The following is a 56,434-nucleotide window of genomic DNA, read 5'->3' as shown; positions in this document are numbered from 1 at the left end:
TGTTCCAGTACGTCTTCCTGCTCTTCCAGCAGGTGCGCCAGCAGTTCGGTGGACGAGGCCAGCTGCAGCACCGTCAGGCGGCCGAGCAGCCGTTCAATCAATCGCACCGGTTTGTGACGCACCGTGACCACCAGCCCACGGCAGCAATAGAGCCACAGCGTCGCCGTCTCCGGGTTGCTGTCCTCGGGGTGGAAAATCACGTCGTTGAGTACGGCGAACAGATCGTCGCCCTGGCGCTCGATGCGCGTGGTGTGGGAGCCGTGGCGAATCTCGTGAAAGAAAAAATCGGAAATGGCGAAATGGTTTTTCAGCCACTTCTCCGCTGCCGCGTGGTTGAGATTGAGATGCAGCCAGATAAAACCGTCGCCGGGCGGCAACGCCTGGTAGGCCTGGCAAACCTGCTGCGAGTTCAGGCGCGCCGGCGGCTCACCGGAACGAAACGCATAGCCGTAGATCAGCCCGGTCACTTCATCATCAAAATCCAGCTTGTGCATCTTTTCCGCTAACCGTTGCACCATAACGCCTTATCCTGCCTCTCGCCGTTAACCCAGATCGTCCCCGCTGTTATAGCAATCTTTATCTATCGGCGTTAATGATTTTCAGCGTTCCTGATGATTAATATTTTCGTCATAAAAACGTCATGTTAACTCAAAATAGTTTTTATCCTTTGCCCGGTCAGTGACTGCACAATGGCAACATCAATATAGAGACTGATACCCTCAATCACGCAAGACATATTTATTTAAGGAACACTATTAATAAGGAGACAACGACGATGAACACGTTTATTACGGGTGGATGGAGCCAGTCTCTGACTGGCCAGCCCCTCAAAGAATTCGATGTCATGATGTATGGTATGGTCACCAACCTTGATGGATTGACCACGGGCACATCAGCGCATCCAGGATGGAGCCCGGAAAAGCAAAACAAACCCGATACTCTCCCCGGTTTTAAAGGGAAGACGCTCTGGGTCTATGGCGGCGGCGGATGCTCTCCTCAGCAAAAGCCGGCAAACGAGGATGAAGTGTTGAGGATCGTTGAAGCCACGGTAAACCGGGGCTGGGACGGCGTCGATTTTGATGACGAATGCAACATGAACACCGAACGCGTCATCGAAACCATGAAACGACTAAAAGAGGCCCGTAAAGAGACCAGCTTGGGTTTTATTGCCGGCTATTCGTACAATCATCCCAATACGGAAAATGGTAAAAAGCTCAACGAGAAAGTCAGAAAAATCATTCTGTCAGGCCAGTGCGATCGCTTTATTCATTATTGCTATGCCGCAGCGATGTGGAGCAATGACGATATTCTCGCTAATGTCATCCCGGCATTAAAACAATCGTTGGCCAACGGCGCCGAGAATAAAAAATGCATTTTGGCCCTAACGACGCGGGGATTGACCGACTGGAATTTAAATTACTTTATCGATCAGGTTCTGGATTTTAATCTTGGCGGATTGTTTATTTGGAATTACGCCAACCTGACGGATCAACATGATAAAATCATCAAAGACAGGCTAGGCAATTAACACACCCCGCTTGCCATCGCCTATCAAGAGACCGACGAAACGGCCACTTGATAGGCATGCAGAGGTTACTCAATAAAACCCAGTTTAAACTGCGCCTTGCCCGCCAGCGAGGTCAGTTCAGGATCCTCCGGATAGGTCGCCAGAAGCGGGAAAAAGACTGCGCCGCCGATAATGCTGCGGCTTTTTGAATCTGCCGGGCGCAGGCCCCAGATATTCTGGTACGTCATCGGGACATTCTGGCCGTTAATGGTCGCGTTGCCGATATACAGCATGATATGGCCCGGAATGTAGACCAGCGTGGTGAACGGTTTGCCATGTTCCTTGAGATAGCGCAGCCGTTCATCCGTGCTCGCTTGACTGAGATCGATCACCCGGCTTGCCGCCTGTATCTGCGCGGCGGAATTCCTGGGAAGAAACACCCCGAAAGGCATCAACAGGCTGCGCAGTTCGGCCGAGCAGTCATTATTGAAGTTATAATTCCCCCAGCCGTAGGGCCTGCCGCTCATCGAACGCATCAACGTGGCAAGATGGTCTGGCGTCATTTTCCACGGCATGGCGGTAAACACCTCCTCCGCTACACCGATCCGGCGAATCTGCGCGCGGCCATCCTCCCGGCGTACCGGCACGGCAACCTTAAAAACACCCTGCCGGTGACGGTAAAATGGCAGAATCGTGCCGTGGCGCGCCGTAAAATAAAACAGTTCCCCTTCTTGTACAGATACTGGCTGCTGAATGAATGCTCCCAAATTTTTCCCTGCCAGCGCCAGCCATTCGCTGACAAACCGCCGATCCGCCGCCGCGATATCTTCGCTATGCACCCAGCCGATCACCGTAGGCGATATGACGTAGTTCCAGCGTTTATCGCGGCTTTCCGCCACAACGTATACCGGTGTTCCGGGGCGGATAGAAGAGTCCTGCAAATTATCAAAGGGATAACCTTGCCCTGCCAGACGCGGATCGTCATAAGCCGGATCGTCTGTCGGCAAGATCCTGACCAGCGTTTCCCTAATCGCAATACCCCTGGCCGAAGAATGATAAGCCTTGTCAATGCCGACAGACGCATTATTCCTGACCTGCTGTTTCCAGCGGTCAGCGTAAGTCCTGAAGTTTTCACCCCAGGAGACACTTTCATTGCCAAGATATTTATCCATGGCGGCATCACGATGGCTTTCCGCTTCACGGCTCAAGACGGAAGCGATGTAATGCGGATTCCAGGGGGATTCTTCATTCGGCCCCATGCCAAAATAGTGGGATTTGAGGGCAGAAAAATGACGTTGCTGGGCGGCAGGATCCAGCACGGCAACCTGCCGCTGTGGGCCGGGAGGCAGCCATTTATCGACAGACTGCGAATAATTGTCCAACGGAAAAAGCGACTTGGTTGGATCGATAGGGGCAGACGCCGTGGCGTCGTGAGGTGGCTGTCTGACCGGCCCGCTGTGGCAGGCCGACAGCAACAGCAAGAGAGTCAGGCACAGCGGTTTTATTCCATTAAGCATGCGTTATCCACTCCGTGACAGGTTAAAGTCCGTTCTTTATCCTGAAGAGAAATCATACTAATTGATACTTAATAACATCGGCGATTGATTTCCCGTTGAAGAAGACAAAGCCGGTGGCATAGCAAGCGCCAATGGGATTTCCCGCCGCCGCGCAGAACGCGACCTTCCTCGCTGCCGCGCGCCACCAAATCTGCTACCCTGCGGCTTGGTTTTTTTGACAGGAGTCATCCATGCGCCAACGCATCATTGTCTGCCCGCTGATTGAAAACGATAACGCCTTCCTGCTGTGCAAGATGGCCGCCCACAAGGGCGTATTCCCCGGCCAGTGGGCACTGTCCGGCGGCGGCGTCGAGCCGGGTGAGCAGATTGAACAGGCGCTGCGGCGCGAAGTGCGCGAAGAGCTGGGCACCGCGCTGATCCTCGACAGCATCACGCCCTGGACCTTCCGCGACGACGTGCGTATCAAAACCTACGCCGACGGCAGCCAGGAGCAAATCTACATGATTTACCTGATTTTCGACTGCCATGCCGCCAACCGCGACGTGACGATCAACGACGAGTTTGACGACTACGCCTGGGTGCCGCGCGAGCGCCTGGCGGACTACGATCTGAACGAGGCCACCCGCTTCACGCTGCGGCAAAAGGGATTGTTGTAACAGTTTGAGCGATTATCGCCCTATTTCCTTCACATTTGCCGGGCAGACTCTTTTGATATTTTTTAATCACTTAGGGTCATTATTGCCGTCGCTATGCTTTTATCTCACGCTTTTCTCCGTCTGCCCGCCCGGCGCTTCGGCGCCGCTCTTCTGTTCAGCCTGCTATTCGTGTTGGCGCCCGTCCATGCTGCCCCGCCGCCGTTGGTGTTGAATGCCAAATCGGTGCTGGTCGTCAATCAGCGTACCGGAAAAACGCTTTATCAAAAGCAGCCGAACCGTGTGCTGCCGATCGCCTCGATCACCAAGCTGATGACCGCCATGGTCGCCCTGGACAGCAAACGCCCGATGGGCGGCAAGCTCAAAGTCACCGCCGCCGATCGCGATCTGCTGAAGAAAACCCATTCACGCCTGACCATCGGCTCGGTACTCAGCCGCCGCGACATGCTGCACATCGCCCTGATGTCTTCGGAGAACCGCGCCGCTGCGGCGCTGAGCCGCAGCTATCCCGGCGGGCGCAAGGCCTTCGTGGCGAAAATGAACCAGAAAGCGCGCGCCATCGGCATGAAACGCAGCCGCTTCTACGATCCGACCGGGCTGACGCCACGCAATGTGGCGACCGCCAACGACCTGCTGAAGATGGTCAATCACGCCTATCGCTATCAGTCGATCCGCCACTTCAGCACCGACAAGCAGCAGATCGTGCGCCCTGGCCGCGGCCAGCTGGTCTACCGCAGCTCCAACGGCCTGATCAATAATCCGGCCTGGAAAATTCAGCTGCAGAAAACCGGCTTTACCGACGAGGCCGGCCACTGCCTGGTGATGCGCACCACCATCAAAGGGCAGCCGGTGGTGATGATCCTGCTCGGCGCGCAGCCGCGCTACGGCCACTACCGTGACGCCATTCGTCTGAAGGCCTGGCTCGAGGGATAACATCGCGGCGCTTTACCGTTATGCGCATATCCAAATTCGTTTTGGATCAATGGAATATCCTATCGCCAATCAGTATTAAGGTACGCGTCGCCCGCATGGTATTTGTCAGGCATATCTGATGAGGAAAGGAGCGGGAAAAATGGCTTATGCCTTGAGCATATTGGAAAAGAGTCCGATCGCCGACGGAGAAAGCGCCGCCCAGGCGCTGGCGCGCACGCTGCATCTGGCGCAACAGGCGGAACGCTGGGGCTATCGGCGTTTCTGGCTGGCTGAGCACCACAACACGCCGCAGCTCGCCTGCCCGTCGCCGGAAATATTGATCGGCTACCTGCTCGGCCAGACGTCGCGCATTCGCATCGGCTCCGGCGGCGTGATGCTGCAACACTACAGCGCCTACAAGGTGGCCGAAAACTTTAACCTGCTGGCGGCGCTGGCGCCGGGGCGCGTCGATCTCGGGGTGGGCAAAGCGCCCGGCGGGCTGCCGCTCGCCACCCAGGCGCTGCAGGCCGCCCATGACCGACAAAACAAACCGGCATTCCCGCAGCAGCTGTCGCAGCTGACCGCCTACCTGAACGACGACGCCGAACCGGGCCTGAGCGCCACACCGCTGCCGCCGCACGCCGCCCAGCGCTTTCTGCTCGGCGCCAGTAAAGAGAGCGCGACGCTGGCGGCTGAATCCGGCTGGGCCTTCGTGTTTGCCGCGCATCTGAACGGCAATCCGCAAGATATCCGCGAGGCGCTGGCGCACTACACCGCACTGAGCGGCGGCCGCAAGGCGCTGCTGGCGGTGGCCGCGATCGTGGCCCCAAGCGCGGGACAGGCTGAGGCGCTGGCGGCCGATATTCGACAATACCGCGTGCACGTCGCCGGTGAGCAGAGCGTGACCGTCGGCAGTCTGGCGCAGGCAGAGAGCTTCGTGCAGCAGGCCGGCGCCACCGACTACCGCATCGAACCGCGGGAAAGCCATATCCTGCTCGGCACCGCGCGGCAGGTGCATCAACAGCTGGCGCAGCTGCAGCAGCGGCACGGCGTGGACGAGTTCATCATCGACACGCCGATCGGCGAACCGAGCGCCCGGCTCACCTCACTGCAGCTGCTGGCGGAGGAGAGCCTGACGCCGGCCTAGTTAATCGCCGCGCTGGCCCGCATGGCGTCGGCCAGATCCTGCGCCAGCGGCGCCAACTGCGCCGGCATGACGTTAGCCAGGCTGACGCGGAGCGCCGGGCCACACTTCAGGCGGAAAGGTTCCCCCCCTTGCACCAACCATCCCCGCTGCGCCATCAGCTGCGCGGCGGCGGTTTCTGACCGCACCGGCAACCACAGGTGCAGCCCTTCACCCACCGCCAGCGCCGTGTGGTTCAATGCGTTGAGACGCCGCACCAGCTCATCACGCCTGGCCTGATACACCTGCTGCGCCCGCTGCAATTGCCCTTCCTGCAACGCCTGTTCCCACAGTCTGGCGGCAATCTGCTGCAAAATATGGCTGACCCAGCGCTCGCTGATGTACTGATCGGCGCGCATCGCCTGCAGCAATGTCGGGCAGCCGCTGGCCAGCGCGATGCGCAGATCCGGGCTGAGAAACTTGCTGAGCGACAGCACGTACAAACCGCGATCGCCGTCGAACGGCAGATGCAGGCGCTGCTGCGACAGCGGCCCCCAGAAGTCGTCGACGATCGCCAGACACTGCGGGTTGTCGCGCAGAAAACCTCGCCACTGCTGCGCACGCTGCGCGGATAGCGAGGCACCGGTCGGATTATGGGCACGCGGCGTCAGGATCACCGCCCCGGCCACCCCGCTTTCCGGCAACCGACAGCCCTGTTCATCCACCGCCAGCGGCAGCGGCCGCAGACGCAGGTGGCGCAGCAGCGTCAATAGCGGCGGCCAGCAGGGATCTTCCACCCACACCGCCGCCCCCGGCTGGGCATGACTGCGCAGCGCCTTTTCCATCGCGTCCAGCGCGCCGGAGAACACCGCAGGTTCCCCCAAGGTAACGCCCTGGCGGCCGAGCCACTCACGCCCCAGGCTGGTCAAGACCGGCAGATCGCCGCTGATGTCATAGCCGTTTTGTTGCGGAAACACCGCCGCCGCGCCCAGTGCCAACGCCGGCAACAGGGCGGCATCCAGGTTGCCGCTGGCCAGATCGCACATCCCCGCCGGCACCTGACGCGGCATATAGGCCGCACTCACCGCCGCCAGCGGCGGCTCCAGCACCACCGTTCCCGCCCGCCCACGCGTCGCCACCAGACCGGCATCGCGCAATCGGGCGTATGCGCTGGCGACGGTATTCGGATTGACCTCCAGCTCCGCCGCCAGCTGGCGTACCGGCGGCAACAGCTCGCCCGGCCGCAGCGCGCCGTCTTTGATGCGCGCGACGATCTGCTCGGCTATCTGGACAGCGCCGCCACCTTTTGCATACAATGAATTCATACATAAATCCTTTTGTACTAGTTCAAATAAGATTAGCAGCTTCTGCGACCAAAAGTAAGGGGTTCCATGGATAAACATTACGTGCTCGACATTCAGTATGCAGGAAAAGCCTTTGCCCGCCTGCAGCTGTTCACCCCCTGGGCAGCCGATCAGCTGGAGCAGGCGTGCGCGCTGTTCCCGTCCGCACAGGGTTATCAGGTCCAGCTCAGCCAGGTCAGCGAACGCCGCATCATCTACCAGAGCGGCGCGCAGGGCATCACCGTGCTGGGCGAATCGCTGGCGCTGGCCCCTTTCACTCACGCGAGCGAGGTTAAACAATGAAAAAAGCCGTCGCCATTCGGCACGTCAATTTTGAAAATCTGGGTATCCTCGGTTCCCTGCTCTCGCTGCGCGGCTATCAGATCGACTATTACGATGCCGGTCGCGATGATATTCGTGCTATCAATAATGAAGAGACCGATCTGTTGGTGGTACTCGGTGGGCCGATCAGCGCCGCCCAGCACTTTTCCGGTGAGCAGCGCTATGATTTTCTCGACCATGAATTGGCGCTGGTCAAACAGCGCCTGGCGCAGCGGCGGCCGACCCTCGGGGTGTGTCTCGGCGCGCAGGTGATCGCTCAGGCGCTGGGCGCTGAGGTTATCTCGCTCGGCGTGAAAGAGATAGGCTTCGCCCCACTGACCATGCCGGCGATGGAAGAGGATTCGGTGCTGGCGCCGCTGGCCGACACGCCGGTTCTGCATTGGCACGGGGATATGTTCATGATCCCGGACGGCGCCCGTTGTCTCGCCGGCACGGCGCTTTGCCCGCATCAGGCCTTCGACTATCAGGGTTTCGCACTCGGCCTGCAGTTCCATCTGGAGGCGGATCATCGCGATATCGAACGCTGGCTGATTGGCCATGCCTGCGAGCTGGAACTGGCCGGCATCGCGCCTCAGACCCTGCGTGAACAGGCGGCGCGCCACGGTGCACCGCTGGAACAGCGTGCGCGCCAGGTGTTCGCACGCTGGCTGGATAACAACGAACCAAGGATGTAACTCATGCAACAAGCTTCCCCCTTGCGGTCACCGTCCATCGATGTGATCAGCATTCAATCTCAGGTGGTCTACGGCAGCGTCGGCAACGGCATCGCCTACCGCGCCCTGCTGAAAAAGGGGCTGGAAGCGCTGCAGGTGCCCAGCGTGCTGTTCGGCTGCCCGCCCTATTACGGCAAACCGCACGGCGGCGTCATCTCCGGCGAGTGGTTCGGCGGCTTTCTCGACGATCTGATCGCCCGCGGCGTGATGAAACGCACCCGGGCGGTGATCGTCGGTTACCTGGGCGACGTGATGCAGTGCCATATTCTGGCCAACTGGCTGCAGCGGGTGCGCGCCCTCAATCCGCAGATAAAGATCTATATCGATCCGGTGATGGGCGACTACGGTGAAGGGATCTATGTGGATGAGCGCATCGTCAACTGCTATCGCTCGCCGTTCCTGCGGCTGGCCAACGGCCTGACGCCGAACGGTTTCGAACTGGAGCAGCTGTGCGGGCGCGCTCTGAGCAGCCGAGAGCAGACGCAACACGCTGCGCAGGCGCTGTTGAACGACACCACTGAATGGGTGCTGGTCACCAGCGCGCCGGGCGTGGCGCAACACCAAGACGAAGTCGGCTTAATGCTGGTCACCCGGCAGGAAGCGCAGTGCTTTACCCATCCGAAGGTCAAATCGGCGGTCAAAGGCACCGGCGATCTGTTCACCGCACTGCTGGTGAGCCATCTGCTGCACGGCGCCGCACTCGACGCGGCAGTGATTGCCGCCGGCGGCGAAGTGTGCAACGTCCTGGCCGAAGCGGCGCATTTCGGTTGGGAAGAGATCGGTAGCCTGCGGGCGTTAAAGCCGTAAGGCCGGTAGAGAGTCAGGGGCAGCGTGCCGCCCCTGATAACTATCAGCGTTTTTTCTTTTTGTTGAAATCCAGCTCGAAGGCGAACACCGCGCTCTGGATTTTGCGCTCCATCGCCAGCCCCAGCTTGAGGAAGCGGCATGACAGGCGCGAGAAGTGTACCATCTGGTCGTTGTCGTCAGTTTCCTGATCGTCGTTGACCACCACCAGCTCCATGTTGACCTTAAAGTTGCCGTAGCTGCCCAGATCCAGCTCCGCTTTCTTGAACTGCAAGCCCGGCTGGAAGAAATCCGGCAGCGGGCCGTCGAAGCGCAAACCGACGCCGCCGGCGGACAGATCGTGGATCCGCAGCTCATAAGGCGTACCGTCCGGGTATTCGCCGGTGCAGAAAAATTGGCGCCAGTGCGGCGTAGTGATGCGGAATTGGCGACGGCGCTGTATATAGACCAGCTCCTGCGGCAGACGGGTCGAGCAGGCCTGGACGCCCTGATGTTCGGTCAGCTCCGCCTGGCCGACGGAAAACTCGATTTTAGCGTCGTGGCTTTCAATCACGATGGTGCAGGCGCCGTCGATGGCGCTCGAGGCTTCCTCACCGCTAAACACGATATTGTCCGGCCCGACGCTCAATAACAGACTTTGAAACCGGTGCTGCTGATTTTCTACGCGCAGCGGCGTGCGTTGTTTGCAAATTTCACGCAGAATCGCCAGAACTTCAAAACGCTCCCGTTTGATAAACAGTCCGTTATCGCTGTGCTCCACACGTCTCTCCTGACTTTTTTTCTAATGACGTCTTACGTATTCCTTACGGTTATCATCTCTGGGAATATTCCTAAAGTCAAATTTGCCAGCGTTGCCAGGCCTGCGGCAACAGGCGTGCGAAACGTTTCGCCCACGCCTGCTGCCCGCGTTCATCGGCGATCAGATCCTGGCGAATTTCGATGCCGACGTAAGGCAAACCGCGGCGTTCCGCATGAACCGGCAACGTGTAATCGGTGGCGTCCGTCATCGCATAAGGTTCGTTAATACCCACCTGCAAATCCCCTTCTTCGCGCAGCAGTTCGGCCAGCAGATGGGCAAATTCCGGGTAGCGATTAAACAGCAGCCCCACCTGCCAGGGGCGCGATGCCCCTTTAAACACCGGCGTAAAGCTGTGCATGGCGATCACCGCCGTCGGCAATTCACGCAGTTGGCGTTGCCCCAGATGATCGTCGATGGCGTGGTGATACGGCAAAAACACCTCGCGTTCGCGCGCCAGCGCGTGCTCGGCGTCGATACCGATATTGCCGGGGATTGGCGTCAGTTCGGACAAAGGCGGGATCGAGCTGGCGATGCCAGGCGCCCGGTTGCAGTCGATCACCAGCCGTGAGTAACGCTGATGAATCAGCGTGGCGTCCAACTGGCGGCTCAGATGGCGCGACACGCTCAGCGCGCCGATATCCCAACCGATGTGGCGTTCGATCTCCCCCGGCGGCAAACCGAGATCGCCGAGGGATCGCGGTATCGCCTTGCCGGCGTGATCGCACAGCAGCAAAAATGGCGCCTTGCCATGCGGGATTTCAACGGCGGCGGCAGGCGGTTCATCGGCGGACAATAGCGGCGGGATAAACGAGTGAGGCATGACAGGCTCCGGCGGTGGAAAGCAAAACGGTTATCGTAACGCTATCCCGTCGCCGGCCCCAAGGTCGTACTTAGATCAAAAAGGCATGAGTCAGACGCCGATCATGCCGTCTCGGCTGGCTGTGGCTGGTGCACCGCGATATAACGCTGATAGCGCGACGGCTTGAGCCGCGTGGTATCCACCAGCACCAGCCCATCGATGCAGTTGTTGAACGCCGGATCGGTGCCGAAGTCGATAAACTGCACCCCACCCGGTTCGCACAGCTCGGTGTACTGTTTGTACAGCGTCGGGATCGAACAGCCGATGTTGCTGAGCAGGCTCTTTAACCGCACCAGGTCTTCCTGGTAGTTGTCCCCGGCAAACTGCGCCAGCACCTGCGGCAGCGACGCCGGATAAGGCCGACGCGACTGTGCGAAGGCGTGATCCGGCGAGAAATAAAGCCGGTAGAAGGCAATCAGCAAATCGCGCGCCGCCAGCGGCATGCCGCCGGAGATCGACACCGGGCCGAACAGATAGCGGTACTGCGGGTATTTCGACAGATAGGCGCCGATGCCCAGCCACAAATAGTCCAGCCCGCGCTTGCCCCAATAGGCCGGCTGAATGAAGCTGCGCCCCAGTTCAATGCCCTGCGCCAGGATCGGTTCCATATCGCGGTCGTAGTGGAACAGGCTGTTGCTGTAGATGCTTTCCAGCCCTTTGCGTTCGATTTGTTCGGCGGTGGGGATAAAACGGTAGGCGCCGACGATCTCCAGCTCCTCCTCATCCCACAGCACCAGGTGGTAGTAATCGTCGTCGTAGCTGTCCAGATCGCGGCGGCGGCCGGAACCTTCCCCCACCGCGCGGAAAGCGATCTCGCGCAGGCGCCCCAGCTCACGCAGGATCGGCGTGCGTGCTTCATCGTGGCGACGATAGAGGTAGATGGTTTTGCCGTCCGGCGTGACCCCCAGCCGTTCGCAGTTCGCCAACGCCTTTTTCAGTTCCAGACGCTCTTCCGGCAGCGCGATCGGCGATTCGCTGGCGAACAGCCCCGGCTTACCCTGGCCCAGGCGATAGACGTGGCGGCGAAAACGCTCCGCCAGATCCTTGGCGCTGGTGTGGCCGTCGTGCCAGTTGGCGAACGGCACGCGGCCGCCGACGCGGATCTTGATGCGCCCGCCCCGCTGCTGGAACATTTCGCGCACCAGCAGCAGCGTCGACAGCGGACGGTAGACCAGCGACGTAAAGTAGAACAAGTTGCTGTTGCGCGCGCTGATATGAATAGGCACGATCGGCGCGCGCGCCTTGGCGGCCAGACGCAGAAAACCGGTATGCCAGTGGCCGTCGCGGATGCCTTTCGGGCTCATGCGCGACACTTCGCCGGCCGGGAACAGGATCAGCGCGCCCTGATTGTCCAACTGCTGCTGCATGCCTTCAATCTGTTTGCGGCTGGTTTTATAAGCGACGTTATCCACCGGCACGAACAGATTGCGCAGCGGTTCAATGTAGGTCAGCAGCTGGCTGGCCACCACTTTCACATCCGGGCGCACCGCCGCGACGGCGCGCAGCAGCACCAGGCCGTCGAGCGAACCGATCGGGTGATTGGCCACGAGCACCACCGGCCCCTGGCTCGGAATGTTTTCCAGATCGCCGTCCACCAGCTCACAGCTGAGGTTGAAGTAGTCCACCACCTGCTCGATCAGATCAAGCCCTTTCAGGTGGGGATAGTCGGCGGCGAACTGTTTGAATTCTTTTTCGAAGAGAAGGGTTCTTAGCAGGCTGCGCTGCCAGGCAGGGGTATTGCGGTGTGGAAATGCATCTTGCAACAGAGAATCCAGGCTGAACATCGCGTTATCTCCTGACGTAGTCGCTGCAAACTTAAGCCAGAGCCGTGACTCTGACGTGTCAGTTACATGACAATAAAATGAATCCATCGACTATCAGGTATAGCAAAGTAATGGCGATTTGGGAGCGAAAGACGCATTTTCGCCCCCATTGACCCTCACATCGGCGCCAACAACGCTTCGATGCGGCGGTTCACCGCTTCTCGCAGGCGCAGCAGCGGCCCGGCCTGATGCGGATAACGCTTGAAGGTGATGCGCATGCCCAGCTCGCGTTCGATCAGCGCCTCCACCGTCGCCCGGTCGGTCAGACTCTCCAGCAGCTGCAGCGCGCGCATGTCCTGCAGCCCCTGGTGCAGCACCCGCAGGCGCAGCGACTCCACGGGCTGCAGATCCTCGCCCGGATAGACCACGAACGGATCGCCGGAGGGAAACGCATGGCCGCTGTCGGTCACCGCGTACGGGTTGATGCGCTCGCGCGAATGGGCGCTGTTATAGAAGTTGAATCCCCAATGCAGGAAGCCGGCGATGCGGTACAGATACAGCTGCACGCCCAATATGCGGTTGCGCGCCGAAGGCTGGGCGAAGAACCGGTTGGCGACCTCGGTCTTCTGCACGCAACAATAATAAGCCCACAGGCCGGGCACCCGGTGTTCGATAAAGGGCTCGATATGATCGGTGGCGGCGACCGGGGTCTCCACCAGGCCTTGCTGATAGAAAGCGAAATCCGACAGCGCGTCGAAGGTGCGGAAGCCGTCCAGCAGCGGCCGCAGCGCGGCGCTGGCGCGCCGGTAGGCCGCCAGGTTGTCCAGCGTCGGCTCATCGGAAACATGGAACCACACCTGCCGTTCCAGCCCCCGTTCGCGGAACCAGGCGGTCAACGCCGGCAGCAGCGCCTGCAGGAAACGCTGATACGGTTCGCCCTGTGCATCGGTGTGCCAGCCGAAAAGCGGTCGCGCCTCGCCCTGCTCCTCCACCACGATCTTCGGCGCATGCGCCGCGCCCCATTGGGTAAACAGCGGCGCGATTTCGAAGTGCTCGATGCCCTCTTCCTGCGCCAGCGCCATCCACTGCGCCAGGCGGCTGAAATCGAAGCCATATCCCTGCGCCGAACGCATCACCCCGACCAGCTGCACCGTGGTGCGTTCGCCGCCGACGGCGGTATCCAGCGGTGGCGTAAACAGCGGCGTCAGCAGCATATTGACGCCGGCATGCACCGCGCAGCGCACAAAGTGGCGCACCGCGCGCCAGTAATCCGGGCTGAACACCGCCAGGCGATAGTAATCCGCCAGGCAGTCGGTATGCAGCCACTCGGTATGCAACAGCGTTTGCGGCGGCAACGCCGCCGGCACCAGATGCAGCGTCAGCGTGGCCTCGGCCAGCGCTTCTCCGGTTTGCGCATCCAGCAGCCGCAGGGTCAACGGAAAGTCGCCGGCCAGTTGCGCATCGGCCGGCGGCGTCAGGGTCAACCACAGGCTGCCATAATAGCGGCAGGCGGCGAAAAAACGCCGTTGCGGCAGCGGCATCAGCGGATCGGGAAATAACCCCGGCTCGGTCGTCAGGTAATTCTCGTCGGTCTCGCGATAACAGGGAAAACCGCTCGGCACCGATTGCACCTGGCGCACGCTGATATACTCCGCCAGCGGCCCGTCAAGTTGATAACAGAGCTCATGGCGAGTCTCGTTGCCCGGGGTTTGCAAACAGTATACCGCCTGCCAGGAAAGCACCTCGTTATTTAACCCGCTCAGCCGTTCCTCCACGGAAATAGGTGGCACGCTGTGGCGATGAAATACTTTCTCCAGGCAATGGGTAAATACCAGAGACAGGCGCATGATGTTCGGCCCTCTTTATTTTTAATGAATAAACACGGTGAAATTCAGGCTAGCGCCTTTTATTGCCACAGACAATAGCCGGTAATAAAAATCGTTCCCACGCCCTTCTTTGACTACCGCAAGCCGATTTTTTTGTTTATTTGCATCACAAAAATGAAAGAAGCTGATGCTTGCACAATAAAAATGTTTTTAATCCCCATTATGGTGCAAGGGTTATCAGTTATTCCTATGCCTGCGAGGGCCGCTAAATGCCGCGACAGCAAGGAGAAAGCCCATCAATACGTTAACAAAATGTGAACAAACCTACCTTTCACTTGGCCGTGAAAGCCTTTCTATTTTAACAACAACGAAACATTCACGCCCCATTTTTGGGCGTCCGGGGGTGTATTGACACATTGAAAGTTAAGGGATAGAAAGAATTTACGTTGCGAAAAACGTTATTCATCGCTCACCGAGGGGAAAGCAATGTCACCGATAAAAAATACCGGACGCCTGCTGGCGCACTCTATTCTTGCCAGCGCATTATTATTACCCACCCTGCTCCACGCCGCAGATAAAATAACATTGCGCTATGCCGTTTGGGACAGAAACCAATTACCTGCCGAACAGGAGATCGCCAAACGTTTTGAACAGGCCAATCCGGATATAAAAATAGAAATAGAATTAACGCCCTCTGCACAATATTTCGTTAAATTGGATTCCGCTGCCGCCGGCGGCGTGGCGCCGGATATATTCTGGATCAATATGCCTTATTTTGTGCAATATGCCAAAAACGGCATTATGGAGCCGCTGGCGCCTTATATTAAGGACAGCGGCCTTAAGCTGGACGACGTGGTCGCCAGCTCGGTGAAAGCCTACCAATATGACGGCCAACAGATGGCCATCCCGCGCGACGTCGATTCCATCGCCGTGTGGTACAACAAAAAACTGTTCGATCAGGCCGGCGTCAGTTACCCCACCAGCGACTGGAGCTGGGACGATCTGAAAAGCAAGGCTACCGCGCTGAAAAACGGGCTGAAAGGCACGGCCTTCCCGTTGGTGATGGATCTCAGCATCGACGGCCAGGACAGCTACATGAACCTGCTGTTCCAAAACGGCAATCACATCGTGCCGAAAGACGGCCAACCCACCGACATCGCCAACGACAAATCCATCTGGGTCTACCAGCAGCTGCAGGGCATGATGAAAGACGGCCTGATGCCGAGCGCCCAGCAAATGAGCGAAGTCAAAACCGAGAACATCTTCCAGTCCAACCGCGCCGCGATGGTCTATGCCGGTTCCTGGCTGGCGGCGCCGTTCGCCAACAACCCGCTGATCAACGATCACATCGGCGTGGTAATGATGCCGAAAATTGAACGCCAGTCCGGCGTGGCGCACAGCCTGGCCTTCGCCATGTCGGCCAAAAGCGCCCATAAGCAGGCCGCCTGGAAATATATCGCCTTCATGAGCAGCGAAGCCTCGCAGGCGGAGCTGGCCAAGGTGGTGATCCCGGCCAACAAGACGGCGGCCAAGGTCTGGGCGCAGCAGATTCAGAAAGTCGACGTTTCGCCTTATATCCAGACCCTTGAAGTGACCCAGGCTTACCCCACCGCCGGCACCAATACGCCGAAGTGGCAGAACATGTGGATAGCCAGCCTGAAGAAGATCTTTATGGGCGCGGACGCTAAGCAGGAAATGGACAAATCGGTCAAGAAGATCGCGCGCGTCATGGAGCAGTAATCGCCCCGCCGCGGCGCGCTGCCCCGAGCGCGCGCCGCGGTGGACCCACGCTGAACGTCATAGGTGAGGAATGGCAACATGTCGCTGGCAGAAACGGCTACGGTCACCCTGAAACCATCCCGGCGCACCGCCCGCCCCGCGCTCAATCGGCTCGAACGCGCCGAACGCTTCTGGGGCTGGGTGATGATCCTGCCGCTGTTGTTGGGGGTGACGGTGTTTTACCTGATCCCCTTTTTGCAAAACATTTTTTACAGCTTTACCGATCTGAACCAGTTCATGCGCTGGAGCAGCATCAGCGTCGATAACTATCTCAACCTGTTCGAAGACGACGACTTCTACACCGCCGCCGCCAACACCTTGTTCTACGTGGTGGTGTGCGTGCCGATCAGCCTGAGCCTGTCGCTGCTGCTGGCGATCGGCCTCAATCAGAACATCCGTGGCAAAGGCCTGCTGCGCACCCTGCTGTTCCTGCCGGCGGTCACCATGCCTGCGGCGGTGGCCATGGTGTGGCAATGGCTGTTCAACAAGGATTTCGGCCTGATCAACCAGGCGCTGGGCCTGCTGCACATTGCGCCGGTCGCCTGGCTGTCCGATCCGGACGTGGTGCGCATCAGCGTGTCCATCATCATCATCTGGTCGTCGCTGGCGCTGAAGATCATCATTTTGCTGGCCGGGCTGCAGAGCATTCCGCGCCAGCTGTACGAGGCGGCGGATATCGACGGCATCGGCACCCTGCGCCGCTTCTTCTGCATCACGCTGCCGATGATGGTACCGACGCTGTTTTTCGTGTCGGTGATGAGCTTTATCGAGATCCTGCAAATCTTCGACGTGGTGTTCCTGATGTTCGACCGCGCGCTGGTGGAAAACGACGTGATGACCGTCACCAACCTGTTCTACAAGTACGCGTTTTACCTGCAGGAAAAAGGCTACGCTTCCGCCATCACCGTGGTGCTGTTCGCCGTCACGCTGGTGATCACCCTGATTCAAATGGCGATCGGCAAGCGCCTGAAAGTCAGCTGAGGAGCTGCACATGAACGCAAGCAAGAAAACGCTGGTGTACCTGTTTATGGGGCTGGCGGCGCTGGCCTCGGTGGTGCCCTTTATCTGGATGCTGGTGACCTCGTTGAAAACCCAGGCCGAGAGCATTCAGATCCCGCTGACGCTGTTGCCGGCGCACCCCAGCCTGCAGGCCTACGGCCGGGTAATGCACGAAATCCCGTTCGCCGGCTTTTATCTCAACTCGCTGCTGGCGACTTTCTTCACCGTCACCCTGCAGATGGCGATCGCCACCCTGGCCGCCTATGGCTTCTCGCGCCTGCATTTTCGCGGCCGCGACGCGGTGTTCCTGGTGTGCGTGTCGATCCTGATGGTGCCCGGCCAAGCGTTTCTGATCCCGCAATTTCTGGTGGTACAGAAGCTGGGGCTGGTCAACAGCATCACCGGGTTGGTGCTGCCGGGCATTTTCAGCGTCTACGCCACCTTCCTGCTGCGCCAGTTCTTTCTGGCGGTGCCGAAGGAGATGGAAGAAGCGGCCTTGATCGACGGTTACAGCTACTTCGCCATCTTCTGGCGCATCATGCTGCCGCTGATCCGGCCGGGCATTATCGCCTGCGTCATCATCAACGGCCTGTGGAGCTGGAACAACCTGATGTGGCCGCTGATCGTCAATACCACCACCGAGAAGCTGACGCTGCCGGTGGGGCTGGCTTCGCTCTCCAGCCGCGCCGGGGTGGAATACCCGTTGCTGATGGCCGGGGCACTGATGGCAGTGATCCCGATGCTGATGCTGTTCATTATTTTCCAACGCTATTTCATCCAGGGCATCGCCAGCGCCGGGGTGAAAGGCTAACGCGCAGACAAGGTAAACGACATGGCCGGAATTCAGTTAAACAGCGTTAAAAAAGTCTACCCCAACGGTTTCCACGCGCTGCACGGCGTCAACCTGGAAATTGAGGACGGGGAATTTATGGTGTTCGTCGGCCCGTCCGGCTGCGCCAAGTCTACCCTGCTGCGGATGATCGCCGGGCTGGAGAGCGTCAGCGAGGGGCAGATCCTGATCCACGATCGCTGCGTCAACGACAGCATGCCGAAGGATCGCGGCATCGCCATGGTGTTCCAGAACTATGCGCTGTACCCGCACATGACGGTGTACAAGAACATGGCGTTCGGCCTGATCGGCAAAGAGAGCAAGGCCGAGATCGACCGCCGGGTGCGCGACGCGGCGGAAAAACTGGAGATCACCAACCTGCTGCAGCGCAAGCCGGGCCAGCTCTCCGGCGGCCAGTGCCAGCGGGTGGCGGTCGGCCGCGCCATCGTGCGCAAACCCAAGGTGTTCCTGTTCGATGAGCCGCTGTCCAACCTCGACGCCAAGCTGCGGGTGTCGATGCGCGTACAGCTGATCGAACTGCACAATCAGCTGAAGCAGGAAGGCGCCGCCGCCACCATGGTGTACGTCACCCACGATCAGGTCGAAGCGATGACCATGGGCGATCGCATTTGCGTAATGAACCGCGGCGCCATCATGCAGGTGGATAAACCGATCAACCTGTACCACCACCCCGCCAACCGTTTCGTCGCCGAGTTTATCGGCAGCCCGTCGATGAATTTGCACGATCTGGCGATCGTGCGCGACGGCCAAACGGTGCGACTGCGCATCGGCCTGCAGCACCAGCTCGATCTGCCGGCGGCGCTGCAACGGCAGTTGGCGGACTACCCGCATGCGCGGGTGTGTCTCGGCATCCGGCCGGAGTCCCTGCGGCTGTGCGCACCCGGTAGCGCCAACTGTTTCCCGGCGCAGATCGTCACCATCGAGCGCATGGGCAACGAAGAGTTGCTGCACTGCGAACTGGCCGACCTGCGCTTCGTGTTGCGCATGGCGTCGCTGCCGGACTGGGAACCGCGCCTCGGCGAAAGCATTCATCTGGCATTCGATCTGACGCGCGCGCATTTGTTCGACGAGCTCAGCGGCCAAAACCTCAAATAACAACAGCGGAGTATCAGCAATGTCGTCAACACAACCCAACAACGTTGCCCAGCGCCCGGTGCGGGTGCTGGTGGTCGGCGCCGGTGCGCGCGGTGAAATCTACTCGCGCTATGCGCTGGCGCACCCCGATTTGATGCAGGTGGTGGCGGTGGCGGAACCGCGCGATGCCTACCGCGAGCCGTTCGTGGCGCAGCATGCCATCGCGCCGGAAAACGTCTTCACCGACTGGCGCCAGGCCGCCGACGCCGGCAAGCTGGCCGACGCGGTGCTGATCTGCACTCAGGATCAGATGCACCTGGAGCCGGCGCTGGCCTTCGCCCGTCAGGGCTACGCCATGCTGCTGGAAAAACCGCTGTCGCCAGACGCCGACGAGTGCCGGGCCATCGTCGCCGAGGTCGTGCGCCAAAAGCTGATCTTCTCGGTCGGCCACGTGCTGCGCTATACCCGCTATACCCAAAAGCTCAAACAGCTGCTGCGCGACGGCGCGATCGGCGACATCGTCAGCCTGCAACACCTGGAGCCGGTCGGCTACTGGCATCAGGCGCACTCCTTCGTACGCGGCAACTGGCGCAACGATCGGCAGGCCGCGTTTATGCTGCTGCAGAAATCCTGCCACGACATCGATTGGATCCGCTACGTGATGGAGCAGCCCTGCGAGCAGGTCAGTTCCTTCGGCAATCTGCGCCACTTCCGCCGGGAAAACCAACCGGCCGGCGCGGCGGACAACTGCCTGGATTGCGCGGTGGAGGCGTCCTGCCCCTATTCCGCCAAACGCATCTATCTGGGCGACGACCACAAGGCCACGCCCGGCTTTCTGCGGGTGCTGACGCCAGAACCCGACCAGACGACGCTGCGGGCGGCGCTGCGCGACGGGCCCTACGGCCGCTGCGTTTACCGCTGCGACAATAACGTGGTCGACCATCAAGTGGTCAACATGCAGTTCGCCGGCGGCCGCACTGCGTCGTTCACCATGACGGCCTTCACTCGCCACGAAGATCGCCACACCCGGATTTTCGGCAGCCGCGGCTGCCTGGAAGGCGACGGCCGCCATATCCGCATCACCTCGTTCCTCGACGACGGCGAAACGCATTACGACACCGACGCCGGCCAGGATCTGCACGCCATGGCCGGCCACGGCGGCGGCGACTACTACCTGATGCAGCACTTTATCGCGGCCATTCGCGCCAACGATCCGAGCCAGGTGCTGGCCGGCCCGGCCGAAGCGCTGGAGAGCCACATGATGGTGTTCGCCGCCGAACGCGCACGCCGTGAAGCGGCGGTGATCGCTCTGAACGGAGCCTGAAGCATGGCCACAACAGAGATGCGTTACGGCTTCGACATCGGCGGCACCAAGATTGAAATGGCCGCTTACGATCGCCGACTCAATCAGGTGCTGATCCAGCGGGTGCGTACCCCTACCAGCGATTACGGCGAATTCGTGGCCTGCATCACCGGGCTGGTCGAGCAAGCAGATCGCGAGCTGCACACACGCGGCAGCATTGGCATCGGCCTGCCGGGGATCACCGATCCCATCAGCCGCCGCCAGCTGGCGGTCAACGTGCCCTGCCTGACCGGGCATTGCCTGGCGGATGATTTGACGCAGGCGCTGGCGCGGCCGATCGCCATCGAGAACGATTGCCGCTGTTTCGCGCTGTCGGAAGCCAGTACGCCGCAAACCGCACACCTGCCGCTGGTGTTCGGCGCCATCATCGGCACCGGCGCCGGCGGTGGCCTGGTGGTGAACCGGCAACTGCACAAGGGGCGCAACGGACTGGCAGGCGAATGGGGCCATATGCCGATCTCGGCCCAGCTGGCGCAGCGTTACGATCTGCCGCTGTTCCGCTGCAACTGCGGGTTGACCGGCTGTTTTGAACGCTACGTCTCCGGCAGCGGGCTGCTGGCGCTGAGCCGCCATTTTGCCCATCCGGCCGCCGACGTGCCGGCGCTGGTCGCCAGCTACTGCGCGGGGAATGCGCACGCACAGTGGCTAATGACCGTGTACGTCGACATCCTGGCCAGCGCGCTGGCCGGTTTGCAACTGCTGTTGGACGTTGATGCCTTCGTGCTGGGCGGTGGCTTGTCCAACGTCGGCGAGCTGTATCCGCTGTTGCCGACGGCAATGCGGCGCTGGCTGCTGCCGGGCGTGGAACCGGCAGCGGTATTCCCGCCGGTGCACGGTGACAGCAGCGGCGTGCGCGGCGCGGCGCTATTACAAGCGGCGGCATAAAAAAACAGTGAAAGCCCGGCGGCTGCCGAATTATCGCTGCGGCTTTCGCCGTCGCGGGGCCGAATGAGGTCATAGCGAGAATTGTCGACTGAAAAATAACGAATTTGCCGTTTTCACTTTGCGTTAATACCGCTTTCGGTTGGCATTAAACTGAAAGCAAAATTAAATATAACCACCTGATAGATATAGATATTTTAAAATTAATCGATTGCATTTCAGTGTTTCGTTTGCTGTAATTCGCCACGAACAACTGAAAGCGCTCCGGTCGGTCTCGCTGCGGCTTATTAAGCCGCGGTCGGGCACGGCTACAGGTAAATCAGGAGTCTGCGTTAATGATCAATACCGCAAAACGCCGGGAATTAATTATCGACCAGCTGTGCCGCGAGGGCACGGTGCGCGTGGAGCAGCTCAGCCAGCAGTTTTCGGTGTCCAGCGTCACCATCCGCAGCGATCTGCGCCAACTGGAAAAGCACGGCTGCGCGGTACGCGCTTACGGCGGCGCCATGTTGAACAAACAGTTCGCCTTCGACCGCCCGCTGCAGGACAAAGGCCGTATCAATCGTGACGTGAAACACGCCATCGCCTGCGCGGCGGCGGCGCTGATCGAAGACGGCGACGCCGTCATCCTCGACTCCGGCTCCACCACCAGCCAGATGGCGCCGCAGCTGGCGGGCAAAAAGGATCTGGTGGTAATGACCAACGCGCTGAACATCGCCTTCGAGCTGGCCAACAACGAGCAGATCGATCTGATGGTGGTCGGGGGCAGCGTGCGCCGCAAGGCCTGGTCGTTGTACGGCCCCGCCGCCGAACAGCAACTGCGCCAGTACCGGTTCGACAAGCTGTTTCTCGGCGTCGACGGTTTCGATCTCACGAGCGGCATCACCACGCCGGATCCGGGCGAAGCGCAGCTGAACCGCGTGATGTGCGAGGTGGCGCGTGAAGTGATCGCCATCGCCGACGCCAGCAAATTTGGCCGCACCAGTTTTTGCATGATCCGCGAAATCGGCCAGATCCACCGCCTGGTCACCGACAGCCGCATTCCGGAGCACTACCTGCAGGCGCTGCACCATTTAGGGATCGACGTGATTATCGCCGACCGTTAACCGAGGCTTTTTAAGGAGCTGTCATCATGAACGCGTATTTCTCTTACGAGGCGGATTGGCTGAAGCAGCGCAACGCCTGGCACACCGCCGCCGAGATTTGGCAACAGCCGGACCTGTGGGCGATGCTGCACCGGCAGCTGCAGGATCAACAGGCGCAGTGGCAGCCGTTCCTGGCGCCGCTGCTGGCCGATCCGCGCCTGCAGATCGTGCTGTGCGGCGCCGGCAGTTCGGCGTTCGCCGGCCGCGCCCTGGCGCCCTGGCTGCGCGAACGCACCGGCCGCGACGTGGTGGCCTACGGCACCACCGATATCGTCGCCAACCCGCGGCAGTATCTCGACCCTGAGCGGCCGACGCTGCTGGTTTCCTTCGCCCGTTCGGGCAACAGCCCGGAAAGCGTGGCGACGGTGGAGTTGGCCGACCAGCTGCTACCGGAAAGCTATCACCTGATGCTGGTGTGCAACCCGGACAGCCGGCTGGCGCAGTACGCGCATCGGCGTGACAACGTCTGTTCGCTGGTGATGCCGCAAGGCTCCAACGATCAGAGCTTCGCCATGACCTCCAGCTTCAGCTGCATGATGCTGAGCGCCGCGCTGCTGCTCGGCCCAACGTCGCTCGAGGCCGCCCAGGCACCGCTGAGTGCCATGGTGCAGCGCTGCCGCGCACTGCGTGAAACGCTGCAGGCGCAGGTGAAAGCGCTGGCCGCCAGCGGCTTCCGCCGCTACATCACCCTCGGCGGCAGCTGCTTTACCGGCCTCGCCGAAGAGGCCTCGCTCAAGATGCTGGAGCTGACCGCCGGCCGCATCGTTACACGCTACGACTCGCCGCTCGGCCTGCGCCACGGCCCGAAATTCATGGTCGACGGCCAGACGTTGGTGGTGCTGATGTTCTCCCACGACGACTACGCCCGCCAGTATGACCGCGATCTGTGGAACGAGCTGCAGCGCGACGGGCTGGCGATGCAGCTGGTCGGATTGACCGGCGAACGCCAACCTCTGTCCGACGCCCTGCTGCATATGCACGACGCGGCTGACGATATCTGGCTGCTGTTCCCGTATCTGCTGTTCACCCAGATGCTGGCCTTCGAGAGTTCACTGGCGTTGGGGCTGACCCCGGACAACCCTTGCCCGACCGGCGAGGTCAACCGGGTGGTGAAAGGCGTGACGATTTACCGTTTTCCCTCCCCTGAGTTGTAAGGAGATCCCATGTATCTGATAGCCAATCGAGAAATGCTGCTCAAGGCACAGCGCCAGGGTTACGCCGTTCCGGCGTTTAACGTCCACAATCTGGAAACCGTGCAGGTGGTGGCCGAGACCGCCGCCGAGCTACGCTCACCGGTGATCATGGCCGGCACGCCCGGCACCTTCAGCTACGCCGGCACCGACTACCTGATCGGCATTTGCCAATCGGCCGCGCACCGCTACGATTTGCCGCTGGCGCTGCATCTGGATCATCACGAAGAGCTGGACGACATCGAGCACAAGGTGAAAAGCGGTATCCGCTCGGTGATGATCGACGGTTCCCATCTGCCGTTCGAGCAGAACATCGCCAAGGTGGCCGCCGCAGTGGCCCTGTGCCACCGCTACGGCGCCAGCGTGGAGGCGGAGCTGGGCCGCCTGGGCGGGCAGGAAGACGATCTGATCGTCGATACCGCGGACAGCTTCTATACCGACCCGATGGCGGCACGCGAGTTTGTCGCCGCCACCGGCATCGATTCGCTGGCGGTGGCGATCGGTTCCGCCCACGGCCTGTATCACGGCGAGCCGAAGCTGGACTTTGAGCGCCTGGCGCTGATCCGCGAACAGGTGGACGTGCCCCTAGTGCTGCACGGCGCCTCCGGCATTCCGGAAGCGATGGTCAAGCGCGCGATTTCGCTCGGCGTCTGCAAGGTCAACGTCGCCACCGAATTGAAAATCGCCTTCGCCGATGCGGTGAAAAGCTACTTTTCACAGCACCCGGATGCTAACGATCCGCGCAAATACATCGTCCCCGGCAAGCTGGCGATGAAAGAAGTGGTAGCGGAAAAGATCCGCATCTGCGGCAGCAGCGGCATGCTGTAATCCCGCGCTCGCCCCCGGAGACGGCAACGGCTCAACGGGGGCGAAAACTGCCCGCCACTCCCGACTTTCCTGAGAGAACGATCACAGCCTTTTACCCCACCCGCGCCGGAAATCATTAACCGGCCTTCACTATGATCCAAATCATGGTTTTACTCATCCTACCTCCCTATTATCAAATTCATTGGATGCAGGCAGTAGGATTCTTGCCCATTCGTTTTTTATTTCGCCAGGCGAAATAGCTTATTTGATGAAAGCAAGCACGCTTGTTTTTTAATTGGCAGTGTTTTTACTCTGAGAGGAACAGCGTATGAACCATTACTTAGCCGTATTAAGCGCATTGGTCATTCTGCCCTTCGCTCTGCAAGCAAAACCGCTTTCCGGCAGCCAGGTTGCCTCTGGCGTCGTGCGTTTCACCGGCACCATTACCACGCCGGCCTGCACCATCAAACACCAAAACGACCAGCTCATCTCAAACTGCTTCGGTAAAGTGACGGAAAACCGGAATGGTTATATTTCAACGCCGTTAAAAGAGATGCCAAAAGAATTAGTCTCTACCGTCACCAGCGAAATAGTGAATAACGACCCACATTTAAAACGCGTAACCATCAACTATAAGTAACCCCAAAGCGTTAATGCTTGATGAAATAATAAACAAGACATAACTTGTATCGGTAACTTATAAATTTAATTTATAGATTTAACGAACAATGACGATCTGCCTTACCGTGCGCCGGCTATTCGGGCAACCCTGCGGTTGCCCATCAGCATGTCCGAAATCCGCCATCGTCTCCCTCCGTTTCATGCGATAATCGCCTTACTAAACCGAGGAGTGATCCAGATGCAGACTTTTTTGATTGATCGTACCGCTACGCCGGTGGGAGAACTGGTGCTGATTGCCGATGAACAGGGGCGCCTGCGGGCGATTGACTGGACCGATCACGAAGCGCGCCTGATGAAGCTGCTGAATACCCACTACCGCGCCGATCGCTTCACCCTGCGCGAACAGCGCGATCCCAGCGGGCTGACCGACGCCATGCAACGCTATTTCGCCGGGGAACTGGGCATTATCGATCGGTTGCCGGTGATGACCGCCGGCACCGAGTTCCAACGAACCGTGTGGCAACAGCTGCGCCAAATCCCCTGCGGCGAGATCCTGACCTACGGCCAACTGGCGCAACGCATCGGCCGTCCGACCGCCTCGCGCGCGGTCGGCATGGCCAACGGTTCAAATCCGATCAGCATCGTGGTGCCCTGCCACCGGGTGATCGGTTCACAGGGCGCGCTGACCGGCTATGCCGGCGGCGTACAGCGCAAACAGTGGCTGCTGCAGCACGAAGGCTACCTGCCGCAGGATCTGCTCTCGCGCTAACGCGGCACATAGTCAGGCGGTACGCCCTCCGCCGGGGCGGCGGGATAGTAGTCCGGCGGCACCGGCGATGAGGTGGCCTCACCATAACCGTAGGCCACCGGCACCTTGTTGCCTTTGGCGTACATGCACTGCGTATACACGGTATCGTAGCGGTCTTGCAGGTCATCGCTGCTGCGCCAGGCTGAGTTATTGGCCATCGCGCTGCCGACCAGCAACCCGCCGCCCGCGCCGATCAGCGCGCCGGGGCCGGCATGACCGGATGCCGCGCCGATCAACGCCCCGGCCGCCGCGCCGACGGCCGTTCCCGCCACCGCCGTCCCCGTCGCCGAATTGGCCGCCGTTTGCGCGCCGCCGCCGAGGCTGTTTTGTGCATAGCCGCGGCACATGGCCTCATCGCGATTGAATTGTTCGTAACTTTTCCCCGTACCGGGTAGCGCAGTGACCCCCGGCCCGGAAGGCGCAGAGACGCAGCCGGCCAACAGCCCGGCCAGCGCCACTAGCGGGAAAGCAAAAGAGTGTCTCATCACGCACCGCCTTTAATCACCGGGAGAACGGACCGTCTGGCACCACTTTCATCCAACCGTCGGGACAGCGCGGTACCTGCGGGTAATAGCCCGCCGGACGGCGGCAGTAGTAGGCGTAGCTCGGCGGCTTTTCAATATAGGTCTGCGGTGGCGGCGGTGTGACATACACCACCGGTGGCGGCGGATAATAGAGCGGCGGCGGCCCCCAGGGCACGCCGATCACCACGCGCGGCCCACCATAGTAATAGCCATGCCGGTAGTAGCCGTGGCCGTAATAGCCGTGGGCGAAGGCGGCTGCGCTGGCCGTCATCAACACCCCGGCAACCGCCATCAACAATATGCGCTTTTTCATCATCCACTCCCGAACAGGATTGTTCAGCTGCCTTTTTGACCTTCAGCTTAACGCCGACGCCGCGCGGCTTTGCGGTGAGGATTCAGATGAATGCGACAAGCTTTCGCCAGCAGATGTGTCAAAGGATGATTGATTCACGTCGCTAAAATTCGCCGATGCACGCCGCAAAGGCCGCTCGCGGCGATTGCCCGGCTCGCGCCGCCGCGAAGACAATCGCACGTTGCCCATAAGTGCCAAATAAATCTAGCGACTTCAGCGCAATACAGAATAATCGGCGGCATGTGTGCGCAAAATTCGCACACAATACCCCTATTCATGCTAATGCCACCCTTATCAGCTGCAGCAAAAGATGTTAAAATTGACTCATATCAATTATTGAATGAGCGTAATCTATGATCCCGGAAAAACGCGTGATTCGTCGTATCCAGTCTGGTGGTTGTGCGATCCATTGCCAGGACTGCAGCATCAGCCAGCTGTGCATTCCTTTCACCCTTAATGCTCACGAGCTGGACCAGCTCGACAACATTATCGAGAGGAAAAAGCCCATCCAGAAAGGCCAGACCCTGTTCAAGGCCGGCGACGAGCTGAAATCGCTGTACGCGATCCGTTCCGGGACCATCAAAAGCTACACCATCACCGAGCAAGGCGACGAGCAAATCACCGGTTTCCACCTGGCGGGTGACCTGGTGGGCTTCGATGCCATCGGCGGCCTGAAGCACCCGAGCTTCGCCCAGGCGCTGGAAACCTCGATGGTGTGCGAGATCCCGTTCGAGACCCTCGACGATCTGTCCGGCAAAATGCCTAACCTGCGTCAGCAGATCATGCGGCTGATGAGCGGCGAGATCAAAGGCGATCAGGACATGATCCTGCTACTGTCGAAGAAAAACGCCGAAGAGCGCCTGGCGGCGTTCGTTTACAACCTGTCGCGCCGCTTTGCGGAGCGCGGTTTCTCACCACGCGAGTTCCGTTTGACCATGACCCGCGGCGACATCGGCAACTACCTCGGCCTGACGGTGGAAACCATCAGTCGTCTGCTGGGCCGCTTCCAGAAAAGCGAAATCCTCAGCGTGAAAGGCAAATACATCACCATCGAAAACGCCGACGCCCTGTCGGTGCTGGCCGGCACGCCGCGCATCAACGTGACCGTCAACGCCTGATCCCCCTGCCGGATCAACATTTCCCCGAAATTGTTGATCCGGCACGCTTCTGTTGTTGTTCTGTTTTTCAATGTTGGGTTACTCTGTAAATTAACAGACTGTTGATTTCAGCTGTAAGGAGGCCCTATGGCGAAGTATCAGAATCTTCTGGTGGCTATTGACCCCAATCAGGACGATCAGCCGGCATTGCGCCGCGCCGTGTACCTGGTAAAACGGAACGGCGGGCGCATCAAAGCCTTCCTGCCCATTTATGACTTCTCTTACGAAATGACGACCCTGCTCTCTCCGGATGAAAGAACGGCGATGCGGCAAGGTGTGATCAGCCAACGCGCCGCCTGGATCAACGAGCAGTGTCGTTTCTATCTCAACGACGGCGTGCCGATCGAAATCAAAGTGGTCTGGCATAACCGTCCCTTCGAAGCCATTATTCAGGAAGTGCTGTCCGGCCAACATGACCTGCTGCTGAAAATGGCGCACCAGCATGACCGGCTGGAATCGGTGATCTTCACTCCCACCGACTGGCACCTGCTGCGCAAATGCCCTTGCCCGGTATGGATGGTGAAAGACCAGCCTTGGCCGGAAGGCGGCAAAGCGCTGGTGGCGGTCAACCTGGCCAGCGAAGAACCCTATCACGACCCGCTCAATATCAAACTGGTGCAAGAAACCGTTGAACTGGCAGAAAACGTCAACCAGACCGAGGTTCACCTGGTTGGTGCCTACCCCGTTACCCCGATCAACATTGCCATCGAATTGCCCGACTTTGACCCAAGCGTCTACAATGACGCCATTCGCGGCCAGCACCTGATCGCCATGAAGGCGCTGCGACAGAAATTCTGCATTAAGGAAGAGTTCACCCACGTAGAAAAAGGCCTGCCGGAGGAGGTGATCCCCGATCTGGCCGAACACCTGCAGGCCGGCGTGGTGGTTCTGGGCACGTTGGGCCGCACCGGCATTTCAGCGGCCTTTATCGGCAACACTGCGGAACATGTGATCGACCATCTGAAATGCGATCTGCTGGTGATTAAACCGGAAAACTTCAACTGCCCGATCGAGGCGGATGAAGACGATGAGCACGACGACGAAGATTAGCCTTCACGCATAAAAAAACGGGCCGCTAATAAGCGGCCCGTTTTTTTGGTTGCTCAACTACTTCTGCAACGCCCGCAGAATCGCCTCCACGCTGTCTTTGGCATCGCCAAACAGCATTTGGGTATTCTCCTTGAAGAACAGTGGGTTCTGCACGCCGGCGTAGCCGGTGTTCATCGAGCGTTTGAATGCGATCACGTTCTGCGCCTTCCACACTTCCAATACCGGCATGCCGGCGATCGGGCTGCGCGGATCTTCCAGTGCCGCCGGGTTCACCGTGTCGTTGGCACCGATCACCAGCACGGTGTCGGTATCCGGGAAATCTTCGTTGATTTCATCCATCTCCAGCACCACGTCGTACGGCACTTTAGCCTCCGCCAGCAGCACGTTCATGTGGCCCGGCAAACGCCCCGCGACCGGGTGAATGCCGAAGCGCACCTTCACGCCGCGCGCCCGCAGTTTCTCGGTGATTTCCGCCACCGGATATTGCGCCTGCGCCACCGCCATGCCGTAACCCGGGGTGATGATCACCGAGGTGGAGTTCTTCAGCTGCTCGGCTACCTCTTCCGCCGTGGTTTCACGGTATTCGCCCATCTCTTCGGCATCGCCGGTAGACGAACCGTCACTGCCGAAACCGCCGGCGATCACGCTGATAAACGAGCGGTTCATTGCCTTACACATAATGTAAGACAGGATCGCCCCCGACGAGCCCACCAGCGCGCCGGTGACGATCAGCAGATCGTTGCTCAGCATGAAGCCCGCCGCGGCCGCCGCCCACCCCGAATAGGAGTTGAGCATCGACACCACCACCGGCATGTCGGCGCCGCCGATCGAAGCCACCAGATGCCAGCCGAACGCCAGTGCGATCGCCGTCATCAGCAGCAGCGTCACCACCTGCCAGCCCACGCTGTCGGCGCGCACGAACGCGACCAGCAGCAGGAACGAGATCACCAGCGCCGCCAGATTCAGCTTGTGGCGGTTCGGCAGCATCAGCGGCTTGGAAGAGATGATGCCGCGCAGCTTACCGAAGGCGACGATCGACCCGGTGAAAGTCACCGCACCGATAAAGATGCCGAGGAACACTTCGGTCAGATGGATATTCGCCATCACCGGTTCCATCGGCGCGCCGTGATCCAGGTAGCTGTTGAAACCGACCAGCACCGCAGCCAGGCCAACGAAGCTGTGCAGCACCGCCACCAGCTCCGGCATTTCGGTCATCTCGACCTTCTTGGCCAGATAGACGCCGATCGAGCCGCCGATGATCATGGCAATGATGATCCAGCCGACGTTGCCGGAATCCGGCCCCAGAATGGTGGCGATCAGCGCGATCGCCATACCGGCGACGCCGAACAGGTTGCCCTGCTTCGACGTTTCATGACGCGACAGGCCCGCCAGGCTGAAAATAAACAAAATAGCGGCAACAATGTATGCAGCTGTAACCAATCCTCCAGACATTTGCTACCCCTTAGTTCTTGCGGAACATCTTCAGCATGCGCTGAGTGACGGTGAACCCACCGAAAATATTGATGCTGGCGATCAGCACGGCGATAAAGGAGAGGAAACTCACCCAGCCGCCATGGCCGATCTGCAACAGCGCACCGACCACGATAATCCCTGAGATCGCGTTGGTGACCGACATCAACGGGGTATGCAGCGCATGGCTGACGTTCCAGACCACGTAGTAACCGACCACGCAGGCCAGCGCGAACACGGTAAAGTGCGACAGGAACTCTTTCGGCGCCGCGTCCGCCAGCCAGCCGAACAGCAGGATCGCCAGGGCCATCAGGCCGTACTTCAGCCACGGTGAGGTCGGCTTGGCTTCGGGTTTGGCCACCGGTGCGGCGGCAGGCGCCGCTTTCGGCTGGGCGGAGACCTGGATCGGCGGCGCCGGCCAGGTGACTTCACCGCTGCGCACTACGGTAACGCCGCGGATCACCGTATCGTCGAAATCGATATCGATCTCGCCGTTTTTCTCTTTCGACAGCAGCTTCAGCAGGTTGACCAGATTAGTGCCGTACAGCTGCGAAGATTGGGTCGGCAAGCGGCTCGGCAGGTCGGTATAGCCGATGATTTTCACGCCGTTGTCGGTCACGGTAATGGTGTCCGCCACGGTCAGCTCGCAGTTGCCGCCGGTTTGCGCCGCCAGATCGACGATCACGCTGCCCGGCTTCATCGACGCCACCATCTCTTTGGTGATGAGCTTCGGCGCCGGTTTACCCGGGATCAGTGCGGTGGTGACGATGATATCTACCTCTGCCGCCTGCGCGGCGAACAGCGCCATCTCGGCCTTGATAAAGGCTTCGGACATCACTTTGGCGTAGCCGTCGCCGCTGCCCGCTTCCTCTTCAAAATCCAGCTCGAGGAATTCCGCGCCCATGCTCTGCACCTGCTCTTTCACTTCCGGGCGGGTGTCGAAGGCGCGCACGATGGCACCGAGGCTGCCCGCGGCGCCGATCGCCGCCAGGCCGGCCACGCCGGCACCGATGATCATCACCTTGGCCGGCGGCACTTTGCCGGCGGCGGTGATCTGGCCGGTGAAGAAGCGGCCAAACTCATGCGCCGCTTCGACGATCGCGCGGTAGCCGGCGATGTTGGCCATCGAGCTCAGCGCATCCATCGACTGGGCGCGCGAGATGCGCGGCACCGAGTCCATCGCCAGCGCGGTGACGTTGCGCGCCGCCAGCTTGGCCATCAATTCGGGGTTTTGTGCCGGCCAGATAAAGCTGACCAGCGTGCTGCCTTCGCGCATCAAGGCGATCTCGTCGTCTTGCGGCGCGTTGACTTTCAGGATCAGATCCGACTGCCACACTTCGCTTTCGTCGACCAGCGCCGCACCGGCGGCTTCGTAGGCGACGTCCTCAAAACTGGCCAGTTTGCCCGCCCCGCGTTCAATCGCGACGGTAAAACCCAGCTTCAGCAGTTGTTCCACCGTTTTCGGCGTGGCTGCGACCCGGGCTTCATTGGCCAACCGCTCTCTTGGTACACCAATACGCATAATGTTCCCTTCTCACCTGTCTTGGATGATGTTTATTATTTTCCTGCCCATAGCACGGCGCCAGCGGCGAGCCAGGCGTTAACTTGCCCGCACTGATTTCAGACGCCAACTATAACCTACTGAAAATAAGGTCGATGATCCATAATTGCTTACGCATTCAGCTCTGTTTTTACATAAAAACGCCGCGCGTGATATGACAAATCGCAATTTACTGTGAAAAAACCCATACAGAACAGCGTATTCTGCGTGGCAAGAGGTTTACGCCCGGCGTAACGAATTATGGCCACGCGCGGCGGAAAAGCATAAAAGTTATCATTTTGTGAATAATTAACATTAATGACACCAAGGCCGTTATTATGGAAACTTATGACGGTGGCGCCATCCGTGCGACCCGCGTCACCGTCACCGATTTGTCGCACGGGATAACATAAAATGCTGAGACAGTTTTCAGAATTACATGTAATAATCGACGGCTGAATTACACTTAAACAGTTCAGTACGTTATAAACGTTAATGCGCTAGGCGAAAGGATTTTTTATGAAGCTGAAGACCACGATCATCGCGTCAGCCTTGTTATCACTCACCACGCTGTCTGCTCATGCGGCGCAAGAGTTAACTCCTGAGAAAGCAGCGGCGCTGAAGCCGTTTGATCGCATCACGATTACCGGCCGCTTCAATGCCATCAATGAAGCCGTCGACGCCGTATCCCGCCGTGCAGACAAACTGGGTGCCGATTCCTTCTATATCCAGGACAGCAACAACAGCAACAACGGCGGCAACTGGCGCGTCACCGCAGACCTTTATCATAAAGATGCGCCAGAAGTGAGCAAAACACCAAAATACCGCGTATTTAACGGCGTGAACGAACTGCCTAAAGAGGAAGCCTATCTGCTGGAGCCTTACGATACCGTGAGCGTCAGCGGTTTCTACCGCAGCCAGCCGGACATCAACGACGCCATCTCCAAAGAAGCGAAGAAAAAAGGCGCTGCATCCTTCTTCATCGTGCGCCAGGTTGACGCCAACTCCGGCGGTAACCAGTTCGTCACCGCCTACATCTATAAGGCCGATGCGCCAAAACGCCGCGTGCAGAGCCCGGATGCCATTCCGGCCGATTCTGACGCCGGCCGCGCCGCGCTGGCCGCCGGTGGCGCCGCTGCCGCGAAAGTCGAAATCCCTGGCGTCGCGTCTTCCGGTTCGCCAAGCCGCGACGTAGGCCGTTTCTTCGAAACCCAGTCCTCTACCGGCCAACGCTATACCGTCACGCTGCCTAACGGCACCAAGATCCAGGAAGTGAACAACGTGACCGCCGCGCAGATGGTGCCGTTCGATTCCGTCACCTTCACCGGCCACTTCAACAGCATGACCGATGTCTCCACCGAAGTGGCGAAACGCGCAGCCGAGAAAGGCGCCAAGTACTACCACGTTACCCGTCAGTGGCAGAACAAGAGCGGCGGCAACCTGACCGTCAGCGCCGATCTGTTCAAATAAAACCCGCTTTTCGGTTTACCATCGGGCAGCCCTTGAGCTGCCCGTTTTTATTGCCGCTTTTTTCATCGCACGTTGAATAGTTTTTTGTAAATTCCGCATATTCAATCATTGCATCTCTAATCATCCCTCCGTAAAATTTGCGCCAATTTTTAGGGCTATTGTCTATTCGCTCAGTGGTTGTTAATACATTGTTGCCGCCAAGCAGTTCCCTTCCAGTTGTTTATTCTGCGTTCAGGATCCGTCATTGGAAAAAAAACTCGGTCTTACCGCGCTAACCGCTTTGGTGCTCAGCTCGATGCTGGGCGCCGGCGTGTTCAGTCTGCCGCAAAACATGGCGCAGGTCGCCAGCCCCGCCGCGTTGCTGCTGGGTTGGGGGATCACCGGCGTCGGCATTCTGTTTTTGGCCTTCGCCATGCTGCTGCTTACGCGCCTGCGCCCGGATTTGGACGGCGGCATCTTCACCTACGCCAAAGAGGGATTCGGCGAACTGATGGGGTTCTGCTCCGCCTGGGGTTACTGGCTGTGCGCCGTTATCGCCAACGTTTCGTATCTGGTGATCGTGTTCGCGGCGCTGAGTATTTTCACCGATCGCGGCGGCAACGTGATTCTCGGTGACGGCAATACTTGGCAGGCGCTGATCGCCGAATCCGCCCTGCTGTGGATCGTGCATGCGCTGGTGCTGCGGGGCGTACAAACCGCGGCCAGCATCAATCTGGCCGCCACCCTGGCCAAGCTGCTGCCGCTGGGGATGTTCGCCGTTTTGGCGGCGATCGCCTTCAAAATGGACGTGTTCACGCTGGATTTCAAAGGTATCGCCCTCGGCAAGCCGGTGTGGGAACAGGTCAAGGACACAATGCTGATCACCCTGTGGGTGTTTATCGGCGTGGAAGGCGCCGTGGTGGTTTCCGCCCGCGCCCGCAATAAGAAAGACGTGGGCCGCGCCACCATGCTGGCGGTGCTGTCGGCGCTGGCGGTGTACCTGATGGTCACGCTGCTGTCGCTGGGCGTGGTGCCGCGCAGCGAACTGGCCGACATGCGCAACCCGTCGATGGCGGTGCTGATGGTGGAACTGATCGGCCCGTGGGGGGACGTGATCATCGCCGCCGGTCTGATCATTTCCGTCTGCGGCGCCTACCTGAGCTGGACCATCATGGCGGCGGAAGTGCCGCTGCTGGCCGCACAGCACGGCGCGTTTCCGCGCGTGTTCGGCAAGCAGAATCGCCATCACGCCCCAGCATCTTCGCTGTGGCTGACCAACATCGCGGTGCAGCTGGCGCTGGTACTGATCTGGTTGACCGGCAGCAACTACAACTCGCTGTTGACCATCGCATCAGAAATGATCCTGGTGCCTTACTTCCTGGTCGGCGCGTTTCTGTTTAAGGTCGCATACCGCCGCCGCGACAAACGCTTGATCTTTGCCGCAACCGGCGCCTGCGTCTATGGCTTGTGGCTGCTGTACGCTTCCGGGCTGATGCACCTGCTGATGTCGGTGCTGCTGTATGCGCCGGGCCTGTTGGTGTTCATGTACGCCCGCCATGGCCATCGGGATATCAATCTGCTGAATCGCCTGGAAAAAGGCAGTATCTTCTTGCTGCTGGTGGCCACGCTGCCTGCCGGCTGGTTTATGTTGCACTAAAATAGCCTGCTAATGCGGCTGCCCGTCAGCCGCATTTCGTTACCCTTCTTTCCTCTTTTTTACCTCTCCCCCCGCTGTTGATCGGTCAATTGCCATGCTTGCGATTTCAAATGCAATTAATTATCATTATCATTTATAGCATCACCGGCAGGACATGGATGAGGCCTCCGATGGGAAACATCAGGAGGTCTTGTTAGGACAGACTGAAAATGGAAGGCATTTCATGGCTGAAAAACTGCTGCACGCATTACCCTTGTTTGCCGCCTGGGAAACGTCGATCGCCGAAGGCAACACGGCGTTCAATCAGCAACGCGATCGCCTGGCAATGACGCACTATCAGCAGGCGCTGGAACTCGCTCAGGCGATCCTCGCCGAGAAACCCTGGCTGAATGCGGACTATGCCGCCAGATTTGAAGCGCTGAATATTTTCGAATCAGCCCTTGCCGCGCTGATCGTCACGTTCAACAACATGACCCATCTACGCCTGCGGCAAAAGCCCCTGCGCGGCGTTGAGCCGCACGTGCATCAGGCCCGGCTCGCCATTGAGCAGGTGATGGACGATACCTCGCTGTGCGAACAGATGCAGCAGATCGCCGAGCGGCACCTGCTGCGTTTCCGAATAGAGACGCTGCAGGTGCTGCGCGAACATAAACAGCCGGAAACCGGCGTCTGCGCACCTGCGGCAAACCATTCCGCCACCGTGCATTAACAACGACATCACGACCTGAGGGGTAATCTGCCAATGAATGAATTGAATGACGACATGAAGAAAATGCTGGCCAAACAGCTGCCTGTGCAGGCAACCAGCAGCCCGGATGGCGTGCCCGATATCGGCCCCAAGCGTTCTCTGCGCCTTTATGATGACCGTACGCTGATTTACAACGAAAATACCGGTGGCCAGACGCTGCAAAATATCAGGGAAGGATCGAAAATGGCCGTTGTGGTCATCGATCGCGAGGCGCTGGACGGTTACCGCTTCATCGGCACGCCCGAACTGTTTCTGGCGGGCAAGCCGTTTGACGAGGCGCTGGCATTTGCAGAAAAAAATGGAATGAAACCGCCGAAATACGCGGTGCTTATTCATATAGACAGTATTTATACCCTGCGCTCCGGTCCTAATGCCGGGACCCGACTTTAGACGGCAAGCGTTGCGCGGCATGGGGTTTCACGTTCATGGTTAGGCCATCGCGGTCAGTCAATTGCCTAACCATGAACGGGCGGCCGGGTCGATGCACCCGGTCAGCTTTTAGGGGGAATGGTGACGGTCATGCGCTCACCCACCAGGGCAATCGCGATGCCTTCCGCGCACTCTTTCTGAATGGCCGCCAGCTGTTGCGCCTCCAGCGCATAGGGCAACTGAATATCAAATACCGTCAGGCCCTGCTGCTGCGCCAGGTCAATCAGGCGCACGATATTGGTTTCATCGCTAACCTGCGTTGACACCACCTGCAGCGCCAGATCTTTCAACTGCTCTTTGCGCGTTTGTGACGTGGTCACGCGCGATTTCAACACCATGCCGAAGATCGGCATCACACCATAAATAGCATCAACAAAGCGCCAGTGCTTCCTGCACGATGCGGACAGAAAATCCATGTAGTCGAAACAGATTTTCTCACTGCGCGCGATGGATGCAAGGTGATTGCTGTTCATCCCCTCATTCCTCTCATGGCCAGTGTTAACCCGTGGTCTTTCAAGCCGCCGCCGGGCGACAACCTGAAATGCATTGGGGATCTTACATCCAGAAATGGATAATCATGCGAAGCTTTAACGACTTTCCGCCGTATAATGGCATAATTCCCCTATTGTTTGCCAGTCTGTCCAGGAGCTTTAATCAATGGAACACCCCAACTCTGCCCCGGTGCTGATTACCGGCGGCGCGCGGCGCATCGGGCTGGCGCTCGCCAAAGCGTTTCTCGAGCGCGGCGTTCCCGTCATCATCGCCTATCGCAGCGAATATCCGGCGATGGCCGAGTTGAAAGCCTTGGGCGCCTGCTGCATTCAGGGCGATTTTTCCACGCACGAAGGCATCTACCGTTTCGCCGATCGGGTACGGCAAGTGGCACCCAAACTGCGCGCGGTGATACACAATGCCAGCGCCTGGCAAGCCGAGTCGCCGGAGGTGCCGCCGGAGCAGGTAATGGCGGCGATGCTGCAAATTCACGTCTATACGCCCTATTTGCTCAACCAGCTGCTCGAATCCTGCCTGACCGGCCAGGGCCAGGCAGGCGCGGACATTATCCATCTGACCGACTACGTGGTGGAAAAAGGCAGCGACAAACACATCGCCTACGCCGCCAGCAAGGCCGCGCTGGACAATATGACCCGATCGTTCGCCCGTAAGCTGGCGCCAGAGGTCAAGGTCAACGCCATCGCGCCGGCGCTGATCATCTTCAATGCGGGCGACGATGAAGCCTATCGCCAACAGGCGCTGGCGAAGTCGCTGATGAAGGTCGCGCCGGGCGAGAGCGAGGTGGTCAATCTGGTGAACTATCTGCTGGAAAGCCGCTACGTGACCGGCCGCACCCACGGCGTCGACGGCGGGCGGCCGCTGCGCTGACGCAAAGATCCGCATGGCGCATCCTCGCAGGCCGCGCTATGCTGAAATCCGCTTTTCTTATTAAAACACGGGCATATGCATAAAATTGTTTTTGTGGAAGACGATCCTGAAGTCGGCAAACTGATCGCCGCCTATCTGGGCAAACACGACATCGAGGTGCTGATCGAGCCGCGCGGCGACAGCGCGCAGGCGCGCATCGAGCGCGAGCAACCCGATTTGGTGCTGCTGGACATCATGCTGCCCGGCAAAGACGGCATGACGCTGTGCCGCGATCTGCGCCCCACCTTCCCCGGCCCGATCGTGCTGCTCACCTCGCTCGACAGCGACATGAACCATATCCTGTCGCTGGAGATGGGCGCCAACGACTATATCCTGAAAACCACGCCGCCGGCGGTGTTGCTGGCGCGCCTGCGTTTGCACCTGCGCCAACACAGCCAGCAGCCGAAAGAAGAGTCGGTTCAGCCGCTCACCCAGCACAACGCGCTGCATTTTGGGCTGCTGTGCATCGATCCGGTCAACCGCCAGGTCACGCTGGGCGAAGAAACGGTCACTCTGTCCACCTCGGATTTCGATCTGCTGTGGGAGCTGGCGACCCACGCCGGACAGATCATGGATCGCGAGGCGTTGCTGAAAAACCTGCGCGGCGTGAGTTACGACGGCATGGATCGCAGCATCGACGTGGCAATCTCGCGCCTGCGCCGCAAACTGTACGACAATGCGCTGGAGCCGTTCCGCATCAAGACCGTGCGCAATAAAGGTTATCTGTTCGCCCCTAACGCCTGGGCATCGGTGCAACAATGAGAAAACTTTTCGTCCAGTTCTTCCTGTTGCTGTTCGTCTGTTTTCTGGTGATGGCGATGCTGGTCGGCCTGGTGTACAAGGTGACCGCCGAGCGCGCCGGCCGCCAGTCGATGGACGATTTGATGAAAAGCTCGCTGTACCTGATGCGCAGCGAGCTGCGCGAAATCCCGCTGAAGGACTGGAACAAGACCATCGCCACGCTGGATCTCAACCTGTCGTTCAAACTGCATATCGAGCCGCTCGGTAAACAGGAACTGAGCGAAGATCTGAAAAAGCGGCTGCGGCTGGGGGAGATCATCGCCCTCGACGATCAATACACCTTTATGCAGCGCATTCCGCGCAGCCACTATGTGTTGGTGGTCGGCCCGATTCCTTATCTGTTCTATCTGCACCAGATGCGCCTGCTGGATCTGGTGTTGCTGGTGTTTATCGGCATGTCGCTGGCGCTGCCGGTGTTTCTATGGATGCGGCCGCACTGGCAAGACCTGCTCAAGCTGGAAAACGCCGCCCAGCGCCTCGGCGCCGGTCATCTGGATGAGCGTACCCACTTTGACCCCACCTCCAGCCTGAGCCGGCTTGGCGTGGCGTTCAATCAGATGGCCGACAACGTCAATACCCTGATCGCCAGCAAGAAACAGCTGATCGACGGCATCGCCCACGAGCTGCGGACGCCGCTGGTGCGCCTGCGTTATCGGCTCGAAATGAGCGATAACCTGTCCGACAGCGAGCAGCAGGCGCTGAACCGCGATATCGGCCAGTTGGAGTCGCTGATCGACGAGCTGCTGACCTACGCCCGTCTGGACCGTCCGCAGGTTGCGTTAAACATTGAACCCATCGATCTGCCAAAGTGGCTCGAGGACAAGGTCGACGATATCCGTCTTATTCATCAGGAACGCGACATCCAGCTCGATATCCCGCACGTCGGCGACTTCGGCGGCGTCGATCTGCGCCTGATGGAACGCGTGCTCGACAACCTGGTCAACAACGCGCTGCGCTATTCCGAGCAGCGCCTGCGTGTGGGCCTGTGGTTTGACGGCGACCTCGCCTGCTTGCAGGTCGAGGATGACGGGCCGGGCATCCCGCCGGAAGAGCGCGAACGGGTGTTCGAACCTTTCGTCCGCCTCGATCCCAGCCGCGATCGCGCCACCGGCGGCTGCGGGCTGGGGCTGGCCATTGTCCATTCCATCGCCGTCGCCTACCAGGGACAGGTGTTCGTCGAAGGCAGTTCGCTCGGCGGCGCCAGCTTCCGTTTCTGCTGGCCGGTGAAGCCGACATTCAGTTTAAAAGCCGATCTGGCGTAATACCGCCGGACCCTTCTCATTGGAGCCGAATAATAATGACATCTGCACATTCCAACACGTCTGCTTACGATCACCTGCGCGCTCTGTTCAGCCGGCTGTCGCGTTTCGGCCACCTGTCCGCCATCGCCGGTTGGGACATGCAGACCATGATGCCGCCGGGCGGCAGCAAGGCGCGCTCCGAAGCGCTGGCCGAGCTGAGCGTGCTGCAGCACCAGATTTTAACGGCGGAAAGCACCGGTGCGCTGTTGGATCGCGCGCAGCAAGAGACGCTGGACGAGCTCGATCGCGCCAATCTGCGCGAAATGCGCCGCCAATATGAGGACGCGGTGCTGCTGCCGGCGTCACTGGTCGAGGCCAAATCGCTGGCCGGCGCGCGCTGCGAACACGCCTGGCGCGCCCAGCGCCCGGCCAACGACTGGGACGGCTTCGCCGAGAACCTGCGCGAAGTGGTCAAACTCAGCCGGGAAGAGGCGCAGATCCGCGCACAGGCGGCCGGCACCAGCCGTTACGACGCCCTGCTCAACCTGTATGAGCCGGGCATGCGCAGCAGCGACCTCAACCGCATCTTCGGCGATCTGAAGACCTGGCTGCCGGATCTGTTGCAGCGCGTGGTGGCCAAACAGGCCAATGAACCTTGCCAGACGCCGCAAGGCCCGTTCAATGTAGACACCCAGCGCCACCTGAGCCTCAGCGTGATGAAACTGCTCGGTTTCAACTTCGACAACGGCCGCGTCGACGTCAGCGCTCACCCATTCTGCGGCGGCGTGCCGGAAGATGTGCGCATCACCACGCGTTACAACGAGAAGGAGTTTCTGACCGCGCTGCTGGGCATCGTGCACGAGACCGGCCACGCCCGCTACGAGCAGAACCTGCCGCGCGATCTGCTCGGCCAGCCGATCGCGCTGGCCCGCTCAACCGCCATCCACGAATCGCAGAGCCTGCTGTTCGAAATGCAGCTGGCGCGCGGCAATGAATTCCTGAAAATCTTGCGTCCGCTGGTCACCGCGCAGTTTGGCGAACAGCCGGCGCTGGAAGAAGCCAACTTCATTCGCCTCAACCAGCGCGTTAAGCCGGGCCTGATCCGCGTCGACGCCGACGAGGTGAGCTATCCTGCCCACGTCATCCTGCGCTACGAAATTGAAAAAGCGTTGATCGAAGGCGAGGTCGAAGTGGAAGACATTCCGGCCTTGTGGAATGAAAAGATGCACGCTTACCTCGGCCTCGACACCATCGGTAATTATCGCAACGGCTGCATGCAGGATATCCACTGGACCGACGGCGCGTTCGGCTACTTCCCGACGTACACCCTCGGCGCAATGTACGCCGCGCAGCTGTTCCACAGCGTGCGCCAGGCCCTGCCTTCGCTGAGCGAGGATATCGCCGCCGGCAATCTGCAGCCGCTGTTCCACTGGTTGCAGCACAACATCTGGCGCCACGGTAGCCGCTTCCCGACCGAGACGCTGATCGCCAACGCGACCGGCGAAGCGCTCAATCCACGCTACTTCCGTCAGCATTTGGAAAACCGCTACCTGTAATCTCTCCTGGCGCGGCCCTGTCGCGCCCTTTTCCCGCCTGCAAGACCGAATAATGCTTCATAACGCACGTACTGTGCCGGCAACGCCTTGGCTATAGAGTGGCGGGTGGCCACTCACCATAAGTATGTTGTAACTAAAATAGTAAAAACGCCGGCGTTCCGGCCTCTCATCCCAGTGCGTGACGGGCGATCATCGCCGCCAGCTGCGGCCTCAACGCGGCCGGCAGGTCATGCCCCATGCCCGGCATAATATGCAATTTGGCGTTGACGACCGCGCGGGCAATCGCCACTCCGCCCGCCTTGCGCACCAGCCGATCGCGATCGCCGTGAATGACCAGCGTCGGTGCAGCGATGCGCCGGCTGTAACGACGCAGATCGCCGCTGCCGAGCAACGCGGAAAGTTGCCGCTGCATGCCTGCCGGATCCACGCCCCGCTTCAGCAGCCGCTTCACCAACGCATCCAATTCCGCCTCTTCCGGCGGGTAAAACCGGGTGCCGAGCGCACGCAGGAAGGCTTTCATACCTTCATGGCGCTGCTGCGGCGTCAAATCGGCCGCGGGCCGGCGCACCAACAGCCACAGCAGCGAAGGCGCCGGCGGCGGTAACAGCGGCTGATTGGTGCTGGAGAACAAGATACATAATGAAGCGACGCGCTGCGGATAGTCGGCGGCCAGCACCTGGGCGATCATCCCCCCCATCGAGGCGCCCAGTACGTGAGCCTGCGGGATGCGCAGGTGATCGAGCAGATGCGCCGCGTCCGTTGCCATGTCCGCCAGGGTATAAGGCACCGGCGTTTGCCAACCGAGCTGGGCGCGCAGCATCAGTAGCCACAGCGGCTGCGCGCGCTGCGCCTGCGTTTTGCCGGAAAGACCGACGTCGCGGTTGTCATAACGGATCACCCGAAACCCCTTGGCCACCAGGGCGCGGCAGAAATCGTCAGGCCACAACAGAAGCTGCGCGCCGATGCCCATGATGAGCAGCAGCGGCGGGTGCGTCTCATCGCCCCAGTCCTCATAGGCCAGCGGCACCTCGCCCTGTTCCGTCACGCCACAGCGAATCGTTATCTCTTTCATTTTAAATCCCTTTTATCGCGCCTGGCGGTCATTATAGCAGCAATCCCCTTTGCCGCCGCCGCCCTGTACATTAGGTTACAAGCCGAAACCAATCACTCACGGAAAGCCGGGCGCCGTTTGCCTACTATCATTTCAACGGCCCCGCAGTGGGGTTGATACCCAAAAGTCATGTTGAGGATTCTGCGATGAAAAAAGTATTAGCTCTGGTTGTTGCCGCTGCAATGGGTCTGTCTTCCGTGGCTTTCGCTGCCGAGGCTGCCACCACCGCACCTGCGGCTACCGCAACCACCGCCACCGCTGCGCCGGCTAAAGCTCAGGTGAAACACCACGGCAAGAAAGCCCCGGTTCAGAAAGCTCAAGCGGCCAAAAAGCATCACAAAAAAGCCGGTAAGAAAGCCCCGGCTCAAAAAGCCCAGGCGGCTAAAAAGCACCACAAGAAAGCCAGCCACAAAAAAGCGTAATGACGTGAGGGTCCCCTCACCGCTTCAGGCTTGACGTGTACGACACCCGGTTCGCCGGGTGTTTTTTCATCGGGGGGTTCTCATTGATGCTGCGCCGCTACCTGTTCGAGATCGTTCTGACCGCCCTGATCCTTTGTGGACTGATCGCCGTCTTTTTTTACCTGTAGCCTGCCGCGTCGCCGGCGGGAAATTATTGAAAAATCAATTATTGCCCATCCACATGGCTGCTAAATCAGTCTATAGTTAGCATTCAGTGTGTTTATGGATGATCCGTATTTGTCAGGCAAGAGATCTATGCGCATATCCGTTTTACCGTTGCTGTGCTTACTCCCACTCATCGCTGCTCAGGCGGCACGCGCCGACGGCCCGTCCAAGGCCGAGCAAACGCGTCTGTTTTTCGGCAAAGATGAAAGAATCAAAGTCACGGATACCGCCGCCCAACCGTGGCAGGCCATTGGCCAGATCGAAACCGCCAGCGGCAATCTGTGTACCGCCACGCTGATCTCCCCGCACCTGGCGTTAACCGCCGGCCACTGCGTGCTGGCACCGCCCGGGCAACTGGATAAGGCCATCGCCCTGCGCTTTGTGGCAGGCGATAAATCCTGGCAGTATCAAACCGGCAATATCGAGACCCTGGTCGACAGCAAGCTGGGCAAAAAGCTGAAGCCGGACGGCGATGGCTGGATCGTGCCGCCCGCCGCTGCCGCCTATGACTTTGCGCTGATCCGTCTGAAAGACAAAAAGCCGCTGCCGATCGCCCCACTGCCGCTGTGGCAAGGCGACAGCAAGGCGCTGACTCAGGCCCTGAAACAGGCCAAACGGCTGATAACCCAAGCGGGTTACCCGGAAGATCATCTGGATGACCTCTACAGCCACCAAAACTGCAAGGTCACCGGCTGGGCCCAGCAAGGCGTACTGTCGCACCAGTGCGATACCCTGCCCGGCGACAGCGGTTCACCGCTGCTGTTGAAAACCGCCGACGGCTGGCAGCTGATCGCCATCCAAAGTTCGGCGCCGGCGGCGAAAGATCGCTATCGCGCCGATAACCGCGCCCTGGCGGTGCCCGGCATCCGCGAAGCGCTGGACGCCCTGGCCGCAGGCAAATAATCCTCTCTCAGCGGCGCATTATGCGCCGTTGTGCTTTATCAGCCCCCTTGCATATAGCGCCGCGGCGTGGTGCCGGTGAACTGACGGAAAAAGGCGATAAACGCGCTGTCGCTGGAAAACCCCAACCGCTGCGCCACCGCGCTGACCGACGGCAACGCCGCCAGCAGCTCGATCGCGCGCATCAGACGCCACTGCTGGCACCACTGCTGATAGCTCAGGCCGGTTTCTCGCTGAAACAGCCGCGTTAGCGTTTTAGCGTGCAGATTCAAGCGCTGCGCCAACGCCGCCAACGCCGGTAACTCGTCGCTCTCCGGCAGCGTGGCCAGCCAGGCGGCAAGACGCCTGTCCTGCGGCAGCCGCAGTTGGGTCTTCTCTCGCTGCGCCCCGCCAAGCTCATTGATCAACACCGCCAGCAAATCGCGCGCCTGGGGCTGCGCCAACGCATAGTCCAGCGGCCAGTGCGCGATGCGCTCGACGATCGCCGCCAACAGCGGGTTCACCGCCAGCACCGCAGCCTGTGGCGGCATGACGGCCGTCAGCGCCGGATCGAAATACAGCGAGCGATAAGCGACGCGGCCGCGCAGCTGCACCCGATGCGCAATGCCGCCCGGTATCCAGACGCTGCGCGTCGGCGGCAAAATCAACCACTGCTGCGCCAACGTGACCGTCATGCACCCCTGCGGCGCATACAGCAGCTGCGAACGCTGATGCCAATGCAGCCCGGAGTCGTGCTCCGTCAGTTCGGCCGCGATGCCAAGCACCGGTGCCGGCAGCCGATCCGGGTCGAACGGGTGATGCTGTTGAATCAGCGCCATCGGATTGTCCTATATCTGTTGTTTTTTGTCCTAATGATTGTAATCGAACAAAACGCCGCTCCCTATACTGGCCGCCTTAACTTTTAGGGAGAATGGGCATCATGCAACGCTTATCTTTACCGCTGCTCGTCACCGCCATCATGACGCCGCAGATCCTGGAAACGCTGTACAGCCCGGCGCTTACCGCCATCCGCAGCGATTTCGGTATCAGCGCCGCGCAGGCCGGGCAGACGTTATCCATCTATTTCTTCGCCTTCGCCCTGGGGGTCGCCTTTTGGGGCGCCTTCTGCGATCGCTTCGGCCGCCGTCCGGCGATGCTGGCCGGCCTGGCGCTCTATCTGGTCGGCGCCGGCATTGCGCTGCTGAGCGGCAGTTTCACGCTGTTGCTGGCCGCCCGTGCGCTGATCGCCTTCGGCGCCGCGGTCGGATCAATCGTCACGCAAACCATGCTGCGTGATGTCTATCAAGGCCCGGCGCTGGGGCGCATGTTCGCGCTGGTCGGCATCGCGCTCTCCATCAGCCCGCTGCTGGGGATGTTTGCCGGCGGCGCGCTGGTCGCCTGGGGCGGCAGCGCTGCGATCTTCATCGCACAGGCAGCCTGGGCGCTGGCGCTGCTGCTGTGGAGCTACGGCACGTTGCCGGAAACGCGGCAGCGGCAGATCGCAACGGACGCCGCACCGGGCATTGCCCTGACGACGATGCTGCGCGATCGGCACATCTGGTGTTCGGCACTGTTGGTCGCCAGCTTCAATATCATGGTGTTCAGCTACTTCAGCCTGGCGCCATTCATGTTCGAAAGGCTGGGATTGAGCAGCCAACAGTTTGGCTACTCGGGCGTGATGCTGGCACTGGGCAGCCTGGCGGGGGCGCTGTTAAACCGCCACCTGCTGGCGCGCGGCGTCAGCGCCAAACGTCAGATCCTGCTGGGGGGATTGCTGGCGGTAGCCAGCGGCGTGGCACTGTTCTGGTGGCAACACAGCCTGTGGATGCTGCTTCCCTGTGGGCTGGTGATGCTGGCATTCGGGTTGGCTATCCCGAATGTGCTGAGCCAGGCGCTGACCCGCTACCGGCAGCAACTCGGCACCGCCGGTGCGTTATTTGGACTGCTGTACTACCTGCTGATCGGTCTGGGGCTGACGATCGCGGCGCGCGGGCAGGATTTGGCCGCCACGCTGCTGCTGTGCGGCCTGTTGAGCCTGTGGTGCGCCGGCAGCTTGCCGGCCGGCGCGCCTGAGCTTAGCCCGAAAGCTGCTCGATAGTTTGCAGAATGCGCTTGTCGGAGATCGGGTAAGGCGTGCCCAGCTGCTGCGCGAACAGGCTGACGCGCAGCTCTTCTATCATCCAGCGCACCGCTTTTACCTCTTCCTCCTGCTGTCGCTTCGGCGGCAGCTTGTTCAGCCACTGCTGCCAGGCCTGCTGCACCTGCTCCACCCGCAACATCTGCGCGCGGTCGCGGTGCGGATCGATAGCCAATTTTTCCAATCGGCGCTCGATCGCCTGCAGGTAACGCAGCGTATCCGGCAGGCGTTTCCACCCGTTGCCGGTCACGAAGCCGCGGTAGACCAGCCCGCCGAGCTGGGTCTTGATGTCCGACAGCGCCAGCGCCAACGACATGTCCACCCGGCCCTTCAGCCGTTTGTTAATGTTGAAGACCGCCGTCAGGATCTGCTCAACCTGCTTGGCCACCTCAACGACCGTGTCGTTCAGCTCGGCGCGGATCTGCTCCTGCAACCGTGCAAAGTCTTCCTCTTGCCAGACCGGGCCGCCGTGTTCGGCGATCAGCTTGTCAATGCCGCACGAAATGCAATCGTCGATCAGCTCCAGCACCTTGCCGTACGGGTTGAAATAGAGCCCCAGCTTGGCCTTGTTCGGCAGCTTTTCATGCAGGTATTTGATCGGCGAAGGAATATTCAGTAGCAGCAGGCGGCGCGTGCCCTGCCACATCGCCTGTTGCTGCTCGCTTTCGCTGTCGAACAGGCGGATCGCCACGCTGTCCTTTTCATCCACCAGCGCCGGGTAAGCCTTCATCGAATAGCCGCCGCGCTTCTGCTCGTAAAACGCCGGCAGTTGGCCAAAGCTCCAGACATGCAGATTGCTCTGCTCCAGCCCGTCGTCGGCCACCGCCGACAGCGTTTCCTGCACCTTCTCTTTCAGCTGCAGGCGCAACGCGGCCAGGTCTTTGCCTTCGCGCAGCGTCTGGTTTTTCTCGCCCACCACGCGGAAGGTCATCTTCAGATGATCGGGCACCTGATCCCACTGCCAGTCATCACGTGACACGGTCACGCCGGTCATGCGCCGCAGCTCGCGCTCCAGTGCGTCCAGCAGCGGCAATTCCAGCGCCGTTACGCGGCCAAGGAACGCCTCGGCGTAGTTCGGTGCCGGCACGAAGTTGCGACGCACCGGCTTCGGCAGCGACTTGATCAGCGCAATCACCAGCTCGCGGCGGATGCCCGGGATCTGCCATTCAAAGCCCTGCTCCTCCACCTGATTGAGGATTGGCAGCGGAATGTGCACCGTCACCCCGTCGGCGTCGGTGCCCGGTTCGAACTGGTAGCTCAGCCGCAGCTTGAGGTTGCCCTGATGCCAGAAGTTCGGGTAGTCGAGCGCGCTGATCTTGTTGGCGCCGTCCTTGATCAGCATCTCTTTTTCGAAGTTCAGCAAGTCCGGCTGCTGTTTGGCCGCGTTCTTCCACCAGCTGTCGAAATGACGGCCGGAAACCACGTCGTTGGGGATGCGGCGATCGTAGAAGCCGAACAGCGTTTCGTCGTCCACCAGAATGTCGCGGCGGCGCGATTTATGCTCCAGCTCCTCCACTTCGGCGCGCAGCTTTTGGTTTTCGCGGAAGAAGGCGTGGCGCGTCTGCCAGTCGCCCTCCACCAGCGCATGGCGAATAAACAGCTCGCGGCACAGCAATGGATCGATGGAGCCGTAGTTGACCTGGCGCGCCGCAACGATCGGCAGACCGAACAGCGTGACCTTTTCGCTGGCCATCACCGCGCCCTGCGACTTCGACCAGTGCGGCTCGCTGTAGCTGTGTTTCACCAGGTGCTGAGCCAGCGGCTCGATCCATTCCGGTTCGATGCGGGCGGCGATGCGTCCCCACAGGCGGCTGGTTTCCACCAGTTCGGCCACCATGGTCCACTTCGGCGGCTTCTTGAACAGGCCGGAGCCGGGGAAGATCGAGAAGCGGGCGTTGCGCGCGCCGGTAAATTCCTGCTTGTCCGCATCCTTCTGGCCAATGTGCGACAGCAAGCCGGTCAGCAGCGCGGTGTGCACGCTGCGGTAGTCGGAAGGCGTGCTGTTGATCGGCAGCCCCAGCTCTTTCACCACCTGGCGCAGCTGGGTATAGATATCCTGCCACTCGCGCACCCGCAGGTAGTTGAGGAAATCGTTGCGGCACAGCCGGCGGAACTGGCTGGAGGAGTTCGCCTTTTGCTGCTCCTGCAGATAATCCCACAGGTTGACGAACGCCAGGAAATCCGAGTCTTTGTCGGCGAAGCGGCGGTGTTTCTCATCCGAGGCCTGCTGCTTGTCCATCGGGCGCTCACGCGGATCCTGAATCGACAGCGCGGCGGTGATGATCATCACCTCGCGCACGCTGCCGCTCTTCTGCGCTTCCAGCACCATACGCGCCAGACGTGGGTCGATCGGCAACTGCGCCAGCTGCCGGCCCTGCGGCGTCAGCTGATAGTGACCGTTGTCGGCGGTAGCGATCGCCCCCAACTCTTCCAACAGGCGCACGCCATCCTGAATATTGCGCTTGTCCGGCGCCTCGACGAACGGAAACGCAGCGATGTCACCCAGCCCCAGCGAGGTCATCTGCAAAATGACCGACGCCAGGTTGGTGCGCAGAATTTCCGGATCGGTAAACGCCGGCCGCGAGAGGAAATCCTGCTCGGAGTACAGACGGATGCACACCCCTTCCGAGACGCGGCCGCAGCGCCCTTTACGCTGGTTGGCGGAGGCCTGCGACACCGGTTCGATCGGCAGGCGCTGCACCTTGGTGCGGAAGCTGTAGCGGCTGATGCGCGCGGTGCCCGGATCGATGACGTACTTGATGCCCGGCACCGTCAGCGAGGTTTCCGCCACGTTGGTGGCCAGCACGATGCGGCGGCCGTGGTGCGACTGGAACACCCGGTTCTGCTCGCTGTTCGACAGGCGCGCGTACAGCGGCAGCACCTCGGTATGCGGCAGATTGAGGCGGTTCAGGGCGTCGGCGGTATCGCGGATCTCGCGCTCGCCGCTCATGAAGATCAGAATGTCGCCCGGTCCTTCGCGCCCAAGTTCGTCCACCGCATCGAAAATCGCCTGCAGCTGGTCGCGATCGGTATCGTCACCGTCGTCGACCACCGGGCGGTAGCGCACCTCCACCGGGTAAGTGCGGCCGGAAACCTCGATGATTGGCGCATTGTTGAAATGGCGCGAGAAGCGCTGCGGATCAATGGTCGCCGAGGTGATGATCACCTTGAGATCCGGGCGCTTCGGCAACAGTTCGCGCAGGTAGCCAAGAATAAAGTCGATGTTGAGGCTGCGCTCATGCGCTTCATCGATGATCAGCGTGTCGTACTGCATCAGCAGGCGGTCCTGCTGAATTTCAGCCAGCAAAATACCGTCGGTCATCAGTTTGACCAGGGTGTTTTCTCCCACCTGATCGTTGAAGCGCACCTTGTAGCCGACGCTGCCGCCGAGCGAGGTTTCCAGCTCGTCGGCAATACGGTTGGCGACGGTGCGCGCCGCCAGACGGCGCGGCTGGGTATGGCCGATCAGCCCTTTCACCCCACGCCCCAACTCCAGGCAAATCTTCGGCAACTGGGTGGTTTTCCCCGAGCCGGTCTCCCCGGCGACGATCACCACCTGGTGATCGCGAATGGCGTTTAAAATGTCCTGCTTTTTTTGGCTGACCGGCAGGCTTTCCGGATAGGTAATGCGCGGACAAGACGCGGCGCGCGCCTGCACTTTTTGCCGCGCCGCCGCGATGTCGCTTTCCACTTCGGCGGCAACCGCCAGCTGGGCATCGGGATTTTTGATTTTTCGTGCGCCCTGCAGGCGACGACGCAGGCGTTGTTGATCGCGGAGCATCAGCTCGCTCAGTTGGGCCGGCAGTGCCTCGAGCGGAGATTTCACGTTCGGTGTTCCTTGTTTCTTCGCCGCCAAGGCCAGGCTTGGCAACGGTTTAATGTTTTTTTAGCGATTTTTTTGCTTTAGCCGCACAGCCTATCACAAACGGCTTTCTCCCCCTACTTCCGCGAGTAAAGCGTCGCTATGTCATTCAATAAAATTGAACGGAGATCTCGAAATATTGCGCTATCACTGTTGGGGGAATGTGAATAGCATGTACTTCATGCAAGGGACGCTGAGTCCTGATGTCACTGTCACAACGTAAGGAATTATCGATGAGCAACGTATTGGTTCTGAAATCAAGCATCCTGGCGACCTACTCTCAGTCTAACCAACTGGCCGATTTCTTCGTAGAGCAATGGAGCAACGCCCACAGTGGCGATACCATCACCATTCGCGATCTGGCCGCGCAGCCAATCCCGGTCCTGGATGGCGAACTGGTTGGCGCGCTGCGCCCTTCCGATGCTCCGTTGACCCCGCGTCAAAAAGAAGCGCTGGCCCTGTCGGACGAACTGATCGCCGAGCTGCAGGCCAATGATGTCATCGTGATTGCCGCACCGATGTACAACTTCAACATTCCGACCCAGCTGAAAAACTATTTCGACCTGGTTGCCCGCGCCGGCGTGACCTTCCGCTATACCGAAAACGGTCCGGAAGGCCTGGTGAAAAACAAACGCGCCGTGATCCTGACCAGCCGCGGCGGCATCCATAAAGGCACCCCGACCGACCTGGTAGAACCTTACCTGCGTCTGTTCCTGGGCTTCATCGGCATCACCGATGTGGAGTTTGTCTTCGCGGAAGGCATCGCCTACGGCCCGGAAGTGGCGACCAAAGCACAGGAAGACGCCAAGGCGGCCCTGTCTCAGGTGGTTGCTGCCTAAGACCCTGCGCAGGCGCGCCGAGCCCCTGCCGGACAAAAGGCAAGTCCTGTCAAACCTGCACTACCCTCATAATAATCATCTATCCGTATCATTTAGCGCGCCAGACGGCGCGCTTTTTTTATTTCTTCAGCCACTGGCCGTTGATACCGCGCACATACTCGCCGCTCTGCGCCCGCGTCACCAGCTTCTGCCCGGCCATGCGCGCCACTTCATCGACGGCGATATGGTTGCCGTCCGCCACTTCCTGATACTTCTCGGCGCGGCCGGCGTTGATGCGTTTCACCAGCGCCAGCGTTTCTGCATCCTGCTTCACCGGCGCGATATAACCGCTCAGGGTTTCACCCACCCGCCCTTGCTGCTTCGCCTCATCCAGCGTCAACGCCATCGCCATGCCGCTGAACAACCAGGCGGCACCGACCAGCCACAAATAACGTTTTTTCATGTCGGCTCCTAGAACAGACCGCTTTGGGTTTTCAGCAGGTTTTCGACGTCCTTATCCACCTTGATATGAATTTCATGCTCGATCTTGACGTTCATATTGATGGTGATCGGATCCTTCGGCGTCGCCACCTCGATGCGCGGCACGCAGCCGCTCAGCAGCGAAACGCACAGCACCGCTGCCAGCGTCGACACACTCATGATTTTCATTGTTGTTCCCCAGGTTGTGAGAGGGCCTGCTCCAGCCACTCCTGTAAATTGTCGCCGAAGCGCAAACTGCGCCACAGCTGAAACACGTTTTCCTGATGGCGATAGTTCAGGATCACCTCGCGCTTGGCGCTCTTCTGCGGGTTGATGCCGTCGATGCGCGCGCTCAGCGTCAGCTCGCCCAGGTTATCGAGATCGACCCGGGCGTGCGAACGGTTGATTTCCATATAGCGCAGCCAGTCGATCGCCGCGCCGGTTGCCAGGTTGTTGCTGCCGATGGCGTCGGCCATGTCTTTGTCCAGCCGCAGCGTCAGGGTGCCGGCGTTGGCGATCCAGCCGTTTTGCACCAGCCATTTCGGGTGGTTCAGGAACAGCGGCAGCTCGCCGTCGACCCGGCCGGACATGGCGAATTGCTTCGGTTTCAGGGCGGTGAACAGCGCGCTGAGATCGACCTTGTCCAGCTTCAACACCGCGGCGTCATGCTGCGGCAACCGCAGCGCCGACAGGCTGATATGCCCGTTGAGCATGTCCACGCCGACGTTGCTCAACGTCAGCGGCTGCCCTTCACTGTAAGGATAGGTGCCCTGCAGATCGGCGGAAATGTTCTGCATTTCAAACAGGTTGGTAAAGGACTTGATGCGCAGCGATATCGGCTGTTTAGCCCCCAGTTGCCACTGATGCTGCTTGAACCGGTACGACAGGATGAAATCCAGGCCGCTCATTTCGCCGTCCTTCAGCCACATGCCGCCATTTTTCACCACCCAGTGGCCGCCGGCCTCAAACCCTTGTTCACGGGCGGCGGAAAACGCCGACTGCGCGTAAAACTCGCCGTCGCGCAGCGTGAGATTGAGATCCGGCGCCAGCAGCGGCTGGAAGACCTTCAGCGACTGCTTCGGCCACCAGGCTTCGCCGCGCAGGCGCTCGCCGTCCCAGCGGCCGCGCAGCGCGATCGGCCCGATCTGCTGCGCCTGCAGTTTGCCCTGCAGCTGGAAACTGTCCGGCGAACGGCCGTTCACCTGCAGCGCCAGCACCGGCGTCGGCAGATGGCCACCGTCGCTGAAGCTGACCTTATCCGCCGCCAGCTGGAATTCGCCGTTGAGCTGCGGGCTTTGTTCATCACGCTGCCAGCGCAGCGGTTGGTTGAGGCTCAGGCGCGGCGCGGCGACCGTCACCAGACCGTACTTCAATTTGTCGAAGCCGGTGGAGAGCTTGTCGAGCACCAGCTCGCTGTCCTGCCAGCGGCCGCTGCCGGCAACGTCCCAGGCGGCCTGCAGCGGCGGCAACCGGCCGTTGCCCCAGTAACGCCACTGCCAGTCACCCTTATCCGGCCAGAAATCCTGCGCCTGGCCGTCCAGGTGCAGCTTGAAGCGCCCCCAATAACTGTCGCTGGCGCTCAAAATCGCCTGCAGGCGGCCGGTGATACCGGCGGCCGTCACCTTCACGCCGGCCAACGGTAAACGCGCCTCTTCCAGCGTCATTTCCGGCGTCACCTTGCCCCACAGGCGCAGCAGCGAACCGGGCTGAAGCACCAGCGTCGGGTTGAGAATGCTGCCGCCGAGCACGCCCGGGATCGACGCGGTGGTGGAGAAGTCGGCCAGATTGGCCTGGCCGGTCAGTTGGAAACGCAAATCGCTGTCGGTCAACCCCACCTTGCCCGGCCCGAGGGTAAGCACCGCATTGCCCTTGCCGTTGTGACCGGCGGTGATCACGTTCAGCCGCGCGCTGATCTCCGTTTCATCCAGCCCTTTGCTCCAGTCGTGCAGCGCGATGCTCAGGCCGCCGTTCAACGGCTGCCCGCTGTATGGCCAACGCCACTCGCCCTGCTTGATGCTGACCCGCTGCGGGGTCACTTCCCACGGCAGCACCGCCAGCGGCCGGTCGTCGCCTTTTTCGCTCACCGTCAACACGCCCTGCTGCTGTTGCCAGCGCATGTCCAGCAACACCGGTTTTTCCAGATAGGCGGTCTGCATTTCCCCCTGCAGCGCGCCCTGCGTCGGCAGGCTGGCCAGATCCAGAGGAATGGTTATCTTGCCGGCGAGGTGCAGCGGTTGCGCGCTGTTGGGCGGGACGACGGTCAGGCTGTGCAACGTCAGCTGCTGTTTTTCATCCAGCTGCGCCTCGGCACTGAGATTCGGCCCCTGATAATACAGGCGTTGCCCGTCGGAACCGGAAGAGAGCTGCAGCTTGCCGGCATAGCGCTGCCAGGGAATGAGCGTCAGGTCATTAATGGTGAGGTCCAACGGCGGCAGCTGTTGCTGCAGTTGATCGAGCGCCAGCGGCGCGCTGTTGGCGTCACCGCCCGGCAGTTTTGACAAACAGGCGCTATCGACGCTGACCTTGTCGCTCGAGAGCTGCCAGCGGCCCTGGCGATAAGCCAACAGTGTCGGCCCGACGTTGGCCAGTAGGCAATCTTGCGCGGTGAAACGCGCCCCTGCCAACGCCAGGCCGCCCTGGCGCCAATGCAGCTTACCCTGCAACTCCAGCCGGCTTCCCGCCGGCAACCAATGCGATAACACCCCCGGCAGCCAGCGCGGCAAAGTTTGCCACAACGCCAGCACCAGGATTGCGCAACCCGCCACCGTCCCTATGAATACTTTTAATCGCCTGGTCATTAAATGATTGCTTCGTTCCTGAGTTAGGCATTCGTTAAGTCTATGCCTGAATTGACAATAATGATGGCACGAATTTGAGATAGGGTGAAGCTGAGTGCGGTCACGGAGGCGATTTGCACCTTTTTGGCGCAAACGTATGCGGGGTTGTAGATTTTCGTTACATATACATCACATAAATGGGACAGTTTTCAGACTTTTGTTATTGTCGTTACCATTGATGATTAATAGTCTTGCAAGCATTCTAATAAAAGTTTAGCTGCTAGCTAACTGTGTACTAGAGAAGCCATTCCCCACACCCCCGTGGGGATTTTTTTGTCGCTCGCCGTCACCGTCGTCTTCCCTTCACCGTATCGAGCCCCCGTGCAGCCCAGCAGCGGCGATTTCGTCCGTGTCTAGAATGGCTAACCAATTGTCGAATTTACTAAAATCTGTTAAATTGATCACAAAATCACGGTGGAGAAACCACGATGAAATTGGCGATATACAGTACCAAACAGTATGACCGTAAATATCTCGAACTGGTGAATCAGCAATTTGGCTATGAGCTGGAATTCTTCGACTTTTTACTCAGCAAAAAAACCGCCAAAACGGCCGCCGGTTGCAAGGCGGTGTGCATCTTCGTCAACGACGACGCCAGCCGTGAAGTGCTCGAAGAGCTGGCGGCGCTCGGCGTTGAAATCCTCGCCCTGCGCTGCGCCGGTTTTAATAATGTCGATCTGGACGCCGCCAACGCACTGGGCATCAAGGTGGTGCGCGTGCCGGCCTATTCGCCGGAAGCCGTGGCGGAACACGCCGTCGGCATGATGATGTGCCTGAACCGCCGTATTCACCGCGCTTATCAACGCACCCGCGATGCCAACTTCTCTTTGGAAGGGCTGATCGGCTTTAACATGCATAACCGCACCGCAGGGGTGATCGGCACCGGTAAAATCGGCGTGGCGACGATGCGTATTCTGAAAGGCTTCGGCATGAAGCTGCTGGCTTACGATCCCTTCCCCAGCGAACAGGCGCTGGAACTGGGGGCGGAGTATGTCGATCTGAAAACGCTGTACGCGCAGTCCGACGTGATCACCCTGCACTGCCCGCTGACGCCGGAAAACCATCATCTGCTGAATGCCGATGCCTTCGCGATGATGAAAAACGGGGTAATGGTGATCAACACCAGCCGCGGCGCGCTGATCGACTCCACCGCCGCCATCGACGCACTGAAGCAACAGAAAATCGGCGCGCTGGGGATGGACGTCTACGAGAACGAACGCGACCTGTTCTTTGAAGACAAGTCTAACGACGTGATTCAGGATGACGTGTTCCGCCGCCTGTCGGCCTGCCACAACGTGCTGTTCACCGGTCATCAGGCTTTCCTGACCGAAGAGGCGCTGACCAGCATTTCGCAAACCACGCTGCAGAACATCAGCCAGTTGGATCGCGGCGAAACCTGTCCGAATCAGTTGCACGCCTGACGTGATCTCAGGGCGCCCACGAGGCGCCCTGTTTCTTTGAGAGAACGACGATGAGAAAAACCACGGTAGCCGCCTTTGCAGCGCTGGTTCTAGGGGGATGCAGCATGAAACCACACACGGCCGTCACGCCCGGCGATCTGTTGCATCACAACTTCGTGTTGCAGAGCGTAGATGGCGAAACGGTGAAATCACCGGTGGGCGGCGGCCTGCTCAATCTGGAGTTCGGCGAGAACCTGCATGTCTCCGGCGCGATGTGCAACCGTTTCTTCGGCCAGGGGCAATTACGCGACGGCATGCTGACGGTGAAACCGTTGGCCTCGACGCGCAAGCTGTGCCCTGATGAGCAGCGCAACCGCTGGGATCGGGTGATTGGCACCGTGCTCGAAAACGGCGCCAACGTGACGCTAAACGCACAGCAGCTGACGCTCAACGGCAGCGGCCACACGCTGGTTTATACCCTGCGCGACTGGGTGTATTGATCCTGCTCGCCAAGCCGGGTGCCGCGGGCTTACCCGGCGCAGCTGCCCAGGCCCAGCGTGCGTTCCTCACACTGTTTGCCGTTCGGCATCTGGCACATGCGCAGCGCTTCACCGTTCAGGTTGTGCGCGATGGTGGTGACGCCGCCGACCGCCGCGCAACCGGCGCTGGTCTGCAACGTATTGATTCTGGCACTGTTAGCCTGCTGTACTGGCTCTTCGTTATTGCTGCTGCAGGCGGCTAAAAGCAGCACGGCGCTGGCAAGCAGCCATTTTGATGTCGTCATTATCCCACTCCTGAACCCGGAACTGCGCTGTGTAAAATCGCCATTGCTGATAACGCGCGTCACTTGGCGGACACGTTTCGCTATCTTTGATGCAAACTTGTTTAATCTAGCTCGATATATAAATAATGAAAATATATTCCGGTCATTATTTGTGGTTTTTTTGCGCCGGCCGGACATTTATTTTGTTTGCAGAATATTTCCGCCCCTATTGCGAGGCGTTAAACGTGACGGCGCCACCCGCTGCCCGGCCCCGGCCGCATGCGGAAAGTGATAACGTCACTGCTGCTGCCGAGGAAGTTTCCTCCCGCGAAATCGGTCTTAATTATCTTCGCGTGCTTTCAGTGAGACGGCGCATTTTTTGCTACCGGAGAGGATGATATTTGCGTCTATGCTGGCGGCGCTAAGTAATTAGCATTCCACTATTTTCA

Annotated in this window: 54 protein-coding genes (1 of these 54 only partly in view); 35 read left to right on the top strand and 19 right to left on the bottom strand. The window is 59.9% G+C overall.

Annotation, left to right across the window (positions count from 1 at the left end; all coding sequences use genetic code 11):
* Window positions 1-518, bottom strand: the 5' portion of a protein-coding gene (locus FHU12_RS08475) for a transporter (RefSeq protein WP_141968648.1). It extends 511 nt beyond the left edge of the window; only the first 518 of its 1,029 coding nucleotides appear in the window; the start codon lies at window positions 516-518; its stop codon lies beyond the left edge, outside the window.
* Between the two features lie 257 nt (window positions 519-775).
* Here FHU12_RS08475 and FHU12_RS08470 point away from each other — a divergent pair, with 257 nt between their 5' ends.
* Entirely contained in the window at window positions 776-1,528 is a 753-nt protein-coding gene (locus FHU12_RS08470) for a glycoside hydrolase family 18 protein (protein WP_141968646.1), read from the top strand.
* Window positions 1,529-1,593: 65 nt separating this feature from the next.
* Here the strand turns inward: FHU12_RS08470 and FHU12_RS08465 are convergent, their stop codons facing one another.
* Window positions 1,594-3,024: a C40 family peptidase gene (locus tag FHU12_RS08465; RefSeq protein WP_141968644.1), complete on the bottom strand. Its 1,431-nt coding sequence runs from the start codon at window positions 3,022-3,024 to the stop codon at window positions 1,594-1,596.
* Between the two features lie 230 nt (window positions 3,025-3,254).
* On the opposite strand from FHU12_RS08465, the gene nudI reads away from it, so the two are divergent.
* The 3 genes from nudI (at window position 3,255) to FHU12_RS08450 (ending at window position 5,736) form a co-directional block, all read left to right on the top strand.
* Complete coding sequence (gene nudI / locus FHU12_RS08460) at window positions 3,255-3,680, top strand: nucleoside triphosphatase NudI (protein WP_141968642.1); 426 nt, start codon at window positions 3,255-3,257, stop codon at window positions 3,678-3,680.
* A gap of 93 nt (window positions 3,681-3,773) precedes the next feature.
* Window positions 3,774-4,610: a D-alanyl-D-alanine endopeptidase gene (gene pbpG / locus FHU12_RS08455; RefSeq protein ID WP_141968640.1), complete on the top strand. Its 837-nt coding sequence runs from the start codon at window positions 3,774-3,776 to the stop codon at window positions 4,608-4,610.
* A 139-nt stretch (window positions 4,611-4,749) separates the two neighbouring features.
* Window positions 4,750-5,736: an MsnO8 family LLM class oxidoreductase gene (locus FHU12_RS08450; protein ID WP_141968638.1), complete on the top strand. Its 987-nt coding sequence runs from the start codon at window positions 4,750-4,752 to the stop codon at window positions 5,734-5,736.
* Here the strand turns inward: FHU12_RS08450 and FHU12_RS08445 are convergent.
* The gene (locus FHU12_RS08445) at window positions 5,733-7,037 is read right to left on the bottom strand and encodes an aminotransferase class I/II-fold pyridoxal phosphate-dependent enzyme (RefSeq protein WP_141968636.1); all 1,305 of its coding nucleotides are present in this window, start codon (window positions 7,035-7,037) and stop codon (window positions 5,733-5,735) included. The two genes, FHU12_RS08450 and FHU12_RS08445, sit on opposite strands and share 4 nt — an antisense overlap.
* Window positions 7,038-7,103: 66 nt before the next feature.
* Here FHU12_RS08445 and FHU12_RS08440 point away from each other — a divergent pair, with 66 nt between their 5' ends.
* From FHU12_RS08440 to pdxY, 3 genes are read left to right on the top strand one after another with little or no spacing between them, the layout of a single operon-like run.
* On the top strand, window positions 7,104-7,358 hold the full coding sequence (locus tag FHU12_RS08440) for a hypothetical protein (protein WP_141968635.1): 255 nt from the start codon (window positions 7,104-7,106) through the stop codon (window positions 7,356-7,358).
* A complete protein-coding gene (locus FHU12_RS08435; protein ID WP_141968633.1) occupies window positions 7,355-8,071 on the top strand; it encodes a glutamine amidotransferase in 717 nt (238 codons plus the stop codon). Before FHU12_RS08440 ends, FHU12_RS08435 begins: the two co-directional genes overlap by 4 nt.
* 3 nt (window positions 8,072-8,074) lie before the next feature.
* Complete coding sequence (gene pdxY / locus FHU12_RS08430) at window positions 8,075-8,917, top strand: pyridoxal kinase (RefSeq protein WP_141968631.1); 843 nt, start codon at window positions 8,075-8,077, stop codon at window positions 8,915-8,917.
* A 43-nt stretch (window positions 8,918-8,960) separates the two neighbouring features.
* Here pdxY and FHU12_RS08425 read toward each other — a convergent pair whose 3' ends face one another.
* The 4 genes from FHU12_RS08425 to FHU12_RS08410 all read right to left on the bottom strand — a co-directional run bounded on the left by FHU12_RS08425 (window position 8,961) and on the right by FHU12_RS08410 (window position 14,182).
* Entirely contained in the window at window positions 8,961-9,674 is a 714-nt protein-coding gene (locus FHU12_RS08425; RefSeq protein WP_141968628.1) for a flagellar brake protein, read from the bottom strand.
* 76 nt (window positions 9,675-9,750) lie between these two features.
* Window positions 9,751-10,533: an N-formylglutamate amidohydrolase gene (locus tag FHU12_RS08420; RefSeq protein ID WP_141968626.1), complete on the bottom strand. Its 783-nt coding sequence runs from the start codon at window positions 10,531-10,533 to the stop codon at window positions 9,751-9,753.
* A gap of 101 nt (window positions 10,534-10,634) precedes the next feature.
* Window positions 10,635-12,356 (bottom strand): ornithine lipid synthase OlsF, encoded by a 1,722-nt coding sequence (gene olsF, locus FHU12_RS08415; protein WP_049295692.1) that lies wholly within the window; start codon window positions 12,354-12,356, stop codon window positions 10,635-10,637.
* A gap of 155 nt (window positions 12,357-12,511) precedes the next feature.
* The gene (locus tag FHU12_RS08410) at window positions 12,512-14,182 is read right to left on the bottom strand and encodes a DUF4091 domain-containing protein (RefSeq protein WP_141968624.1); all 1,671 of its coding nucleotides are present in this window, start codon (window positions 14,180-14,182) and stop codon (window positions 12,512-12,514) included.
* A 465-nt stretch (window positions 14,183-14,647) separates the two neighbouring features.
* On the opposite strand from FHU12_RS08410, the gene FHU12_RS08405 reads away from it, so the two are divergent.
* The 11 genes from FHU12_RS08405 to ogt all read left to right on the top strand — a co-directional run bounded on the left by FHU12_RS08405 (window position 14,648) and on the right by ogt (window position 25,640).
* On the top strand, window positions 14,648-15,901 hold the full coding sequence (locus FHU12_RS08405; RefSeq protein ID WP_141968622.1) for an ABC transporter substrate-binding protein: 1,254 nt from the start codon (window positions 14,648-14,650) through the stop codon (window positions 15,899-15,901).
* 78 nt (window positions 15,902-15,979) lie between these two features.
* A complete protein-coding gene (locus FHU12_RS08400; protein WP_025302955.1) occupies window positions 15,980-16,921 on the top strand; it encodes a carbohydrate ABC transporter permease in 942 nt (313 codons plus the stop codon).
* A 10-nt stretch (window positions 16,922-16,931) separates the two neighbouring features.
* Window positions 16,932-17,750, top strand: a complete 819-nt coding sequence (locus FHU12_RS08395) for a carbohydrate ABC transporter permease (protein WP_004938251.1) — start codon at window positions 16,932-16,934, stop codon at window positions 17,748-17,750.
* Between the two features lie 21 nt (window positions 17,751-17,771).
* The gene (locus FHU12_RS08390; protein WP_141968620.1) at window positions 17,772-18,884 is read left to right on the top strand and encodes an ABC transporter ATP-binding protein; all 1,113 of its coding nucleotides are present in this window, start codon (window positions 17,772-17,774) and stop codon (window positions 18,882-18,884) included.
* A 19-nt stretch (window positions 18,885-18,903) separates the two neighbouring features.
* Window positions 18,904-20,187 (top strand): Gfo/Idh/MocA family protein, encoded by a 1,284-nt coding sequence (locus FHU12_RS08385; protein ID WP_141968618.1) that lies wholly within the window; start codon window positions 18,904-18,906, stop codon window positions 20,185-20,187.
* Between the two features lie 18 nt (window positions 20,188-20,205).
* Window positions 20,206-21,111, top strand: coding sequence for an ROK family protein (locus tag FHU12_RS08380; RefSeq protein ID WP_141972932.1), 906 nt, complete (start codon window positions 20,206-20,208; stop codon window positions 21,109-21,111).
* 332 nt (window positions 21,112-21,443) lie between these two features.
* The gene (gene agaR / locus FHU12_RS08375; protein ID WP_141968616.1) at window positions 21,444-22,214 is read left to right on the top strand and encodes a transcriptional repressor AgaR; all 771 of its coding nucleotides are present in this window, start codon (window positions 21,444-21,446) and stop codon (window positions 22,212-22,214) included.
* Between the two features lie 26 nt (window positions 22,215-22,240).
* Entirely contained in the window at window positions 22,241-23,407 is a 1,167-nt protein-coding gene (locus FHU12_RS08370; RefSeq protein WP_141968614.1) for an SIS domain-containing protein, read from the top strand.
* A gap of 9 nt (window positions 23,408-23,416) precedes the next feature.
* Window positions 23,417-24,271 carry a tagatose bisphosphate family class II aldolase gene (locus FHU12_RS08365; RefSeq protein WP_025302961.1) on the top strand — a complete coding sequence of 285 codons (855 nt, stop codon included), beginning with the start codon at window positions 23,417-23,419 and terminating at the stop codon, window positions 24,269-24,271.
* Window positions 24,272-24,578: 307 nt separating this feature from the next.
* Window positions 24,579-24,890, top strand: a complete 312-nt coding sequence (locus FHU12_RS08360) for a YmdA family protein (protein WP_141968612.1) — start codon at window positions 24,579-24,581, stop codon at window positions 24,888-24,890.
* Between the two features lie 219 nt (window positions 24,891-25,109).
* Window positions 25,110-25,640, top strand: coding sequence for a methylated-DNA--[protein]-cysteine S-methyltransferase (gene ogt / locus FHU12_RS08355; protein ID WP_060418648.1), 531 nt, complete (start codon window positions 25,110-25,112; stop codon window positions 25,638-25,640).
* Here the strand turns inward: ogt and FHU12_RS08350 are convergent.
* Complete coding sequence (locus tag FHU12_RS08350) at window positions 25,637-26,164, bottom strand: glycine zipper family protein (RefSeq protein ID WP_141968610.1); 528 nt, start codon at window positions 26,162-26,164, stop codon at window positions 25,637-25,639. The two genes, ogt and FHU12_RS08350, sit on opposite strands and share 4 nt — an antisense overlap.
* Before the next feature lie 16 nt (window positions 26,165-26,180).
* On the bottom strand, window positions 26,181-26,516 hold the full coding sequence (locus tag FHU12_RS08345; RefSeq protein ID WP_141968608.1) for a hypothetical protein: 336 nt from the start codon (window positions 26,514-26,516) through the stop codon (window positions 26,181-26,183).
* Between the two features lie 392 nt (window positions 26,517-26,908).
* Here FHU12_RS08345 and fnr point away from each other — a divergent pair, with 392 nt between their 5' ends.
* A complete protein-coding gene (gene fnr / locus FHU12_RS08340) occupies window positions 26,909-27,673 on the top strand; it encodes a fumarate/nitrate reduction transcriptional regulator Fnr (protein ID WP_004938278.1) in 765 nt (254 codons plus the stop codon).
* Window positions 27,674-27,799: 126 nt separating this feature from the next.
* Window positions 27,800-28,762 carry a universal stress protein UspE gene (uspE, locus tag FHU12_RS08335; RefSeq protein WP_063989987.1) on the top strand — a complete coding sequence of 321 codons (963 nt, stop codon included), beginning with the start codon at window positions 27,800-27,802 and terminating at the stop codon, window positions 28,760-28,762.
* 57 nt (window positions 28,763-28,819) lie between these two features.
* Here uspE and pntB read toward each other — a convergent pair whose 3' ends face one another.
* Window positions 28,820-30,214: a Re/Si-specific NAD(P)(+) transhydrogenase subunit beta gene (gene pntB, locus FHU12_RS08330; RefSeq protein ID WP_025302964.1), complete on the bottom strand. Its 1,395-nt coding sequence runs from the start codon at window positions 30,212-30,214 to the stop codon at window positions 28,820-28,822.
* Window positions 30,215-30,224: 10 nt separating this feature from the next.
* Window positions 30,225-31,754: a Re/Si-specific NAD(P)(+) transhydrogenase subunit alpha gene (gene pntA, locus FHU12_RS08325; RefSeq protein WP_141968606.1), complete on the bottom strand. Its 1,530-nt coding sequence runs from the start codon at window positions 31,752-31,754 to the stop codon at window positions 30,225-30,227.
* 537 nt (window positions 31,755-32,291) lie between these two features.
* Here pntA and ydgH point away from each other — a divergent pair.
* The 4 genes from ydgH to FHU12_RS08305 all read left to right on the top strand — a co-directional run bounded on the left by ydgH (window position 32,292) and on the right by FHU12_RS08305 (window position 36,016).
* On the top strand, window positions 32,292-33,242 hold the full coding sequence (ydgH, locus tag FHU12_RS08320) for a DUF1471 family protein YdgH (RefSeq protein WP_141968604.1): 951 nt from the start codon (window positions 32,292-32,294) through the stop codon (window positions 33,240-33,242).
* 244 nt (window positions 33,243-33,486) lie between these two features.
* Window positions 33,487-34,878, top strand: coding sequence for an amino acid permease (locus FHU12_RS08315; protein WP_141968602.1), 1,392 nt, complete (start codon window positions 33,487-33,489; stop codon window positions 34,876-34,878).
* Between the two features lie 223 nt (window positions 34,879-35,101).
* The gene (locus tag FHU12_RS08310; RefSeq protein ID WP_141968600.1) at window positions 35,102-35,587 is read left to right on the top strand and encodes a DUF2753 family protein; all 486 of its coding nucleotides are present in this window, start codon (window positions 35,102-35,104) and stop codon (window positions 35,585-35,587) included.
* 33 nt (window positions 35,588-35,620) lie between these two features.
* Entirely contained in the window at window positions 35,621-36,016 is a 396-nt protein-coding gene (locus FHU12_RS08305; RefSeq protein WP_141968598.1) for a pyridoxamine 5'-phosphate oxidase family protein, read from the top strand.
* A 101-nt stretch (window positions 36,017-36,117) separates the two neighbouring features.
* Here the strand turns inward: FHU12_RS08305 and FHU12_RS08300 are convergent, their stop codons facing one another.
* Window positions 36,118-36,528, bottom strand: coding sequence for a hypothetical protein (locus FHU12_RS08300; protein WP_141968596.1), 411 nt, complete (start codon window positions 36,526-36,528; stop codon window positions 36,118-36,120).
* Window positions 36,529-36,712: 184 nt separating this feature from the next.
* On the opposite strand from FHU12_RS08300, the gene folM reads away from it, so the two are divergent.
* The 4 genes from folM to FHU12_RS08280 all read left to right on the top strand — a co-directional run bounded on the left by folM (window position 36,713) and on the right by FHU12_RS08280 (window position 41,072).
* Entirely contained in the window at window positions 36,713-37,435 is a 723-nt protein-coding gene (folM, locus tag FHU12_RS08295; protein WP_141968594.1) for a dihydromonapterin reductase, read from the top strand.
* A 75-nt stretch (window positions 37,436-37,510) separates the two neighbouring features.
* Window positions 37,511-38,236, top strand: coding sequence for a two-component system response regulator RstA (rstA, locus tag FHU12_RS08290; RefSeq protein WP_141968592.1), 726 nt, complete (start codon window positions 37,511-37,513; stop codon window positions 38,234-38,236).
* On the top strand, window positions 38,233-39,537 hold the full coding sequence (gene rstB, locus FHU12_RS08285; protein ID WP_141968590.1) for a two-component system sensor histidine kinase RstB: 1,305 nt from the start codon (window positions 38,233-38,235) through the stop codon (window positions 39,535-39,537). Before rstA ends, rstB begins: the two co-directional genes overlap by 4 nt.
* A gap of 35 nt (window positions 39,538-39,572) precedes the next feature.
* Window positions 39,573-41,072, top strand: coding sequence for a carboxypeptidase M32 (locus FHU12_RS08280; protein WP_141968588.1), 1,500 nt, complete (start codon window positions 39,573-39,575; stop codon window positions 41,070-41,072).
* Between the two features lie 166 nt (window positions 41,073-41,238).
* Here FHU12_RS08280 and FHU12_RS08275 read toward each other — a convergent pair whose 3' ends face one another.
* The gene (locus FHU12_RS08275; RefSeq protein ID WP_141968586.1) at window positions 41,239-42,144 is read right to left on the bottom strand and encodes an alpha/beta fold hydrolase; all 906 of its coding nucleotides are present in this window, start codon (window positions 42,142-42,144) and stop codon (window positions 41,239-41,241) included.
* A 185-nt stretch (window positions 42,145-42,329) separates the two neighbouring features.
* Here FHU12_RS08275 and asr point away from each other — a divergent pair, with 185 nt between their 5' ends.
* The 3 genes from asr (at window position 42,330) to FHU12_RS08265 (ending at window position 43,712) form a co-directional block, all read left to right on the top strand.
* Window positions 42,330-42,605 carry an acid resistance repetitive basic protein Asr gene (gene asr / locus FHU12_RS08270; protein WP_025302975.1) on the top strand — a complete coding sequence of 92 codons (276 nt, stop codon included), beginning with the start codon at window positions 42,330-42,332 and terminating at the stop codon, window positions 42,603-42,605.
* 86 nt (window positions 42,606-42,691) lie between these two features.
* Window positions 42,692-42,772 (top strand): small membrane protein YdgU, encoded by an 81-nt coding sequence (gene ydgU, locus FHU12_RS27625; RefSeq protein ID WP_455677416.1) that lies wholly within the window; start codon window positions 42,692-42,694, stop codon window positions 42,770-42,772.
* Between the two features lie 127 nt (window positions 42,773-42,899).
* Window positions 42,900-43,712: a trypsin-like serine peptidase gene (locus FHU12_RS08265; RefSeq protein ID WP_141968584.1), complete on the top strand. Its 813-nt coding sequence runs from the start codon at window positions 42,900-42,902 to the stop codon at window positions 43,710-43,712.
* Between the two features lie 38 nt (window positions 43,713-43,750).
* Here the strand turns inward: FHU12_RS08265 and FHU12_RS08260 are convergent, their stop codons facing one another.
* Window positions 43,751-44,527, bottom strand: coding sequence for an AraC family transcriptional regulator (locus tag FHU12_RS08260; RefSeq protein WP_141968582.1), 777 nt, complete (start codon window positions 44,525-44,527; stop codon window positions 43,751-43,753).
* 101 nt (window positions 44,528-44,628) lie between these two features.
* Between FHU12_RS08260 and FHU12_RS08255 the strand changes: the two genes are divergently transcribed.
* On the top strand, window positions 44,629-45,786 hold the full coding sequence (locus tag FHU12_RS08255) for an MFS transporter (protein ID WP_141968580.1): 1,158 nt from the start codon (window positions 44,629-44,631) through the stop codon (window positions 45,784-45,786).
* Here the strand turns inward: FHU12_RS08255 and hrpA are convergent.
* Complete coding sequence (gene hrpA / locus FHU12_RS08250) at window positions 45,764-49,651, bottom strand: ATP-dependent RNA helicase HrpA (RefSeq protein ID WP_141968578.1); 3,888 nt, start codon at window positions 49,649-49,651, stop codon at window positions 45,764-45,766. The two genes, FHU12_RS08255 and hrpA, sit on opposite strands and share 23 nt — an antisense overlap.
* Window positions 49,652-49,920: 269 nt before the next feature.
* Between hrpA and azoR the strand changes: the two genes are divergently transcribed.
* Complete coding sequence (gene azoR, locus FHU12_RS08245; RefSeq protein ID WP_141968576.1) at window positions 49,921-50,526, top strand: FMN-dependent NADH-azoreductase; 606 nt, start codon at window positions 49,921-49,923, stop codon at window positions 50,524-50,526.
* A 118-nt stretch (window positions 50,527-50,644) separates the two neighbouring features.
* On the opposite strand, the gene FHU12_RS08235 is transcribed toward azoR, so the two are convergent.
* Genes FHU12_RS08235 through FHU12_RS08225 form a run of 3 tightly spaced genes read right to left on the bottom strand, consistent with a single transcriptional unit; the run spans window position 50,645 to window position 53,783 of the window.
* Entirely contained in the window at window positions 50,645-50,968 is a 324-nt protein-coding gene (locus tag FHU12_RS08235; protein ID WP_141968574.1) for a YdbL family probable chaperone protein, read from the bottom strand.
* A gap of 8 nt (window positions 50,969-50,976) precedes the next feature.
* Window positions 50,977-51,174, bottom strand: coding sequence for a YnbE family lipoprotein (locus tag FHU12_RS08230; protein WP_025302979.1), 198 nt, complete (start codon window positions 51,172-51,174; stop codon window positions 50,977-50,979).
* Window positions 51,171-53,783 (bottom strand): YdbH family protein, encoded by a 2,613-nt coding sequence (locus tag FHU12_RS08225; RefSeq protein ID WP_141968572.1) that lies wholly within the window; start codon window positions 53,781-53,783, stop codon window positions 51,171-51,173. The genes FHU12_RS08230 and FHU12_RS08225 overlap by 4 nt, the downstream gene beginning before the upstream one ends.
* Window positions 53,784-54,250: 467 nt before the next feature.
* Between FHU12_RS08225 and FHU12_RS08220 the strand changes: the two genes are divergently transcribed.
* Together FHU12_RS08220 and hslJ are read left to right on the top strand one after the other, a co-directional pair.
* Window positions 54,251-55,243, top strand: a complete 993-nt coding sequence (locus tag FHU12_RS08220) for a 2-hydroxyacid dehydrogenase (RefSeq protein WP_141968570.1) — start codon at window positions 54,251-54,253, stop codon at window positions 55,241-55,243.
* Between the two features lie 50 nt (window positions 55,244-55,293).
* The gene (hslJ, locus tag FHU12_RS08215) at window positions 55,294-55,722 is read left to right on the top strand and encodes a heat shock protein HslJ (RefSeq protein ID WP_141968568.1); all 429 of its coding nucleotides are present in this window, start codon (window positions 55,294-55,296) and stop codon (window positions 55,720-55,722) included.
* A gap of 29 nt (window positions 55,723-55,751) precedes the next feature.
* On the opposite strand, the gene FHU12_RS08210 is transcribed toward hslJ, so the two are convergent.
* The gene (locus tag FHU12_RS08210) at window positions 55,752-56,006 is read right to left on the bottom strand and encodes a DUF333 domain-containing protein (protein ID WP_122003871.1); all 255 of its coding nucleotides are present in this window, start codon (window positions 56,004-56,006) and stop codon (window positions 55,752-55,754) included.
* Window positions 56,007-56,434 lie beyond the last annotated feature (428 nt).

Origin of the sequence: Serratia marcescens (assembly GCF_006715005.1) — a bacterium.
Taxonomy (GTDB): Bacteria; Pseudomonadota; Gammaproteobacteria; order Enterobacterales; family Enterobacteriaceae; genus Serratia; species Serratia montpellierensis.
The sequence above is the reverse complement of the archived record's forward strand: the minus strand, read 5'-3'. Positions and strand labels throughout refer to the sequence as shown.

Excerpts from the sequence above, each read along its gene's own strand:
- FHU12_RS08380 (WP_141972932.1), top strand. The coding sequence starts at position 20,206 with ATGCGTTACGGCTTCGACATCGGCGGCACCAAGATTGAAATGGCCGCT.
- FHU12_RS08395 (WP_004938251.1), top strand. The coding sequence starts at position 16,932 with ATGAACGCAAGCAAGAAAACGCTGGTGTACCTGTTTATGGGGCTGGCG.
- FHU12_RS08260 (WP_141968582.1), bottom strand. The coding sequence starts at position 44,527 with ATGGCGCTGATTCAACAGCATCACCCGTTCGACCCGGATCGGCTGCCG.
- FHU12_RS08410 (WP_141968624.1), bottom strand. The coding sequence starts at position 14,182 with ATGCGCCTGTCTCTGGTATTTACCCATTGCCTGGAGAAAGTATTTCAT.
- FHU12_RS08235 (WP_141968574.1), bottom strand. The coding sequence starts at position 50,968 with ATGAAAAAACGTTATTTGTGGCTGGTCGGTGCCGCCTGGTTGTTCAGC.
- FHU12_RS08345 (WP_141968608.1), bottom strand. The coding sequence starts at position 26,516 with ATGAAAAAGCGCATATTGTTGATGGCGGTTGCCGGGGTGTTGATGACG.
- FHU12_RS08280 (WP_141968588.1), top strand. The coding sequence starts at position 39,573 with ATGACATCTGCACATTCCAACACGTCTGCTTACGATCACCTGCGCGCT.
- FHU12_RS08370 (WP_141968614.1), top strand. The coding sequence starts at position 22,241 with ATGAACGCGTATTTCTCTTACGAGGCGGATTGGCTGAAGCAGCGCAAC.
- pdxY (WP_141968631.1), top strand. The coding sequence starts at position 8,075 with ATGCAACAAGCTTCCCCCTTGCGGTCACCGTCCATCGATGTGATCAGC.
- pntA (WP_141968606.1), bottom strand. The coding sequence starts at position 31,754 with ATGCGTATTGGTGTACCAAGAGAGCGGTTGGCCAATGAAGCCCGGGTC.
- folM (WP_141968594.1), top strand. The coding sequence starts at position 36,713 with ATGGAACACCCCAACTCTGCCCCGGTGCTGATTACCGGCGGCGCGCGG.
- FHU12_RS08265 (WP_141968584.1), top strand. The coding sequence starts at position 42,900 with ATGCGCATATCCGTTTTACCGTTGCTGTGCTTACTCCCACTCATCGCT.
- FHU12_RS08420 (WP_141968626.1), bottom strand. The coding sequence starts at position 10,533 with ATGCCTCACTCGTTTATCCCGCCGCTATTGTCCGCCGATGAACCGCCT.
- asr (WP_025302975.1), top strand. The coding sequence starts at position 42,330 with ATGAAAAAAGTATTAGCTCTGGTTGTTGCCGCTGCAATGGGTCTGTCT.
- nudI (WP_141968642.1), top strand. The coding sequence starts at position 3,255 with ATGCGCCAACGCATCATTGTCTGCCCGCTGATTGAAAACGATAACGCC.
- FHU12_RS08450 (WP_141968638.1), top strand. The coding sequence starts at position 4,750 with ATGGCTTATGCCTTGAGCATATTGGAAAAGAGTCCGATCGCCGACGGA.
- uspE (WP_063989987.1), top strand. The coding sequence starts at position 27,800 with ATGGCGAAGTATCAGAATCTTCTGGTGGCTATTGACCCCAATCAGGAC.
- FHU12_RS08220 (WP_141968570.1), top strand. The coding sequence starts at position 54,251 with ATGAAATTGGCGATATACAGTACCAAACAGTATGACCGTAAATATCTC.
- FHU12_RS08390 (WP_141968620.1), top strand. The coding sequence starts at position 17,772 with ATGGCCGGAATTCAGTTAAACAGCGTTAAAAAAGTCTACCCCAACGGT.
- rstB (WP_141968590.1), top strand. The coding sequence starts at position 38,233 with ATGAGAAAACTTTTCGTCCAGTTCTTCCTGTTGCTGTTCGTCTGTTTT.
- hslJ (WP_141968568.1), top strand. The coding sequence starts at position 55,294 with ATGAGAAAAACCACGGTAGCCGCCTTTGCAGCGCTGGTTCTAGGGGGA.
- ydgU (WP_455677416.1), top strand. The coding sequence starts at position 42,692 with ATGCTGCGCCGCTACCTGTTCGAGATCGTTCTGACCGCCCTGATCCTT.
- FHU12_RS08230 (WP_025302979.1), bottom strand. The coding sequence starts at position 51,174 with ATGAAAATCATGAGTGTGTCGACGCTGGCAGCGGTGCTGTGCGTTTCG.
- pbpG (WP_141968640.1), top strand. The coding sequence starts at position 3,774 with ATGCTTTTATCTCACGCTTTTCTCCGTCTGCCCGCCCGGCGCTTCGGC.
- FHU12_RS08465 (WP_141968644.1), bottom strand. The coding sequence starts at position 3,024 with ATGCTTAATGGAATAAAACCGCTGTGCCTGACTCTCTTGCTGTTGCTG.
- FHU12_RS08350 (WP_141968610.1), bottom strand. The coding sequence starts at position 26,164 with ATGAGACACTCTTTTGCTTTCCCGCTAGTGGCGCTGGCCGGGCTGTTG.
- FHU12_RS08405 (WP_141968622.1), top strand. The coding sequence starts at position 14,648 with ATGTCACCGATAAAAAATACCGGACGCCTGCTGGCGCACTCTATTCTT.
- ydgH (WP_141968604.1), top strand. The coding sequence starts at position 32,292 with ATGAAGCTGAAGACCACGATCATCGCGTCAGCCTTGTTATCACTCACC.
- FHU12_RS08275 (WP_141968586.1), bottom strand. The coding sequence starts at position 42,144 with ATGAAAGAGATAACGATTCGCTGTGGCGTGACGGAACAGGGCGAGGTG.
- FHU12_RS08435 (WP_141968633.1), top strand. The coding sequence starts at position 7,355 with ATGAAAAAAGCCGTCGCCATTCGGCACGTCAATTTTGAAAATCTGGGT.
- FHU12_RS08445 (WP_141968636.1), bottom strand. The coding sequence starts at position 7,037 with ATGAATTCATTGTATGCAAAAGGTGGCGGCGCTGTCCAGATAGCCGAG.
- FHU12_RS08440 (WP_141968635.1), top strand. The coding sequence starts at position 7,104 with ATGGATAAACATTACGTGCTCGACATTCAGTATGCAGGAAAAGCCTTT.
- fnr (WP_004938278.1), top strand. The coding sequence starts at position 26,909 with ATGATCCCGGAAAAACGCGTGATTCGTCGTATCCAGTCTGGTGGTTGT.
- FHU12_RS08470 (WP_141968646.1), top strand. The coding sequence starts at position 776 with ATGAACACGTTTATTACGGGTGGATGGAGCCAGTCTCTGACTGGCCAG.
- FHU12_RS08305 (WP_141968598.1), top strand. The coding sequence starts at position 35,621 with ATGAATGAATTGAATGACGACATGAAGAAAATGCTGGCCAAACAGCTG.
- FHU12_RS08400 (WP_025302955.1), top strand. The coding sequence starts at position 15,980 with ATGTCGCTGGCAGAAACGGCTACGGTCACCCTGAAACCATCCCGGCGC.
- FHU12_RS08360 (WP_141968612.1), top strand. The coding sequence starts at position 24,579 with ATGAACCATTACTTAGCCGTATTAAGCGCATTGGTCATTCTGCCCTTC.
- agaR (WP_141968616.1), top strand. The coding sequence starts at position 21,444 with ATGATCAATACCGCAAAACGCCGGGAATTAATTATCGACCAGCTGTGC.
- olsF (WP_049295692.1), bottom strand. The coding sequence starts at position 12,356 with ATGTTCAGCCTGGATTCTCTGTTGCAAGATGCATTTCCACACCGCAAT.
- FHU12_RS08225 (WP_141968572.1), bottom strand. The coding sequence starts at position 53,783 with ATGACCAGGCGATTAAAAGTATTCATAGGGACGGTGGCGGGTTGCGCA.
- rstA (WP_141968592.1), top strand. The coding sequence starts at position 37,511 with ATGCATAAAATTGTTTTTGTGGAAGACGATCCTGAAGTCGGCAAACTG.
- FHU12_RS08385 (WP_141968618.1), top strand. The coding sequence starts at position 18,904 with ATGTCGTCAACACAACCCAACAACGTTGCCCAGCGCCCGGTGCGGGTG.
- FHU12_RS08310 (WP_141968600.1), top strand. The coding sequence starts at position 35,102 with ATGGCTGAAAAACTGCTGCACGCATTACCCTTGTTTGCCGCCTGGGAA.
- FHU12_RS08300 (WP_141968596.1), bottom strand. The coding sequence starts at position 36,528 with ATGAACAGCAATCACCTTGCATCCATCGCGCGCAGTGAGAAAATCTGT.
- FHU12_RS08255 (WP_141968580.1), top strand. The coding sequence starts at position 44,629 with ATGCAACGCTTATCTTTACCGCTGCTCGTCACCGCCATCATGACGCCG.
- azoR (WP_141968576.1), top strand. The coding sequence starts at position 49,921 with ATGAGCAACGTATTGGTTCTGAAATCAAGCATCCTGGCGACCTACTCT.
- FHU12_RS08210 (WP_122003871.1), bottom strand. The coding sequence starts at position 56,006 with ATGACGACATCAAAATGGCTGCTTGCCAGCGCCGTGCTGCTTTTAGCC.
- FHU12_RS08365 (WP_025302961.1), top strand. The coding sequence starts at position 23,417 with ATGTATCTGATAGCCAATCGAGAAATGCTGCTCAAGGCACAGCGCCAG.
- ogt (WP_060418648.1), top strand. The coding sequence starts at position 25,110 with ATGCAGACTTTTTTGATTGATCGTACCGCTACGCCGGTGGGAGAACTG.
- pntB (WP_025302964.1), bottom strand. The coding sequence starts at position 30,214 with ATGTCTGGAGGATTGGTTACAGCTGCATACATTGTTGCCGCTATTTTG.